Annotated in this window: 52 protein-coding genes and 1 riboswitch (1 of these 53 only partly in view); of the genes, 33 read left to right on the top strand and 19 right to left on the bottom strand. The window is 63.3% G+C overall.

Annotation, left to right across the window (positions count from 1 at the left end; all coding sequences use genetic code 11):
• From V6590_RS18150 to V6590_RS18140, 3 genes are all read left to right on the top strand, one after another.
• Positions 1–575, top strand: partial view of an ACP S-malonyltransferase gene (locus V6590_RS18150; RefSeq protein ID WP_335425105.1) — the 3' portion only. It extends 442 nt beyond the left edge of the window; only the last 575 of its 1,017 coding nucleotides appear in the window; its start codon lies off the left edge, out of view; its stop codon occupies positions 573–575.
• A 1-nt stretch (position 576) separates the two neighbouring features.
• A complete protein-coding gene (gene amaB, locus V6590_RS18145; RefSeq protein ID WP_335425104.1) occupies positions 577–2,070 on the top strand; it encodes an L-piperidine-6-carboxylate dehydrogenase in 1,494 nt (497 codons plus the stop codon).
• A gap of 143 nt (positions 2,071–2,213) precedes the next feature.
• Positions 2,214–3,662, top strand: coding sequence for a TrkH family potassium uptake protein (locus V6590_RS18140; protein ID WP_335425103.1), 1,449 nt, complete (start codon positions 2,214–2,216; stop codon positions 3,660–3,662).
• Between the two features lie 44 nt (positions 3,663–3,706).
• On the opposite strand, the gene V6590_RS18135 is transcribed toward V6590_RS18140, so the two are convergent.
• Complete coding sequence (locus V6590_RS18135) at positions 3,707–5,512, bottom strand: peptidoglycan-binding protein (protein ID WP_335425102.1); 1,806 nt, start codon at positions 5,510–5,512, stop codon at positions 3,707–3,709.
• A 199-nt stretch (positions 5,513–5,711) separates the two neighbouring features.
• Here V6590_RS18135 and V6590_RS18130 point away from each other — a divergent pair, with 199 nt between their 5' ends.
• From V6590_RS18130 to glyS, 4 genes are read left to right on the top strand one after another with little or no spacing between them, the layout of a single operon-like run.
• Complete coding sequence (locus V6590_RS18130) at positions 5,712–6,644, top strand: glycine--tRNA ligase subunit alpha (protein WP_335425101.1); 933 nt, start codon at positions 5,712–5,714, stop codon at positions 6,642–6,644.
• Complete coding sequence (locus V6590_RS18125) at positions 6,641–7,189, top strand: DUF6446 family protein (protein WP_335425100.1); 549 nt, start codon at positions 6,641–6,643, stop codon at positions 7,187–7,189. Before V6590_RS18130 ends, V6590_RS18125 begins: the two co-directional genes overlap by 4 nt.
• A 2-nt stretch (positions 7,190–7,191) precedes the next feature.
• On the top strand, positions 7,192–7,986 hold the full coding sequence (locus V6590_RS18120; RefSeq protein WP_335425099.1) for an FkbM family methyltransferase: 795 nt from the start codon (positions 7,192–7,194) through the stop codon (positions 7,984–7,986).
• Positions 7,987–7,998: 12 nt separating this feature from the next.
• Positions 7,999–10,344 (top strand): glycine--tRNA ligase subunit beta, encoded by a 2,346-nt coding sequence (gene glyS, locus V6590_RS18115; RefSeq protein WP_335425098.1) that lies wholly within the window; start codon positions 7,999–8,001, stop codon positions 10,342–10,344.
• 42 nt (positions 10,345–10,386) lie between these two features.
• Here glyS and V6590_RS18110 read toward each other — a convergent pair whose 3' ends face one another.
• Positions 10,387–11,259 carry a hypothetical protein gene (locus V6590_RS18110; protein WP_335425097.1) on the bottom strand — a complete coding sequence of 291 codons (873 nt, stop codon included), beginning with the start codon at positions 11,257–11,259 and terminating at the stop codon, positions 10,387–10,389.
• 181 nt (positions 11,260–11,440) lie between these two features.
• Here V6590_RS18110 and miaB point away from each other — a divergent pair, with 181 nt between their 5' ends.
• From miaB to metK, 8 genes are all read left to right on the top strand, one after another.
• Positions 11,441–12,757, top strand: coding sequence for a tRNA (N6-isopentenyl adenosine(37)-C2)-methylthiotransferase MiaB (gene miaB / locus V6590_RS18105; RefSeq protein WP_335425123.1), 1,317 nt, complete (start codon positions 11,441–11,443; stop codon positions 12,755–12,757).
• 177 nt (positions 12,758–12,934) lie between these two features.
• A complete protein-coding gene (locus V6590_RS18100; protein WP_335425096.1) occupies positions 12,935–13,501 on the top strand; it encodes an OmpA family protein in 567 nt (188 codons plus the stop codon).
• A gap of 5 nt (positions 13,502–13,506) precedes the next feature.
• Complete coding sequence (locus V6590_RS18095; protein WP_335425095.1) at positions 13,507–13,869, top strand: hypothetical protein; 363 nt, start codon at positions 13,507–13,509, stop codon at positions 13,867–13,869.
• 245 nt (positions 13,870–14,114) lie between these two features.
• On the top strand, positions 14,115–15,122 hold the full coding sequence (locus tag V6590_RS18090; protein ID WP_335425094.1) for a PhoH family protein: 1,008 nt from the start codon (positions 14,115–14,117) through the stop codon (positions 15,120–15,122).
• 101 nt (positions 15,123–15,223) lie between these two features.
• Positions 15,224–15,751, top strand: a complete 528-nt coding sequence (gene ybeY, locus V6590_RS18085) for an rRNA maturation RNase YbeY (protein ID WP_335425122.1) — start codon at positions 15,224–15,226, stop codon at positions 15,749–15,751.
• Positions 15,752–15,759: 8 nt separating this feature from the next.
• Positions 15,760–16,680, top strand: coding sequence for a transporter associated domain-containing protein (locus V6590_RS18080; protein ID WP_335425093.1), 921 nt, complete (start codon positions 15,760–15,762; stop codon positions 16,678–16,680).
• Positions 16,681–16,683: 3 nt separating this feature from the next.
• The gene (lnt, locus tag V6590_RS18075) at positions 16,684–18,168 is read left to right on the top strand and encodes an apolipoprotein N-acyltransferase (protein ID WP_335425092.1); all 1,485 of its coding nucleotides are present in this window, start codon (positions 16,684–16,686) and stop codon (positions 18,166–18,168) included.
• An 11-nt stretch (positions 18,169–18,179) separates the two neighbouring features.
• A riboswitch (SAM-SAH riboswitch) is annotated at positions 18,180–18,227 on the top strand.
• Between the two features lie 7 nt (positions 18,228–18,234).
• Positions 18,235–19,401, top strand: a complete 1,167-nt coding sequence (gene metK, locus V6590_RS18070) for a methionine adenosyltransferase (RefSeq protein WP_335425091.1) — start codon at positions 18,235–18,237, stop codon at positions 19,399–19,401.
• A gap of 146 nt (positions 19,402–19,547) precedes the next feature.
• On the opposite strand, the gene betC is transcribed toward metK, so the two are convergent.
• On the bottom strand, positions 19,548–21,056 hold the full coding sequence (betC, locus tag V6590_RS18065) for a choline-sulfatase (RefSeq protein WP_335425090.1): 1,509 nt from the start codon (positions 21,054–21,056) through the stop codon (positions 19,548–19,550).
• A gap of 92 nt (positions 21,057–21,148) precedes the next feature.
• On the opposite strand from betC, the gene V6590_RS18060 reads away from it, so the two are divergent.
• From V6590_RS18060 to V6590_RS18030, 7 genes are all read left to right on the top strand, one after another.
• A complete protein-coding gene (locus V6590_RS18060; RefSeq protein ID WP_335425089.1) occupies positions 21,149–22,018 on the top strand; it encodes a LysR substrate-binding domain-containing protein in 870 nt (289 codons plus the stop codon).
• A gap of 78 nt (positions 22,019–22,096) precedes the next feature.
• Entirely contained in the window at positions 22,097–24,073 is a 1,977-nt protein-coding gene (locus V6590_RS18055; RefSeq protein ID WP_335425088.1) for a CocE/NonD family hydrolase, read from the top strand.
• A 100-nt stretch (positions 24,074–24,173) separates the two neighbouring features.
• Positions 24,174–25,760, top strand: a complete 1,587-nt coding sequence (locus V6590_RS18050) for an ABC transporter substrate-binding protein (protein WP_335425087.1) — start codon at positions 24,174–24,176, stop codon at positions 25,758–25,760.
• A 3-nt stretch (positions 25,761–25,763) separates the two neighbouring features.
• Positions 25,764–26,726, top strand: coding sequence for an ABC transporter permease (locus V6590_RS18045; protein ID WP_335425086.1), 963 nt, complete (start codon positions 25,764–25,766; stop codon positions 26,724–26,726).
• Positions 26,723–27,541, top strand: a complete 819-nt coding sequence (locus V6590_RS18040; RefSeq protein WP_335425084.1) for an ABC transporter permease — start codon at positions 26,723–26,725, stop codon at positions 27,539–27,541. Before V6590_RS18045 ends, V6590_RS18040 begins: the two co-directional genes overlap by 4 nt.
• Before the next feature lie 4 nt (positions 27,542–27,545).
• Complete coding sequence (locus V6590_RS18035) at positions 27,546–29,180, top strand: ABC transporter ATP-binding protein (protein ID WP_335425083.1); 1,635 nt, start codon at positions 27,546–27,548, stop codon at positions 29,178–29,180.
• Positions 29,181–29,285: 105 nt separating this feature from the next.
• Positions 29,286–30,119, top strand: a complete 834-nt coding sequence (locus tag V6590_RS18030; protein ID WP_335425082.1) for an alkaline phosphatase family protein — start codon at positions 29,286–29,288, stop codon at positions 30,117–30,119.
• A gap of 3 nt (positions 30,120–30,122) precedes the next feature.
• Here the strand turns inward: V6590_RS18030 and V6590_RS18025 are convergent, their stop codons facing one another.
• Together V6590_RS18025 and V6590_RS18020 are read right to left on the bottom strand one after the other, a co-directional pair.
• Positions 30,123–30,863: a class II aldolase and adducin N-terminal domain-containing protein gene (locus V6590_RS18025; protein WP_335425081.1), complete on the bottom strand. Its 741-nt coding sequence runs from the start codon at positions 30,861–30,863 to the stop codon at positions 30,123–30,125.
• A complete protein-coding gene (locus V6590_RS18020; RefSeq protein WP_335425080.1) occupies positions 30,860–31,843 on the bottom strand; it encodes an alpha/beta hydrolase in 984 nt (327 codons plus the stop codon). Before V6590_RS18020 ends, V6590_RS18025 begins: the two co-directional genes overlap by 4 nt.
• A 128-nt stretch (positions 31,844–31,971) precedes the next feature.
• Between V6590_RS18020 and V6590_RS18015 the strand changes: the two genes are divergently transcribed.
• Complete coding sequence (locus V6590_RS18015) at positions 31,972–32,409, top strand: hypothetical protein (protein WP_335425079.1); 438 nt, start codon at positions 31,972–31,974, stop codon at positions 32,407–32,409.
• Positions 32,410–32,474: 65 nt separating this feature from the next.
• Here the strand turns inward: V6590_RS18015 and V6590_RS18010 are convergent, their stop codons facing one another.
• On the bottom strand, positions 32,475–32,681 hold the full coding sequence (locus V6590_RS18010; RefSeq protein ID WP_146286306.1) for a cold-shock protein: 207 nt from the start codon (positions 32,679–32,681) through the stop codon (positions 32,475–32,477).
• Positions 32,682–33,004: 323 nt separating this feature from the next.
• Here V6590_RS18010 and ccrA point away from each other — a divergent pair, with 323 nt between their 5' ends.
• From ccrA to V6590_RS17990, 4 genes are all read left to right on the top strand, one after another.
• The gene (gene ccrA, locus V6590_RS18005) at positions 33,005–34,297 is read left to right on the top strand and encodes a crotonyl-CoA carboxylase/reductase (RefSeq protein WP_335425074.1); all 1,293 of its coding nucleotides are present in this window, start codon (positions 33,005–33,007) and stop codon (positions 34,295–34,297) included.
• A gap of 80 nt (positions 34,298–34,377) precedes the next feature.
• Entirely contained in the window at positions 34,378–34,653 is a 276-nt protein-coding gene (locus V6590_RS18000; RefSeq protein WP_335425072.1) for a hypothetical protein, read from the top strand.
• A gap of 42 nt (positions 34,654–34,695) precedes the next feature.
• On the top strand, positions 34,696–36,237 hold the full coding sequence (locus V6590_RS17995; RefSeq protein WP_335425071.1) for an ATP-dependent DNA helicase: 1,542 nt from the start codon (positions 34,696–34,698) through the stop codon (positions 36,235–36,237).
• 52 nt (positions 36,238–36,289) lie between these two features.
• Positions 36,290–36,526 (top strand): Lrp/AsnC family transcriptional regulator, encoded by a 237-nt coding sequence (locus V6590_RS17990; protein WP_335425070.1) that lies wholly within the window; start codon positions 36,290–36,292, stop codon positions 36,524–36,526.
• 44 nt (positions 36,527–36,570) lie between these two features.
• Here the strand turns inward: V6590_RS17990 and V6590_RS17985 are convergent, their stop codons facing one another.
• The 8 genes from V6590_RS17985 to V6590_RS17950 form a co-directional block, all read right to left on the bottom strand.
• On the bottom strand, positions 36,571–36,969 hold the full coding sequence (locus tag V6590_RS17985; protein WP_335425069.1) for a Na+/H+ antiporter subunit G: 399 nt from the start codon (positions 36,967–36,969) through the stop codon (positions 36,571–36,573).
• A gap of 7 nt (positions 36,970–36,976) precedes the next feature.
• A complete protein-coding gene (locus V6590_RS17980; protein ID WP_335425068.1) occupies positions 36,977–37,246 on the bottom strand; it encodes a K+/H+ antiporter subunit F in 270 nt (89 codons plus the stop codon).
• A complete protein-coding gene (locus V6590_RS17975; RefSeq protein ID WP_335425067.1) occupies positions 37,243–37,734 on the bottom strand; it encodes a Na+/H+ antiporter subunit E in 492 nt (163 codons plus the stop codon). The genes V6590_RS17980 and V6590_RS17975 overlap by 4 nt, the downstream gene beginning before the upstream one ends.
• A 3-nt stretch (positions 37,735–37,737) precedes the next feature.
• Complete coding sequence (locus V6590_RS17970; protein WP_335425121.1) at positions 37,738–39,240, bottom strand: monovalent cation/H+ antiporter subunit D; 1,503 nt, start codon at positions 39,238–39,240, stop codon at positions 37,738–37,740.
• A gap of 2 nt (positions 39,241–39,242) precedes the next feature.
• Positions 39,243–39,575, bottom strand: a complete 333-nt coding sequence (locus V6590_RS17965) for a Na+/H+ antiporter subunit C (RefSeq protein WP_335425066.1) — start codon at positions 39,573–39,575, stop codon at positions 39,243–39,245.
• A 1-nt stretch (position 39,576) separates the two neighbouring features.
• Positions 39,577–42,414 (bottom strand): monovalent cation/H+ antiporter subunit A, encoded by a 2,838-nt coding sequence (locus tag V6590_RS17960; RefSeq protein WP_335425065.1) that lies wholly within the window; start codon positions 42,412–42,414, stop codon positions 39,577–39,579.
• A 161-nt stretch (positions 42,415–42,575) separates the two neighbouring features.
• Complete coding sequence (locus tag V6590_RS17955) at positions 42,576–43,811, bottom strand: ROK family transcriptional regulator (RefSeq protein WP_434063283.1); 1,236 nt, start codon at positions 43,809–43,811, stop codon at positions 42,576–42,578.
• 56 nt (positions 43,812–43,867) lie between these two features.
• The gene (locus tag V6590_RS17950) at positions 43,868–44,302 is read right to left on the bottom strand and encodes an RbsD/FucU family protein (protein ID WP_335425064.1); all 435 of its coding nucleotides are present in this window, start codon (positions 44,300–44,302) and stop codon (positions 43,868–43,870) included.
• Positions 44,303–44,529: 227 nt separating this feature from the next.
• Between V6590_RS17950 and V6590_RS17945 the strand changes: the two genes are divergently transcribed.
• The 4 genes from V6590_RS17945 (at position 44,530) to V6590_RS17930 (ending at position 48,147) form a co-directional block, all read left to right on the top strand.
• Complete coding sequence (locus V6590_RS17945) at positions 44,530–45,552, top strand: sugar ABC transporter substrate-binding protein (RefSeq protein WP_434063282.1); 1,023 nt, start codon at positions 44,530–44,532, stop codon at positions 45,550–45,552.
• A gap of 134 nt (positions 45,553–45,686) precedes the next feature.
• Positions 45,687–46,760: an ABC transporter permease gene (locus V6590_RS17940; protein WP_335425063.1), complete on the top strand. Its 1,074-nt coding sequence runs from the start codon at positions 45,687–45,689 to the stop codon at positions 46,758–46,760.
• Positions 46,757–47,539: an ATP-binding cassette domain-containing protein gene (locus V6590_RS17935; RefSeq protein WP_335425062.1), complete on the top strand. Its 783-nt coding sequence runs from the start codon at positions 46,757–46,759 to the stop codon at positions 47,537–47,539. Before V6590_RS17940 ends, V6590_RS17935 begins: the two co-directional genes overlap by 4 nt.
• Entirely contained in the window at positions 47,536–48,147 is a 612-nt protein-coding gene (locus V6590_RS17930) for a nucleoside/nucleotide kinase family protein (protein WP_335425061.1), read from the top strand. The genes V6590_RS17935 and V6590_RS17930 overlap by 4 nt, the downstream gene beginning before the upstream one ends.
• 24 nt (positions 48,148–48,171) lie before the next feature.
• Here the strand turns inward: V6590_RS17930 and V6590_RS17925 are convergent, their stop codons facing one another.
• The 5 genes from V6590_RS17925 to V6590_RS17905 form a co-directional block, all read right to left on the bottom strand.
• Positions 48,172–48,738: a sarcosine oxidase subunit gamma gene (locus V6590_RS17925; protein WP_335425060.1), complete on the bottom strand. Its 567-nt coding sequence runs from the start codon at positions 48,736–48,738 to the stop codon at positions 48,172–48,174.
• Positions 48,731–51,637 (bottom strand): sarcosine oxidase subunit alpha family protein, encoded by a 2,907-nt coding sequence (locus V6590_RS17920; RefSeq protein WP_335425059.1) that lies wholly within the window; start codon positions 51,635–51,637, stop codon positions 48,731–48,733. The genes V6590_RS17925 and V6590_RS17920 overlap by 8 nt, the downstream gene beginning before the upstream one ends.
• Positions 51,634–51,921, bottom strand: a complete 288-nt coding sequence (locus V6590_RS17915; RefSeq protein ID WP_335425058.1) for a sarcosine oxidase subunit delta — start codon at positions 51,919–51,921, stop codon at positions 51,634–51,636. Before V6590_RS17915 ends, V6590_RS17920 begins: the two co-directional genes overlap by 4 nt.
• A gap of 10 nt (positions 51,922–51,931) precedes the next feature.
• Complete coding sequence (locus V6590_RS17910) at positions 51,932–53,194, bottom strand: sarcosine oxidase subunit beta family protein (RefSeq protein WP_335425057.1); 1,263 nt, start codon at positions 53,192–53,194, stop codon at positions 51,932–51,934.
• Positions 53,195–53,305: 111 nt separating this feature from the next.
• Positions 53,306–54,157, bottom strand: coding sequence for an EamA family transporter (locus V6590_RS17905; protein WP_335425056.1), 852 nt, complete (start codon positions 54,155–54,157; stop codon positions 53,306–53,308).
• Between the two features lie 121 nt (positions 54,158–54,278).
• Between V6590_RS17905 and V6590_RS17900 the strand changes: the two genes are divergently transcribed.
• Both V6590_RS17900 and V6590_RS17895 read left to right on the top strand, forming a co-directional pair.
• Positions 54,279–56,645, top strand: a complete 2,367-nt coding sequence (locus V6590_RS17900) for a trimethylamine N-oxide demethylase (protein WP_335425055.1) — start codon at positions 54,279–54,281, stop codon at positions 56,643–56,645.
• On the top strand, positions 56,642–57,040 hold the full coding sequence (locus V6590_RS17895) for a group II truncated hemoglobin (protein ID WP_335425054.1): 399 nt from the start codon (positions 56,642–56,644) through the stop codon (positions 57,038–57,040). The genes V6590_RS17900 and V6590_RS17895 overlap by 4 nt, the downstream gene beginning before the upstream one ends.
• Positions 57,041–57,120: the final 80 nt, after the last annotated feature.

Raw genomic sequence — 57,120 nt, 5'->3', positions numbered from 1 at the left:
AGGCCGATCTGTTGGCGCTTGTCGCCGGTATTCCGGGCCTCGCCCTGTCCATTGATCTGGGCGGCATGCTGGTATTGGCGGGCGAAGAACCGGCGCTGAAGGCGTTCGAGGCCGCCGTGCCGGTGGTGCAGGGCCGCTTTCCGATGCGGCTGGCCAATCATGCGGCGTTCCACACCGCGCTGCAGGCCCCGGTGGCCGAAGCCGGCCGGGCGCGGCTGCAACCCGGCCTGTTCGGCCAACCCGAACTGCCGATGATCGACGGGCGCGGCCATGTCTGGTGGCCGGGCGCCTGCGATCTTGCTGCGCTTTGGGATTACACTCTGGGGCATCAGGTGGTGGAAGCCTATGATTTCACCAAGGCCATCGCCCATGCGGCGCGCGAATTCGCGCCCGATCTGTTCATCATCACCGGCCCCGGCACCACTTTGGGCGGGGCGGTGGCGCAAAGCCTGATCCTGGCCAATTGGCACGGGATGGGGTCCAAGACCGATTTCCAATCATTGCAGAATGCGGCGCCTTTCCTTGTCTCGATGGGCATGGAAGATCAGCGCCGCCTTGTCACCAAGGGAGACTGACATGACCCATGCCGACATCATGAAAGCCGCAGGGCTGACCGAGGCCGATATCACCGGCGGCACGCTGGCGGTGCGTTCGCCGATTGACGGCGCGGTCGTCGCCCATGTGAAGGAAACCGATCCGGCCGAGATGCCTGCGATCATCGCCCGCGCCAATGCCGCCTTCAAGGCATGGCGCACCGTGCCCGCACCGCGCCGGGGTGAACTGGTCCGTCTGCTGGGCGAGGAATTGCGCGCGGCCAAGGCCGAACTGGGCGCGCTTGTCACGCTGGAAGCGGGCAAGATCACCTCGGAAGGTCTGGGCGAAGTGCAGGAGATGATCGACATCTGCGATTTCGCCGTGGGTCTGTCGCGCCAGATCTATGGCCTGACCATCGCCTCGGAACGCCCGGGCCATCGCATGATGGAAACCTGGCATCCGATGGGCACCTGCGGCATCATTTCGGCCTTCAACTTCCCCGTGGCGGTCTGGTCGTGGAACGCGGCGCTGGCGCTGGTGGCCGGTGATCCGGTGATCTGGAAACCCTCGGAAAAGACCCCGCTGACCGCGATTGCGACCCATCGCATCATGGAACGCGCGCTGGCGCGGTTCGGCGATGCGCCGGAAGGTCTCAGCCAGCTGGTCATCGGTGGTCCGGCGATCGGCGAGGCGCTGGTGAATTCGAAGGATGTGCCGATCATTTCCGCCACCGGCTCCACCCGGATGGGCGGGATCGTCGGCCCGAAGGTCGCCGCCCGCTGGGGGCGGCCGATCCTTGAACTCGGTGGCAACAATGCGATGATCGTGGCTCCTTCGGCTGATCTCGACATGGCGGTGCGGGCCATCGTGTTTTCCGCCGTGGGCACGGCAGGCCAGCGCTGCACGACGCTGCGCCGCCTGATTGCGCATCATTCGATCAAGGATGATCTGGTGGCAAAACTGGCCAAGGCCTATGCCAGCCTGCCCATCGGTGACCCCCGCAAGGAGGGCACGCTGATCGGCCCGCTGGTCGATCACGCCAGCCGCGACCGGATGATGGCACAGATCGCCAAGGCCCGGGCCGAAGGCGGCAAGGTGCATGGCGGCGAAGTGGCCGCCGGGGTGGAAGGCGGCGCTTATGTCAGCCCGGCGCTGATCGAGATGCCGGCCCAGACCGATACCGTGCGGGAAGAAACCTTTGCGCCGATCCTGTATGTTCTGGGCTACGAGACGCTGGACGAGGCGATCCATCTGCAGAATGACGTGCCGCAGGGCCTGTCATCCTGCATCTTCACGCTGAACATGCGCGAAGCGGAAACCTTCCTGTCGGCTGCCGGGTCGGATTGCGGCATCGCCAATGTGAACATCGGGCCTTCCGGGGCTGAAATCGGCGGTGCCTTTGGCGGCGAAAAGGAAACCGGGGGCGGGCGCGAAAGCGGGTCGGATGCCTGGAAGGGCTATATGCGCCGTCAGACCAATACGGTGAACTATTCAGCCCAACTGCCGCTGGCACAGGGTGTGAAGTTCGATTTCTGATCTGTCCCCGAGTTGGGAGAGTGCAGGGGCCGGTGCAGACCGGCCCCTGTGTCATTCGGGGCTGTGGCTGTGCTGCCGGGGCGGGGCGGCATTGATCGCGGCGCGCTTGACAGGCGGTGCCGGGGCCGCCAAGGCTCTGCCCCATGATCGACCTAACCCCTGTTGCCAATATCCTCGGCCGTCTGCTGGTCGTATTGGGCCTGCTGATGCTGCTGCCCGCAATGCTGGATTGGGCGCTGGCCACCGGCAATGCCGGGGCCTTTGTGCAATCGTCGCTGATCACGGCGGGGCTTGGGGTTCTGGTCGCCCTGTCCACCGGGGCGAGGGGAACACGCGGCCTGGATGCGCGCACGGCCTTTCTGCTGACCCTGGCCATCTGGATCGTGCTGCCGGGTTTTGGCGCGCTGCCCTTCATGCTGGGGGCCCCCGGATTATCGGTGACCGATGCCTATTTCGAAGCGGTGTCCGGTCTGACCACCACCGGGGCGACGGTGGTCACCGAATTGGTGGAACGCCCCGCTGGAATGCATCTGTGGCGCGGCATGCTGAACTGGCTGGGTGGGTTGGGGATTGCCTTTGTCGCCATGATCTTCCTGCCGGTCATGCGGGTGGGGGGGATGCAGTTCTTCCGCACCGAAGGGTTCGACACGCTGGGTAAGGTGCTGCCCCGCGCACAGGACATCGCGCTGTCGCTGCTGGGGGTCTATGCGGGGCTGACCGTGGCTTGCCTGACCACCTATCTGCTGATCGGGATGCAGCCGCTGGATGCGGTGGTACATGCGCTGGCGTCAATCGCGACGGGCGGGTTTTCGCCGCAGGATGCCAGTTTTGGAGCCTATCGCGGGGCGGGCGAATATGCCGGGGCGCTGTTCATGCTGTTGGCCGCGACCCCCTATATTCTTTACGTCCAGATGGTGAATGGCCAGCGTCGCGCGCTGTGGGGCGATCCGCAGGTCCGGTCTTTCGTGATCTGGGTGATGGGTGCGGTGCTGGTGGTGACCCTTTGGCGGCTGCAAACCGCAGGGGATCCGCTGGAGGCATCGTTCCGGGAAACCCTGTTCAACATGGTGTCGGTGATGACCGGCACGGGTTTCGGGTCGGGCAGTTTTTCCGGCTGGGGCGGCTTTGCCCTGCTGGTGACCTTTGTCATGGGGGTGATCGGCGGCTGTTCGGGATCGTCCAGCGCAGGGCTCAGCGTGTTTCGGGTGCAGGTATCGCTGGCTGCGCTGCGCAGCCAGATCGGCAAGATTGCCAGCCCCAGCCGGGTTGCCCCGGTGCGCTATGCCGGGCGAGCCGTCGATAGCGAGACGCTGAACAGCGTCGCGATGTTTGTGACCTTCTATGTCCTGCTGTTGGGTATCTTCAGCGTTGCGCTGACGCTGACCGGTGTGGATCAGACCTCGGCCCTGTTCGGGGCCTGGGCGACACTGGGCAATATCGGCTATTCCATCGGGCCAATGGTCGCGCGTACCGGCACTTTTGTCGATTTTCCCGATACAGCAAAATGGCTGATGACCCTTGCCATGCTGATGGGGCGGCTGTCGCTTCTGGCGTTTTTCGTGATCTTTCTGCCCCGGTTCTGGCGTAACTGACCCGGTTCTGCCCCCCGCGCATCTGCGCGAAGGGCAGGTTGGGTTTACCAGCAGGAGACCAGAACCGTCATGCCTTCGGCCAGACGGTTCAGGTCTTCGGGGGCAAGCGCGCCGCTGCGGGCCGAAGCGCGCGGGGTGATCCCGGCCTCGGCCAGCCGTGGCGCGATGGCGGCGGCCTGTGCGGCATAGGTTACCTCGGCCGGCAATTGGCGGGCGGCACCCGGGTCGCGCGGCATGACCATGCCGATCACCGTGCCCGCGGCATCCAGCACCGGCCCGCCCGCATCGCCCGGCAAGACCGTCATGGCCAGCCGTGCAATGCCGGCCTCGCCATCAAGGCCTTTCGTTTCTTCGAGTGTGCCGAAAGTCAGGGTAGGGGCGGGCAGACGGTCTTCATAGCTGTAGCCCGACGCCGCGATTTCGGCTCCCGCCCGCCCAGGGCCCGACAGGAATTCCGCCACTGCGGGCGGGGCCAGCGTGACCTTGGGTTTCAGCAAAGCCAGCCCACTGGCCGCATCGGCAAAGACCACGCCAGCCTCGGTCTGCAGGTCCAGCGTGATGCGATTGCAGCCTTCGACCGCCTCGACCGTCGTCAGCACTGCGCCCCCTGCATCGACATAGAAGCCGCTGCGCGACAATTCCGGCCGCCGCACCTCCAGCCCCGACATCAGGCCACGCCGGGTATCGTCATCCAGCGGCACCAGTCCCGGGTCCAGCGCCTTGTCGCCAACCGACCGGAAGCTGGACCGCATTGCAGCCAGAACCGGGGCCAGCAAGGCGTCATCGGCCGGGTTCCAGACCAGCATGTAGCCCTTCACCAGACCCTTGGATAATTCGGCATAGGTATGGCTGGCCACAGTGCCGTTGCGCCCGTCGATGGTGAAGCTGCGCTCCGACCGCTGGCGCTCCCCCGACAGGGGCACGACTTCCAGTGTCTGCAGGACGTCGTAAAGCCCGTACAAGGTGGATTGGTCACCGGGCTGGGAAATCAGGATGACCCGCACCCCCGAATTGCCCTTGGCGCGGTAATGCACGAAGGGCGGCTCGTAATGGTCGAACTCCACCAACGCGGTGGGCAGGGTGATCTCGATCCCGGCTTCGGGTTCGGTCACGGTTTGCAGGCCAAGGGCCGCCTGCGCCTGATCATAGGCGGCCATCAGGGTTTCGCGCTGCATCGTGGTCAGGATGCCTGTCGGTTCCAGCCCGTTGACCTCTTGCCAGGCGGCCATGCTTTTGCGCGTGCCGGGGCCGATGGCCCCGTCGATCTTGGCGGCATAAAACCCGAACCATTGCAGCGCGGTTTGCAGCCGCTGGCGGTCTTCGCGCGAGAGGGCGGCTTCGGCGGCGCGGGCCTCGGCGGGTGTCTCCTCCACGATGGGGGGGGGCGCTGCGGGTTCGGCAATCGGTGTGGCTATGTCGGGGGCATGGATCGGTTCGGGCGAGGGCTCCGGTTCGGCTGTCGCCACTGCCACAGGCGCGGCGGCCAGACCTGCAGGCCAGAAGGGCGTGCCAAGCGACCGGCTTTCGGCCACATAGGCATCGCGCGGGATCATGCCTTCGGATTTCAACTGCCGCAGCCGTGCCTGCGCCGCTTCACGGTCCAGATGCGGGCCAAGCACGATGGCATGCCAGCCATTACCCAGTTCGAACCCGGCCACATCGGGAAACAGCGCGCCATAGGCGCGGGCGCGCTCTTCGGCCTCGGCCAGATCGGGAACGGCTTCGATCTGCAGCCAAAGCTCTGCTTGATCCTGCGCCAGGGCTGGACGGGGGGCAAAGGGGGAAACCGGGGAAAGTGCGGTGCTGCCCAGCAGGGCCAGCAGGCAAATGGCGTGTCTTCTCAAGGTCACGATCCTGTCACAAGGCATTGCCTTTGCGTTACACGCTTGGCCTGCGCGATGCAAACATCGTGAACGCCTGCGACATTGACAGTTGCGCGAGCAGGCGTGCCAGCCCCACTTGCCGCCACGCGTGCATTGACGGACCCTTGAGGGGCGGCTAGGGAAGCGGTGCCCCCGCAAGACGGGCTTCGACCCAGAGGTTTGCCCCATGACCGCCATCACCGCCCCCCGCAGCTTTCAGGAAATCATCCTGCGCCTGATGACCTATTGGGGATCGCGGGGCTGCGCCGTGCTGCAGCCCTATGACATGGAAGTGGGCGCAGGCACCTTTCACCCTGCCACCACGCTGCGCAGCCTTGGCAACAAGCCCTGGGCGGCCGCCTATGTGCAGCCCTCGCGCCGCCCGACCGACGGGCGCTATGGCGAGAACCCGAACCGGCTGCAGCACTACTATCAGTATCAGGTCATCATCAAACCCTCGCCCCCCGATCTGCAGGATCTGTATCTGGGGTCGCTGGCCGCCATCGGGCTTGACCCCGCGCTGCATGACATCCGCTTTGTCGAGGATGACTGGGAAAGCCCGACCCTGGGCGCCTGGGGCCTGGGCTGGGAGGTCTGGTGCGACGGGATGGAAGTCAGCCAGTTCACCTATTTCCAGCAAGTCGGCGGCCATGATTGCAAGCCGGTCTCGGGCGAGCTGACCTATGGGCTGGAGCGTCTGGCGATGTATGTCCTGGGCGTGGATCATGTGATGGACATGCCCTTCAACGATCCGCGATCGCCGATCCCGCTGACCTATGGCGATATCTTCCGCCAGACCGAGGAAGAATACAGCCGCCACAACTTTGATGGTGCCATGACCGAGATGCTGTTCCAGCATTTCAAGGATGCCGAGGCCGAATGCCAGCGCCTGCTGGATTTCCCTGCCGATGATCCGAAAACCGGCAAGCGCATCATCATGGCGCACCCCGCCTATGACCAGACGATCAAGGCCAGCCATCTGTTCAACCTGCTGGATGCGCGCGGGGTGATTTCGGTCACCGAACGGCAGGCCTATATCGGCCGGGTGCGGGCGCTGGCGAAGAAATGCGCCGATGCCTTTGTGCAGACAGAGGCCGGCGCTTCGGTGGATGTGGCATGAACAATGGCAAGATCGTGGGCGGGGGCATCGTGCTGATTTCGGCCATTGCAGGTGCGGCGATCTACTGGCTGCAGGTTCATGCCTTTTATGAACCCGCCCGGTTCGAACCGGGGGGCGAAATCCGCCTGACCCCGATCATCGGTGATACGCCCGAGGTCATCCTGGCCGAAAATGTGCAGGGGATTGATGCGCAATCTTCGCCCCTGCGGTTCCGCGCCTGTTTTCAGACGCCGCTGAGCCAGGCCATGCTGACCGAAACCTACCGCGTCTATGAAGATGCGGTGCCGTTGGTCGCGCCGGGCTGGTTTGACTGTTTCGATGCAGAAAAGATCGGTCTTGCCCTGGAACGGGGCGAGGCGATTGCCTTCCTTTCCGTGGCCGATATCACGCGCGGGGTGGATCGTGTGGTGGCGGTGTTCCCCGATGGGCGCGCCTATGCGTGGCACCAGTTGAATGACACACTGAAGGTGGACCCGAATGCGAGCCTTGAAGGCCCGGCTTCGTCTTCGCCTGAACAAGCGCCCGCTGCGGCGCCGGAGAATTGATCGTGCTCAATCTGTCCCCGAAACAACAGCTGCATCTGGCCGCGCATAACCTTGTGGCACGGTTGGGCTTGGATGGTCTGCGCCCCTTGCGCATCACGCCCGAGGGCGAGGGCTATCGCCTCGATCTGGAAGGGGACACGGTTCTGGTGCCTTCAGCGCTTTTGTGGCGGTCTTATCGCCGGGGATGGGTGGCGCGGCTGGATCGGCTGGCGCGGGAATTTGGTCTGGATCAGGCCGCGCCCTTCGCCCCTGATGAGGCGGTGATCGACATGGGCGCCAATGTGGGCGATTTCACCGCTGCCGCGCTGCGGGCGGGCGCGCCGCGCGTGCTGGCGTTGGACGGTGACCCCAAGGTGGCCGCCTGCCTGCGCGCCAATCGCGGCGCAGATCCGCGCGTGGCGGTGGATTGCGCGATCTTGTGGAAGGCGGAGGAAATCGTGACCTTCTACAGCGCGCCGGGCAAGGCCGACAGCTCGATCTTCCTGCCGCCCGGCACGGGATCGGTGGCCTTTGAAGCGCAGGCCACCACGCTGGACGTCATGGCCGCGCGCCATGGCATTGGCCGCGTGGGCCTGTTCAAGATGGATGCCGAGGGCGCCGAACCGGAGGTGCTGCAAGGCGCTAGCGCCCTGTTGGCCCGCACCCGGATGGTGGCCATCGACACTGGCCCCGAACGCAATGGCGCACGCACGGATGCCGCCTGCATTGAGATTCTGACTGCCGCGGGGTTCCGGATTACCAACCCCGGTGACGGCAAACGCAAGATTACCATGGCGATCAACGCCTCTTGCGCCTGACGGAGAAACCCAATGCCCGAACTCTTGATTGAACTCTTCTCTGAAGAAATCCCGGCGCGGATGCAGGCATCTGCGCGCGAGGCGCTGAAGAAGCTGGTCACCGACGGGCTGGTGGAGGCCGGGCTGACCTATGAAAGCGCCGGGGCCTTTTCGACGCCACGGCGGCTGACATTGGTGGTGCAGGGGCTGACGGCGGAAAGCCGCCCCGTGCGCGAGGAACGCAAGGGCCCGCGCAGCGATGCCCCGGCTGCGGCGCTGGAAGGGTTTCTGCGCTCCACCGGCCTGACGTTGGATCAGTTGGAAAAGCGGGCCGACAAGAAGGCCGAAGTCTATTTCGCGGTGATCGAAAAGCCCGGTCGCAAAGCTGCCGAGATCGTGGCCGAGGTGCTGGAACGGGTGATCCGCAATTTCCCCTGGCCCAAATCCATGCGCTGGGGTGCTGGGTCGCTGCGCTGGGTGCGGCCGCTGCATTCCATCTTGTGCCTGCTGTCGGATGAAGGCGGGGCCGAGGTTGTGCCGCTGGTGGTCGATGGCATCGCGGCGGGCAATACCACGGGCGGGCATCGCTTCATGGCGCCGGCCCGCTTTGCGGTCTCCAGCTTTGACGATTACGCTGTGAAACTGCGCCGCGCCCATGTGGTGCTGGACAGTGCCGAACGCGAGGCCGCGATCTGGAATGACGCGCAGCAGATGGCCTTTGCGCGCGGGCTGGAACTGGTGCCGGATGCCGGTCTGCTGACCGAAGTGGCCGGGCTGGTGGAATGGCCGGTGGTGCTGATGGGCGCGATTGGCGCGGATTTCCTGCATCTGCCGCCAGAGGTGCTGCAAACTTCGATGCGCGAACATCAGAAGTTCTTTTCGGTCAAGAACCCGCGGACGGGCCGGATCGAAGGGTTCGTGACCGTCGCCAACCGCGAGACGGCGGATAACGGTGCCACGATCCTGAAGGGGAACCTGAAGGTGCTGTCGGCGCGGCTGTCGGATGCGCGCTTCTTCTGGGAGAATGACCTGCGCGTGGCCAAGGCGGGCATGGGCGAGTGGGAAGAGGGCCTGAAGGCCGTGACCTTCCACAACAAGCTCGGAAGCCAGGCCGACCGGATCGCCCGCATTGCCGCGCTGGCGCGGGAGATCGCGCCGTTGGTGGGCGCGGATGCGGATCAGGCCGAACGCGCGGCGAAGCTCGCGAAGCTCGACCTGCGCTCTGCCATGGTGGGCGAGTTCCCCGAGCTGCAAGGCACCATGGGCCGTTACTATGCGCTGGAGGCGGGCGAGCCAGATGCCATCGCCAATGCCGCGCGCGACCATTACTCGCCCCTTGGCCCCTCGGACGCCGTGCCGAGCGAGCCGGTGAGCGTTGCCGTGGCGCTGGCCGACAAGATCGACACGCTGACCGGCTTCTGGGCGATTGACGAGAAACCCACCGGCAGCAAAGACCCCTTCGCCCTGCGCCGCGCGGCTTTGGGCGTGATCCGGCTGGTGCTGGGGAATGGGGTGCGTTTCCATGTGCGCGACTTGAGTGCGTTTAAGGCTTTGACTGAATTCAAACACAATTATGTGCTTGGCACGCGGTCCATATGCGCTGCAGTTTCAGGCGTTTATGAGCGTAATGGGCAAGAGTATGTCAATGTTGAGCATGCATTGAGGTCGGACTTCAAATACGCAAATGATCTACTGAGCTTGGAGAGCTTTTCTGCAATTAAAGCTGCCACTGGAGACTTTCGACTGGTTGAGGGGCTGAGCGAAGCGTTTGGTGGTTACCTAGAACTGAAGGATGCTGTGCCGTTTAGTGAATATGATAGTGCGCAACGAGTTGAAACGCACAATCCTAAAGGTGCCGACCTCCTCTCCTTCTTCCACGACCGCCTCAAGGTCTTCCTGAAAGACCAGGGCATCCGCCATGACGTGATTGACGCCTGCCTCGCCATGCCGGGCAATGACGATCTCACCTTGCTGGTGAAACGCGCCGAGGCGCTGCAAGCCTTCCTCGGCTCCGAGGATGGCACCAACCTGCTGCAAGGCTTCAAACGCGCCAACAACATCCTGAGCCAGGCCGAGGCCAAGGATGGTGTGGAGTATTCCTTCGGGGCGGATGTGAAATTCGCAGAAACCGAGGAAGAACGCGCGCTGTTTGCCGCGTTGGATGCGGGCGAGGCGGCGATCAAACCGGCGATGGCGCAGGAAGATTTCGCCGCCGCCATGGCCGCCATGGCGCAACTGCGCGCGCCGATTGATGCCTTCTTCACCGCCGTGCAGATCAACACCGACAATCAGATTGTCCGCCGCAACCGCCTGAACCTTTTGCACCGTATCCGCGCGCTGGTGGCGCAGGTGGCCGATCTGACCAAGGTGGAAGGCTGATCCCGCGGGGCAGGGGGCAGCCCCCGCCCTGTAACGGCCCGGTCAGAACCACTGACCGGGTTCCATCAGCCCCAGATCCAGCAATTGCTGGCTGTGCCAATCGAAGGGCACCGAATTGCGCCAGTGGAAATTCTGGATGTCATAGCGTGACCCGGGATTGGTTTTCAGCGCCTTGGCGGTGCGGAACGAACAGATGGCCGCCGTCAGGTTGTGGTGCCACGGGCAGGCATAGGTATTGTATTCCTCGTCATTGAAGGTGAAATCGGGCCGCAATTTCAGCCCCGGCTTCGCCTTGAATATCGCGATACGGTCGATCTTGCGCTTGGACCATGTCACATGCTCCTCGAACCGCCAGCGCAGCCCGCCGAAGAAATCGAGTTGCCGGTCCTTGACCTCCCAGTTCCGATTCGGGTCTTTGCGGCCAAGGGCGTAATAGCCGGTGCGATCCAGATGCGCGTTTTCCAGGCTGACGGCATTGGGATGGGCGTTCAGATCGGCGGCGTAAAGGTCGATCACATAGGTCAGCATCGCATCGCGCCGCTCTTCGGTGTGGAAGGTCAGCAGGTCGATCACGCTGCGGGTTTCGCAGAAGGGAAAGAACAGATATTCGGCGTTGAAGCAGTAATAAAGCCAGGTTCCCGGTGGCACGGCCGCCGTGATCGCATCGACGGCCATGGGCACGGCATCATCGGCATGCACGTTATAGCGGATGCGATGCAGCTTTTCCTCGATCTCCGGGTTCAGCGCGATTTCGTCATCGGCAAACAGGAAGACCGCCTTGAAGCCCATCTTGAAATGGTGGCGGATCGTGGTGTCCAGTTCGATCCCGTCTTCGGCAAAGATCATGGCCAGCGGGCCTTTCGCCAGCACCTTGGCGGCCTTGTCCCGGAAATCGCTGATACTCTGGTAACGCATGTGTCTGCCCTGTGATCCGGCGGCGTGATCCGACTGCTGCTTGCAGCGGCCTTCCGTCCGATGCTGCGCAGATTCGGTTAATCTTCCGCCCATTGCAAGCCATTGGCCGCTTTGTTGCGTGCCGCCGCCAAACCGGCTAGAAGGCGCGCTGATCCTTGCAGCCGTGACCGAAGGGGCCGCCATGACCGACGCGCCGAAAAAGCTGTTCATCAAGACCTATGGGTGCCAGATGAACGTCTATGACAGCGAACGCATGGCCGAGGCCCTGGGTGCCAAGGGCTATGTCACCACCGAACTGGCCGAAGAGGCCGATATGGTGCTGCTGAACACCTGCCATATCCGCGAAAAGGCTGCCGAGAAGGTCTATTCCGATCTGGGCCGCTTGCGCCCGCTGAAGGTCGCGAAGCCCGATCTGAAGATCGGGGTTGCGGGCTGCGTGGCACAGGCCGAAGGGGCCGAGATCTTGCGGCGCATGCCGATGGTCGATCTGGTGGTGGGGCCGCAAAGCTATCACCGCCTGCCCGAGATGGTGGAGGCCAAGGGCAAGGTGATCGACACCGATTTCCCTGAGGAAGACAAGTTCGACCATCTGCCGGAGCGCAAGGCCCTGCGCGGGCCGACGGCCTTTCTGACCGTGCAGGAAGGCTGCGACAAGTTCTGCGCCTTTTGCGTCGTGCCCTATACCCGGGGCGCCGAAGTCAGCCGCCCCGCCGAGCGGCTTATGGCCGAGGCGCGCGATCTGGTCAGCCGGGGCGTGCGCGAGATCACGCTGCTGGGACAGAATGTGAATGGTTACCACGGCGCGGGCGCGGGGGGCACATGGGGGCTTGGCCGGTTGCTGCGTGAAATGGCGCAGATCGACGGGCTGGACCGGCTGCGCTATACCACCAGCCATCCCAATGACATGGATGACGACCTGATCGCCGCCCATGCCGAAGTGCCGCAGCTGATGCCCTATCTGCATCTGCCGGTGCAATCGGGCAGCGACCGCATCCTGAAGGCGATGAACCGCAAACACACCGCCGAGCAATATCTGCGCCTGATCGAGCGCATCCGTGCGGCCCGGCCCGACATTCTACTGAGCAGCGATTTCATCGTGGCCTTCCCGGGCGAGACCGACCGGGATTTCGAAGACACGATGGACCTGATCCGCGCCGTGGGCTTTGGTGCGGCCTTCAGTTTCAAATACTCGGCCCGGCCCGGAACGCCCGCCGCCGAAAAGCCCGAACTGCCTGCCGAACTGGCCGATGCGCGTCTGCAGGCGCTGCAGGCGCTGATCACCGAACAGCAGCGTGCGGCACAGGTGGCGATGGTCGGGCGCGAGGTCGGGGTTTTGTATGAAAAGCCGGGGCGGCAGCCCGGGCAGATGGTCGGAAAATCCGATCACCTTCATGCGGTGCATGTGGCCGATCCGTCCGGCAGGGTTGGGGAACTGGTCCGGGTGCGGGTGACGGCAAGCTCGGCCAACTCGTTGGCGGCGGAAAGAATCGACGCCTGAGAGGTTGTTTCCTGCCCGGGGTCAATATCCCGATTCGTTCCCATTTTAGGGGTCTGACGCAACAATTGGTGTGCGCATGCCCCGGCAGGGCATAGATTTTGCTTTACATCGCAATTGAGTAACGTCAATTCTCGATCCAATAATATCTAGTCACTTGGGGATGAAGGGAGCTGCGACGTGGAGCGTTTTTCCAAAGCAGTGCGGATGATGATGGGGGGGCTGGCCATTGCCGCAGCCGGTTTTGCGGGCGCTGCCACCGCCCAGCAAGCCCCCGAGATTGCCGGCAAGATTGATTGGGGTCTGTGGGTGGATGATGACGGCTGCATGCATTGGTGGGCCGACGGCGGTATCGAAGGCTATATGCTGGATCGCGTGAACCCCAAGACCGGCAAGCCGGTCTGCCTGAAGCGCAATACCTGCCTTGTGGAAAACACCGATACGCTGTTTGCCACTGACAGCCATCAGCTGACCGCACATGGCCGGTCCTATCTGACCCAGTTCTTCCAGCAGGCCGGTGCCTTTGGCTATGCGGTCTATGGCCATACCGACAGCCGCGCCTCGGATGAATACAATATGCGCCTGTCGCAGCGTCGGGCCAAATCGGTTGCCGATGTCGCCCGTTCGGTAGGTGCAATGGTGGAACGTGAAATCGGCTATGGTGAACGCCAGCCGATCGCGTCGAACAGCACGGCGGCGGGGATGCAGAAGAACCGTCGCGTCGAAGTCGTCTGCTACCGGTGGTGATCAACATGATGAAACTCGTTCCGGGCCTTGCCCTTCTGTCTGTCACCGTTCTGGCCGGTTGTGTCGAAGGGGTTACCCCCTATGTGCAAAGCCCGGATACCGTGATTGCTGCGGCCACTGACCGTGGTCGCGATAACGTGGCCCTTGCCCCGGGTGGCGGCGGGATCGCCTATGATCCTGATGGCTGCCAGGGTTGGATCATTGATGATGGCGTCGAAGGCTATTCGGGCCGCCGCTATGATCCGGTTTCCGGTCTGCCGGTGTGCAACAACCACTATCCGCCGGGCACCGTGATTCGGAACTACCAGACCCAGCAGGCTGGCATCAAGGATCACGTTCCCTATGCCGGGCGTCGGGTCCGTCAATAACCGGCAGCGATGAAGCCGCATGAAACAGGGCCGCAGCGAAAGCTGCGGCTCTTTGCATTTACTGAGGCGACTCAGCACAGCCTTTTTCAGGTGCCACAAAACCTAGCGGGCCTGTGGCGCAAATGCGCAATAGATGCGATTTTTCTGCGCATCCGCGGCCTATCGCACAGCTTTGTCTTGTTTCCTTAACCTTGCAGGCGCACAGTCAAGGGACGGATAGCCTTTCAAACGCAAAGGAAAAGCCCTTGGGCATCAGCGCGCTGACCCCCCCGACCCGCCCGGAAGATGTTGTCGAAACGCTTCTGGAATTTCCCGACAATCGCCTGCTGATCGATCTGTGCGGCGAATATGATCGGAACCTGGCGCAGATCGAACACCAGATGGGGGTTCACATCCTGCGCCGCGGCAACCGCCTTGCGGTGGTCGGGGACAGGGGGGCGCGGGAACAGGCAGCGGCTGTGCTGCGCGCGCTTTACGCCCGGCTCGAAGCGGGACGCGGCATCGCTGCCGGTGATATTCAGGGCGCCATCCGCATGGGGGTGCCGATGCCGGACCTGCCGCGTGATGGTGAACAGATCGAGATGTTCAGCGCAGGGCAGGTGGAACTGCGCACCCGCAAGAAACCGATCGAGCCGCGGACCGAGGCGCAAAAGGCCTATGTCGCCAATCTGTTCGCCAATGAACTTGGCTTTGGCATTGGCCCCGCCGGCACCGGCAAGACTTATCTGGCGGTTGCGGTGGGGGTCACCATGTTCATTTCGGGCATGGTGGAAAAGATCATCCTGAGCCGTCCGGCGGTGGAGGCAGGCGAACGCCTTGGCTTCCTGCCGGGCGACATGAAGGAAAAGGTCGATCCCTATATGCAGCCGCTCTATGACGCGCTGAACGATTTCCTGCCGGCCAAGCAGGTGCAGAAGCTGCTGGAAGAAAAGCGGATCGAGATCGCGCCGCTGGCCTTCATGCGCGGGCGCACGCTCTCCAACGCCTTTGTGGTGCTGGACGAGGCGCAGAATGCGACGACCATGCAGATGAAGATGTTCCTGACCCGTTTGGGCGAAGGGTCGCGCATGGTGATCACCGGCGACCGGACCCAGATCGACCTGCCGCGCGGTGTGGCGTCTGGCTTGCAGGATGCCGAGCGTATCCTGAAAGGAGTGAAGGGGGTCAGCTTCAACTACTTTACCGCCAAGGATGTGGTGCGTCACCCCTTGGTTGCCCGCATCATCGAAGCTTATGAGCGCGACGAGGCGTGATTGCGCGCAGCGGGGGCCTGCCCCCGCTGCACACGCAGGAAATTTGCGCGACCATGAAGGTGATATTTGCGCCGGATCAAATCTGGCGCTATGAGGCGCGCATGGAAGATCTGGTCGATATCGTCATCGAGGATGACCGATGGGACGGCTTTGGCCTGTCCGCTGCCGTAAACCGCGCGGCGCGTGCTGTTCTGGCGCAGTTGCAGCTTGACCCGGCGCTGTTCCAGATCGTGGTCATGGGCTGTGACGACGCCCGTATTGCTGGGCTGAACGGCGATTTTCGCGACAAACCGCAACCCACCAATGTTCTGAGCTGGCCATCGGAGGAGCGCGGAGCCGAATATGTCGGCGAAGCCCCCGCATTGCCCGAACCGGGCCTGCCGGACGATCCGGCACCGCTGGGCGATATTGCCATCGCCTATGAAACCTGTGTGCGGGAAGCCGCCGAACAGGACAAAAGCCTTGATGATCATGTCACACATCTTCTGATACACGGAATTCTGCATCTTTTCGGCTATGACCACATCGAGGATGAAGACGCCGAACTGATGGAGAACACCGAGCGGCAGATCCTTGCCGGCCTCGGAATTGCCGACCCTTACGCGGGCGGCTACGGGCAACACGGATAGAAGGACCGATGGGCAGTAGTTTCGACGGATCGACGATCGCGACGCCGCAGGCGTCAAATGAAGGTGCAACGGAAGAGGGGGCCTCTTCCGAGGGGGAGCAGAAAGGGTTCTTTGGCCGGTTGTTCTCGGCCTTTGCCCCCTCTGCGGACGCCCCCCCCGAAACCCGGGCCGAAATCCAGACCTCCGTTCCACCCCAGCAGCTTCCGGGCCTTGCAAATCTGCGCAAGCTGCGGGTCGATGATGTGGCCATCCCCAAGGTCGAAATAGCCGCCGTGCCGCTGGATATCGGCAAGGAAGATCTGGTCGAGGTGTTCCGCCAGCAAGGGTTTTCGCGTCTGCCGGTTTACAAAGGCACGCTGGACCATCCGCAGGGGCTCGTCTTGCTGAAGGATCTGGCGTTGCAGCACGGATTTGGGGCGGGTGGCCGGTTCAGCCTGAAGAAACTGCTCCGTCCTATCCTGTATGTGCCGCCGTCGATGCCGCTGCATGTGCTTCTGCAGAAGATGCAGAAAGAGCGCGTCCATATGGCGCTGGTCATTGATGAATATGGCGGCGTGGATGGTCTGGTGACGATCGAGGATCTGATCGAAACCGTCATCGGTGAAATCGAGGACGAGCATGACGAGGCTGAAGGCGCGCTCTGGTCTGCCGAAAAGCCCGGGGTCTGGATCATGCAATCCACCGCACCTCTGGATGAGGTGGAGGCGGAAATCGGCCTGCGCCTGCGCACCGATTCGGATGATGAGGAAATCGACACGCTGGGCGGTCTGGTCTTCCTGCGCACCGGGCGGGTGCCCGCGCGGGGCGAGATCGTCCCGCATGAAAGCGGGGTCGAGTTCGAGATCATCGATGCCGATCCCCGCCGGATCAAGCGGCTGCGGCTGCGGCTGCCCGAAGCGGTGACCCGCGCCGATACGGCAGAGGCCTGATCCGTGAAACGGTCGCTGGGATTGGCCTTCGGGGCCGGGCTGGCGGCCGCTGCCGGGCAGGCACCCCTCGGGCTGTGGTGGCTGGCGGTGCCTGCCTATGCCCTAGTCACTTATCTGGTGATCCGGGCGCCGAATGCGCGTGCGGGGTTTCTTTGGGCATGGGCGGCGGGTGTCGGGCACTTCGGTGCAGCGCTGAGCTGGATCGTGCAGCCATTTTTCGTGGATCCTGTCCGTCATGGCTGGATGGCACCCTTCGCCCTGGTGCTGATGGCGGGCGGTCTTGCACTGTTCTGGGGCCTTGCGGGCTGGGCTGCAGTGCGGCGGGGCGGGCGCATCTGCCGCGCCTTGCTGTTCGGTCTGTGCCTGACACTGGCCGAAGCGCTGCGCGGTATGGTTCTGACGGGTTTCCCTTGGGCGCTGCCGGGTCATATCTGGATTGACACGCCCGTCATGCAGGCGGCGGCCTGGATCGGGCCGAACGGCTTGACGCTGCTGACGCTGGTTCTGGCACTGCTGCCCGTTGCCTTTGCCCGCCGTGGTGTGGCAACGGCTATCCTGATGCTGGCGGTCGTCTGGTCTGCCGGGCTGTTGCGTCTGGCCGGCCCCGAGCCGGAACCCCGGGGCGTGACCCTGCGCCTTGTGCAGCCCAATGCCGAACAAAGCCTGAAATGGGACCCGGACGAGGCCGAAAGGCTGTTCCGCCTGCAACTGGATTTCACCGCCGCGCAGCCCGCGCCTGATCTGGTGATCTGGCCGGAAACCGCGCTGCCCTATCTGCTGGACCCCGGTCGCGATGCCGCTGCGGCAGTTGCGCGCGCGGCGCAGGGCGTGCCGGTTGCCTTGGGCGCGCAGCGGGTTGAAGGGGGCGCGGCCTATAACAGCCTTGCCGTGATTGGCGCAGGTGGTGCGTTGACGGGGCTTTATGACAAGGCGCATCTGGTGCCCTTTGGCGAATACATGCCCATGGGGGATGTGCTGCATGCCTGGTTTGGCCTGAGTGCCTTTGCAGCCCGTCAAGGCCATGGCTATGCCGCCGGCCCCGGCCCGCGCCTGTTGGATCTGGGCGATTTGGGGAAGGTGCTGCCGCTGATCTGCTATGAGGCCGTATTCCCCAATGATCTTCGCGCAGCGCCGGGGCGGGCTGACTGGATCCTGCAGATCACGAATGATGCGTGGTTTGGCACCCTGACCGGCCCGTTCCAGCATGCGGCGCAGGCACGTCTGCGCGCAGTGGAGCAGGGGCTGCCCTTGGTGCGTGTGGCCAATACCGGCGTGACCCAGGTTGTCGATGCCCGCGGCAGGGTGATCGCGGGGCTCGCCTTCGGGACGGCTGGCTGGCTGGATGCGGCCCTGCCGGGTGCCTTGCCGCCCACATTCTTCGCCCGCCATGGCGATACTGCACTGCTGCTGTTGCTCATGATCCTCGCCCTTGCGTTGTTGACAATTTCGAAACATCGACCGCTTGACGCTTACGGGGGAAGGGCGTAACGCGGGAAGATCAACCGTCACAACGGCTTCCTGGCGTGGCGGATTTTAACAACGGAGCACTTCCCCATGAGCAGACAGAATTACATTTTTACCTCGGAATCCGTGTCCGAAGGCCATCCTGACAAGGTATGTGACCGGATTTCCGACGCGGTGCTTGATGCGTTCCTGCGGGAAGAGCCGAATGCCCGTGTTGCCTGTGAAACCTTTGCAACCACAAATCGGGTTGTGGTGGGCGGTGAGGTCGGGCTCAGCGAAAAGAAGAAGCTGCGCGAGATGCTGGACGGCGTCGAACAGATCGTGCGCGGTTGTGTGAAGGATATCGGTTATGAACAGGATGAGTTCCACTGGGCCACGCTGAAGGTGAAAAACCACCTGCACAAGCAATCGGCTCATATCGCGCAGGGCGTGGACCGCGACGGCGCGGGTGATCAGGGGATCATGTTCGGCTATGCCTGCCGCGAAACGCCGGAACTGATGCCGGCACCCATCCAGTATAGCCATGCAATCTTGCGCCGTCTGGCCGAAGTGCGCAAATCCGGTCAGGAACCGACTCTGCGCCCGGATGCCAAATCGCAGTTGTCGCTGCGCTATGAAGATGGCAAGCCGGTCGAAGTGACCTCGATCGTGCTGTCCACCCAGCATGAAAGCGAAAGCCAGACCTCGGCCGATATTCGCGCCATTGTCGAACCCTATATCCGTGAAGTGCTGCCCTCGGGCTGGATCACCGAGAAGACCGAATGGTGGGTGAACCCGACCGGGACTTTCGTGATCGGTGGACCCGATGGCGATGCGGGCCTGACGGGCCGCAAGATCATTGTCGATACCTATGGCGGCGCGGCCCCCCATGGCGGCGGTGCTTTCTCGGGCAAGGACCCGACCAAGGTGGACCGGTCGGCGGCCTATGCTGCGCGCTATCTGGCGAAGAACGTTGTTGCCGCAGGGCTTGCGGACCGCTGTACGCTGCAGGTCAGCTATGCGATCGGTGTGGCGAAACCGCTGTCGATCTATGTCGATACGCATGGCACGGGGCAGTTGGACGAAGCTCTGATCGAACGCGCCGTGGCCGAGGTGATGGACCTGACGCCGCGTGGCATCCGCGAACATCTGCAGTTGAACCGCCCGATCTATGCCCGCACGGCTGCCTATGGCCATTTCGGTCGTGCCCCGGAAGAAGATGGTGGCTTCAGCTGGGAAAAGACCGATCTGATCGATGCGCTGAAAAAGGCGGTTTAATCAGAAACGGGGGGCCTTTGCCGGGGGCATCGAACCCCCGTCAAAGGCGTTGCCACGGAATGCGGGCCCGGTGCGCAAGTGCCGGGCCTTTCTCATGGGGCGATGTGAGGGGGCCGAGAGATCCGCGTTGCAGCCGCCGACCGCATCTATTCCCCGCGCGGGAAGCGTTTGCTTTCTTCCAGCACGTTCAGGTCCATGTGGTTGCGCATATAGCGTTCGGAGGCGGCGCGCAGCGGCTGGTAATCCCAAGGGAAATAGCTGCCATTGCGCAGCGCCTCATAGACCACCCAGCGGCGGGCCTGACTTTCGCGTACTTCTGAATCGTAGCGCGCCAGATCCCAACGTGCATCCGCCATGGCCCGGAAATGGGCCAAAGTCTCGGCATGGGCGGGATCGGTGGCGAGGTTCACCCGTTCCTCGGGGTCCATCTCCAGATCGAAAAGCTGCTCGGGGTCGGCCATGCAGCGGGTGTATTTCCACCGACCCTGCCGCAAGGCGACCAAGGGGGTTATGCTACCCTCTGCCGCATATTCCATCGCGACGGGGCTTGTGCGGTCAAACCCCTTGGCCAGCGGCACAAGGCTTTCGCCATCGGTCCATGGCATCACCTCATCCATCGAAATGCCTGCAAGGTCACACAGCGTCGGTGTCACGTCGATGGTGCAAACCGGGGTTTCGATCCGGCCGGGTTCAAGGCCGGGCGCCGCCACCATCAGCGGCACGCGGGCCGAGCCTTCAAAGAAGTTCATCTTGAACCACAGCCCGCGCCGCCCCAGCATTTCGCCATGGTCGGAGACGAAGAAGATGATCGCCTCTTGGCGGCTGGCCTCCAGCGCGGCCAGAATTTCGCCGATCTTGTTATCGACGTAAGAGATATTTGCGAAATAGCCCTGACGCGCGCGGCGGATGTGTTCAGCGGTGACCTCAAGGCTGCGCCAGTCGCAGGCATCCATCAGGCGCTGCGAATGGGGGTCCATTTCCTCATAAGGGATGGCCTCGGGCGCATCGAGATGGGCACAATCGTTGTACAGATCCCAGTATTTGCGCCGCGCGACGAAGGGATCATGCGGATGGGTGAAGCTGGCACACAGTGCCCATGGCCGGGCATCCAGCCCGCGCGACAGGTCGTAGATTTTCTGCACCGCCTGAAAGCACACGTCGTCGTCATATTCCAACTGGTTTGTGATCTCGGCCACGCCCGCGCCAGTGACGCTGCCCAGATTGTGATACCACCAGTCGATCCGCTCGCCCGGCTTGCGGTAATCCGGGGTCCAGCCGAAGTCGGCGGGGTAGATGTCGGTGGTCAGGCGCTGTTCGAACCCGTGCAGCTGATCGGGGCCGACGAAATGCATCTTGCCCGACAGCGCGGTCTGATACCCGGCGCGGCGCAGGTGATGGGCGAAGGTTGGAATGTCCGAGGTAAATTCGGCTGCGTTGTCATAAACCCGCGTCCGGCGCGGCAATTGGCCAGACATGAAACTGGCCCGCGCCGGTGCGCAAAGCGGCGAGGCGGTATAGGCATTGGCAAAACGTACCGAACGCGCGGCCAGCTTCTTGAGGTTGGGCGCATGCAGCCAATCGGCAGGGCCATCCGGGAACAGCGTCCCGGTCAATTGGTCCACCATCAGGATCAGGATATTGGGCTTTTGGGTCATCTGGCGCGCCTGTGAAACAATGCGCTATTAGAAACCCATATGCTGTGCTGTGAAAAGGGGCGGAATTTCGATGCTTTGCATAAGGATTTTGGATGCAACTTGATCCATCGGCCCTACGGGTGATCGAAGCCGTCGCCCGGGCGGGCAATCTGACACGCGCGGGGGCGGCCTTGGGCCTGAGCCAGCCTGCGATCAGCTATCAGCTGCGCCGCGCCGAGGATCATCTGGGTGTGGCCCTGTTCATCCGGGGCCGGGGCGGATGCACCCCCACCCCGGCAGGCGAGGTTTTGTTGCGCGGCCTGCTGCCCGCACTGGCGCAGATCGATGCCGCGCTGGCCGAAGTGCGGGCGATGGCGCGGGCGCCAAATCTGCGCATCCTGACCGATTTCGGATTTGCGGGCCTCTGGCTGATGCCCCGGCTGGGCCGGTTTCGCGCGCTTCACCCCGAGATCGAAATCCAGATCACCGCAGCGCAGGATGGCAGACCGCCGCGATCGGGCGAAGTGGCGATCCGCTTCGCCCGGCAGGGCGATGTTGAAGGCTGGCTCTGGATGCCCGAGCGGGTGGTTCCGGTTTGCGCCCCCGATCATCTGGCGGCGCAGGGGCCGTTTGACAGCCCGGCCCGGTTGGCCGATGCGGCGCTGCTGCATGTCGAGGCGCCGACGGATCGGCGCTGGCTGACCTGGGCCGGCTGGTTTGCCGGGCAGGGGCTGAACCGTCCGGCGCGGGCGGGGGAACTGGCGCTGAACACCTATGAATTCGTGGTTCAGGCTGCGCTGGCCGGGCAGGGCGTGGCCTTGGGTTGGCGTCCGCTGATCGACGCGCATCTGGCTTCGGGGGCCTTGGTCGCGCTTGGCGCAGAGGTGCTGCGCCCCGACAGCGGCTATTGGGTGGTGGCACCGGGGCCGGAAACCACGGCGCATCGGATCCTGTTCGACTGGCTGCGCAGCGAGTTGGCCTGATCGCGCCATCCGCCGTCGCGCCCGTGTGATCCCGTTCGGGGCATGGGGTCTAGGCTTGGCCAAAAGATGGAGGCCCAGATGACCGAGACCCGACCCAATACCCTGCCCGAATTGATCGAGATCGAGGATCTGCGCATCCCGATGCCTGATGGTGTCAGCCTGTCGGCCCGGGTCTGGATGCCTGCCGATGCAGCGCTGCGGCCGGTTCCGGCGGTGCTGGAATACATCCCCTACCGCAAACGGGATGGAACCTTGCCGCGCGACGAGTTGATGCATCCCTATGTGGCGCGGGCGGGTTATGCCTGTGTGCGGGTGGATATTCGCGGCAATGGCGACAGCGAAGGGCTGATGTTGGACGAATACAGCCAGGCCGAGATGGATGACGCGCTGTCGGTGATCGGATTTCTGGCCGCGCAGCCCTGGTGTTCCGGCGCTGTCGGGATGATGGGCAAAAGCTGGGGCGGCTTCAATTGCCTGCAGGCCGCCTTCAATGGCCACCCTGCGCTGAAGGCGGTGATTTCGGTCTGTTCGACGGCTGATCGGTTTGCCGATGACATCCACTTCAAGGGGGGATGCCTGCTGGGCGAAAATCTGGGTTGGGGGGCGGTGATGCTGTCCTTCAGTTCGCGCCCTGCCGATCCGGTGCTGCGGCCCGACTGGCGCGAAGACTGGCTGAAGCGGCTGGAGGCGCAGCCGTTTCTGGCCCCGATCTGGGCCGCGCACCAGTCCCGCGATGGCTATTGGCGGCACGGGTCGATCTGCGAAGACTGGTCGCGGATGACCATTCCGGTGCTGAATCTGGGCGGCTGGGCCGACAATTACCTGAACACGCTGGGCCATGTGATGGCCAATCATCCGGGCGTGGGGCAGGGGCTGATGGGGCCTTGGGTCCACCAATACCCGCATACCGCAGTGCCCGGTCCGCAGATCGGTTTTCTGCAAGAGGCAATCCGCTGGTGGGATTGCTGGTTGAAAGGCATCGACAACGGCGTGGCGCAGGGGCCGCGCTACCGGGCCTACATGCTGCATTCGCAGCCGGTCTCCGCCGCACCCGCCCATCGCAAGGGGCATTGGGTGGTGGAACCCGATTGGCCGCGCAGCGATCGGGTTGCGCCCGAAACGCATGATCTGGCTCCGTTGGCAGGGCGCAAGATCTGCACGCCGCAGCATCTGGGGCTGCATGCGGGCGAGTTTTTCCCGATGGGGCTGAATGCCGAATTGCCGGGTGATCAGCAGGGCGAAGATGCGATGTCGGTGTGCCTAGACATCGACCTGCCCGAAGGGATGGACCTGCTGGGTCGCCCCCGGCTGACCCTTGTGCTGGACTGCGATCAACCCTTTGCCCATCTGATTGCCCGGCTGTGCGATGTGGCCCCCGATGGCAGTTCCACCCGGATCACCCATGGCATGCTGAACCTGCGTCATCGCGACAGCATGGCCGAACCCAGCCCGGTGCCTGTGGGCCAGCCGTTCGAGGTGGTTCTGGATCTGGATGAAACCGGCTATCGGCTGGCGCCGGGCCACAGGTTGCGGTTGGCGCTGTCCACGACCTACTGGCCCTTTGTCTGGCCTGCCCCGGTGGCGGCGACGCTGACGGTGCGGTCGGGTCAGATCACGCTGCCGCGCCATCGTGGCAGCCTTGGCGATGAATGGGCGCCACCCCCGCCCGAAACCGCCGCCCCCTGGGCGCATCGGGTGATCCGGCCCAGCCATGCAACCCGACGCATCGCGCAGGACCTGCTGACCGGTGATTGGGAACTGATCGTGGAAGATGATGGCGGCGATGTCGAAAACCTGACCCATGGCCTGATAACGGGCGAAACGATGCGCGAGGTGTGGCGCATCAACCCGGCCGATCCGCTGAGCGCGCGGGTGGAGGTCACCTACGAACAGCGCCTGTCGCGCGGCGATTGGTCGGTGCGGACACGGGCGGTATCAAGGCTCGAATCATCCCCCGACGCCCTGGTGCATTCCGCCAGGCTGGAGGCATGGGAAGGGGAGACTCGGGTCCTTACGCGCGAGTTTTTTGACAATACCCCTCGCGACCATGTGTGACACAAGAACGACATCCGCATCGGAAAATAATCGTTTACGCATGGGGCCTCTTGGTCCCATGCTTGCGCTAACCAGAACAAAGCCGTCAGGGAGCTGAAATATGAAGGACGATCTTGCCAAACTCGTGGACTGGATTGACGCGAGCCGGATGAACCGCCGGGCATTTCTGGGCCGGGCCTCTGCGCTTGGTCTGGCGGCGGCGCTTGGCACCTCGCTGATGCCGGGCCAGGCCCGCGCCGAAGAGCCCAAGAAGGGCGGCGTGCTGAAGCTGGGCCTGGGCGGCGGTGAAAGCACCGATGCTTTGGACCCGGGTCTGGCTGATGGTCCAGTGGCCTTCAACGTGAACCGTCAATGGGGGGATACGCTGGTCGTCGTCGGACCTGACAAGGCCATCGTGCCGCGTCTGGCCGAAGCGGTGGAAAGCAGCGCCGATTCCGTGACCTGGACCTTCAAGATCCGCAAGGGCGTGAAGTTCCATGACGGCACCGAAATGACCGCCGAAGACGCCGCCGCAAGCCTGCGCCGTCAGTCGGATGAAAATGCGAAATCCGGTGCCTTCGGCATCATGCAGGGCATCAAGGACATCGCGGTGGACGGCGACAATGTCGTGCTGACCCTGCATACCGGCAATGCCGACCTGCCCTATCTGCTGGCCGATTATCACCTTGTGGTGCAGCCCAAGGGCGGCGTCGATAACCCCAATGCCGGGATCGGCACCGGCCCCTACAAGGTGGTTTCGGCGGAACCCGGCGTTCGCTATGTCTTTGAAAAGTTTGCTGATCACTGGGATCCGGCCGTCGGTCACTATGACGGGGTCGAATTCCTTGTCATCAACGACAACACCGCCCGCACCGCCGCGCTGCAATCGGGTCAGGTCCATGCGATCAACCGCGTCGATCCCAAGGTGGCCAAGCTGCTGTCCCGCGCGCCCGGTGTCGTGGTCAAGAACGTGTCGGGCCCGGGCCATTACGTCTTCATCATGCATGTGGACAAGGCCCCGTTCGACAACAAGGACCTGCGTCTGGCGCTGAAATACGCGATCAACCGTCAGGAAATGGTGGACAAGATCCTTGATGGCTTCGGGTCGGTCGGAAATGATATTCCGATCAACAAATCCTACCCGCTGTTCGATGAAAGCCTGCCGCAGCGCGAATTCTCGATCGAAAAGGCCGCCGAGCATTACAAGGCCTCTGGCCATGATGGCAGCCCGATTGAACTGATCGTGGCCGATGGGGCGTTCCCCGGTGCGGTGGATGCAGCGGCGCTGTTCCAGGCCACGGCCAAGCAGGCGGGCATTCCGCTGGAAATCAAGCGCGTGCCGGATGACGGCTATTGGTCGGATGTGTGGAACGTGATGCCCTTCTGCGCCAGCTATTGGGGCGGGCGTCCGGTGCAGGACCAGATGTACTCGACGGCCTATCTGTCAACGGCAGACTGGAACGACACCAAGTTCAAGAATGCCGATTTCGATGCGCTGATCATGCAGGCCCGGTCGGAAACCGATACGGCCAAGCGCAAGGAAATCTACAGCAAGGTCGCAAACATCCTGTGGGAAGAGGGCGGGGTAATCTGCCCGATGTTCAACGATTTCATCGACGCCATCAGCGACAAGGTGGCGGGCTGGATCGACGACCCGCAGCTGGAGCAGATGAACGGCTACCTGACCCACAAGACCTGGTTCGCCTGATCAATGGCGCTACATCCGGTCGTGAAACTGGTCGCCCAGCGGATTTCGCTGGGCCTCCTTCTCTTGCTGGCGGCGTCTGTGCTGATCTTTCTGGGCACTCAGATCCTGCCGGGTGATGTGGCCCAGGCCATTCTGGGGCAGGCGGCAACGCCTGAAACGCTGGCCAATCTGCGTGAGGAGCTGGGTCTGAACGAGCCCGCCGTCACGCGGTATTTCAACTGGCTTTTCGGGGTGTTGCAGGGCGATCTTGGCACGGCGTTGTCCAATAGCCAACCGATTGCCCCCGCTTTGGGCGGGCGTCTGGCGAATACGCTGTTCCTTGCGGCAACCGCCGCGGTGATCGCCGTGCCGCTGGCCATACTTCTGGGTCTGATTTCGGTGCGCTACCGCAACCGCTGGCCCGACAAGGCGATTTCTGCGGTGACGCTGGCCACCATTTCGGTGCCGGAATTCCTGCTGGGCTACATCGCCATCTTCTTTCTGGCCGTGCAATACCGGGTGCTGCCTTCGCTCTCGACGGTCTATGACGGCATGACCTTTGGTGAACGCCTGACGGCCATCGGGCTGCCGGTCATCGTGCTGGTGCTGGCGGTTCTGGGCCACATGATGCGGATGACGCGGGCGGCCATCCTGAACGTGATGCAATCGGCCTATGTCGAAACGGCGGAGCTGAAGGGGCTGTCACCCTTTGCCGTTATCGCCCGCCATGCCTTTCCCAATGCCATCGCCCCAGTGGTGAATGTCGTGATGATCAACCTCGCCTATCTTGTAGTGGGTGTGGTCGTGGTCGAGGTGGTCTTTGTCTATCCCGGCATGGGGCAATATCTGGTGGACCATGTGTCGAAACGTGATGTGCCGGTGGTGCAGGCCTGCGGGCTTGTGTTTGCCGCCGTCTATATCGGACTCAATCTCGTGGCCGATATTGTCTCGATCCTGGCCAACCCGCGGCTGAGGCATCCGAAATGACCCGTATTCCGCTTGCAGCCCTGATCGGGCTGATCTTCACCGGCGCCTATTTTGCGGCTGCCTTGTTTGCCCCCTGGATCGCGCCCTATGGCATGGCTGAAATTGTCGGCGACAGCTGGGAACCGGCCTCAAGCCAGTTCTGGCTCGGCACCGACAGTATTGGCCGCGATCTGCTCAGCCGGATGATCTGGGGCGGCCAGACCACCATCTTCGTGGCGACGGCGGCCACCTTGCTCAGCTTCGGGCTTGGGTCGATCCTGGGATTTCTGGCGGCGGTGCGCGGCGGCTGGATAGACCAGCTGCTGTCGCGCGGGGTCGATCTGATGATGTCGATCCCCTCGCTGATTTCTGCGCTGGTGGTTCTGTCTGTGGTCCCGGTCACGCTGCCGGTCTTGATCCTTGTGATGGGCCTGCTGGATGCCACCCGGGTCTTTCGACTGGCGCGCGCCGTTGCGGTCGATATCACCGTGATGGACTATGTGGAGGCTGCCCGGCTCCGGGGGGAAAAGCAGGGCTGGATCATCTTCCGCGAAATCCTGCCCAACGCCTTGTCGCCGCTGGTGGCCGAAATGGGCCTGCGTTTCATCTTTGCCGTCCTGTTCATCTCGACCCTGTCCTTCCTCGGGCTTGGGGTGCAACCGCCGATGGCCGATTGGGGCGGGATTGTGAAGGAGAACAAGGAGGGCATCGTCTATGGTATCCCTGCCGCGCTGATCCCGGCCTTTGCCATCGCCACGCTTGCCATTTCGGTCAACCTTGTGGCCGACTGGGTGCTGAACCGCACCTCCAGCCTGAAAGGAGGCCGCGGTGCGTGATGACATGACCCCGCTTCTTGACATCCGCGATCTGGTGATCGAGGCCACGTCCTATCCGCCGGGTGAACCACCCAAGACCGTCACACTGGTGCATGGTGTCTCGCTCAGCTTGCAGAAGGGCAAGGTTCTGGGCCTGATCGGCGAAAGTGGCGCCGGCAAATCCACCATCGGCCTGTCGTCCATGGCCTATGGCCGGGGGGGCGTGCGCATCACCGGCGGGCAGGTCATCCTGAACGGGCGCGACATCCTGAAGGGCGGCGCACGCGGCCTGCGCGCGCTGCGCGGCAAGGAAGTGACCTATGTGGCGCAATCTGCCGCCGCCAGCTTCAACCCGGCCAAGCCGTTGATGGATCAGGTGATCGAAACCACCCTGTCGCGCGGGATGATGGGGCGGGCCGATGCCGAAAAACGCGCGGTCGATCTGTTTCGGCAATTGGGTCTGCCCAATCCCGAAACCATCGGCAAACGCTTTCCGCATCAGGTCTCTGGCGGGCAGTTGCAGCGGGTGATGACGGCGATGGCGCTGTGCCCCAAACCCGATCTGGTGATCTTTGACGAACCGACCACTGCACTGGATGTGACCACGCAGATCGACGTTCTGGCGGCGATCAAGCGGGCAATTCACGAAACCGGGGTGGCCGCGCTCTATATCACCCATGATCTGGCAGTCGTGGCGCAGGTGGCCGATGACATCATGGTGCTGCGCCATGGAAAGACGGTCGAATATGGCAGCTGCCAACAGATCATCGAAGCCCCGCGCGAAGCCTATACACAGGCGCTGGTCGCGATCCGCTCGATCGAGCATGTCGAGAAATCAGCCGATGTCGCGCCTGTTCTCAGCGTGCAGAACATCACCGCGCGTTACCGAGGCACCCAGTTCGACGTGCTGCAGAATGTGACGGTCGATCTGCCGCCGGGGCAGACGCTTGCGGTGGTGGGCGAAAGCGGATCGGGCAAATCGACCCTGGCGCGGGTGATCACCGGGCTATTGCCCGCATCGCAAGGCCGCATCACCTTTGCCGGACGCACGCTCAGCCCCGATCTGGCCGGGCGCACGCGGGAAGACCTGCGCGAATTGCAGATGATCTACCAGATGGCCGATGTGGCAATGAACCCGCGCCAGACGGTTGAAACCATCATCGGCCGCCCGCTTGAATTCTATTTCGGCCTGAAAGGCGACGCGAAACGCAAACGGGTGCAGGAATTGCTCGACCAGATCGAAATGGGCAAGGGCTATGCCGACCGCTACCCGGCAGAACTGTCGGGCGGGCAGAAGCAACGCGTCTGCATCGCCCGGTCGCTGGCGGCCAAGCCGAAGCTCATCATCTGCGACGAGGTGACCTCGGCGCTGGATCCGTTGGTGGCCGACGGCATCCTGAAACTGCTCCTGAACCTGCAGGCGCAGGAAGGCGTGTCCTATCTCTTCATCACCCATGATCTGGCGACGGTGCGTGCCATCGCCGACCGGATCGCGGTGATGTACAAGGGCAAGCTGCAGCGCTACGGCAGCAAGACCGAAGTGCTCAGCCCACCTTTCGATGACTATACCGATCTGCTGCTGTCATCGGTGCCAGACATGAAACTGGGTTGGCTGGAGCAGGTTCTGGCGCATCGCCGCATGGAAAGTGCGGGCAACTGAACGGTCGGGGGCAGGGCGCGGCCTTGCCCCTCTAATATGGCAAAATATCCCCGCCGGAGGCAGCCGACCTGACCATGTTTGCTGTCGGCGGGGCAGGAGAGGGCCATGGCCAAGCTGCTGCTGATCCTTATCGACGGGGTGCCCTATGGCAATTGGCGGCGGCTTTTCGGCAATCTGGAGGGCTGGGTGGCGCAGGGCGCCGCCCGGATCTGGCGGATGCGCTCGGTGCTGCCGTCAACTTCGGCCAGTTGTTACGCCTCGATCCATACTGGCCTGCCGCCACAGGTGACCGGGGTCTGGGGCAATGAGGCGGTGCGGCGGCTCGATCATCCCGATATCTTTTCCGAAGCCAGCCGGGCCGGGCTGCGTACCGGGGCGGTGGCCCACAGTTTCTGGTCGGAATTCTTCAATCGTGCGCCCTTCGATGTGGTGCGCGACATCGAATATGATGAACCGGGCGGGCCGATCACCCATGGCCGGTTTCATACCATGTATGGCTACAACTTGATCAATCAGGCGACGCCGGCCGATCATGATCTGTTTGGCACCCTGACCCGGCTTTGCGAAGGCCATGGCATTGATTACGGGATGCTGCATACCTGCACATTGGACAGCATGGGCCACCGCTTCGGGCATGCCTGCGCCGAGATGGACCATGCCTGCTATGCGCTGGATGCCCAGCTTGCGCCCTTTGTTCAGCGGTGGCGCAATGCCGGCTATGAGGTGATCGTGACCGCAGATCACGGGCAGGATGCGCGGGGCCATCACGGTGGCACGTCTGATGACCAGCGCGATTTTGCCCTGTATTACTTTGGGGCGGCCGAAGGGCCTGCGCCTGATACGCTGCTCGATCAGTTGTCTCTGGCACCGGGCATCCTGAACCGGCTTGGTGTGCCGGTTCCTGCCAGCATGGCAGCCCTGCCGCTGTTTGAACGTTAGCGTTCAGCTGCGCCAGTCGCTGCCCTCGATATCCAGCAGGGCCTTGATTTCGCGCAGATGGGCCTCGGCATAGCCGGGATAATCTTCCCATTCCCGCGCGGTCTTTTCGGCAATGGCATCGGGCAGCACCCGCAACGGACGGCCGGTCTGCAAGGCGCGGATATAGGTTTCTGCCGCCCGTTCGAAGAATACCAGCCGGTTGAAGGTTTCCGCCACGCTTTGGTCCACCACCAGCACGCCGTGATTGCCCAGGATCAGCGTGGTGAGTCTGGGATCAGCCAGCAATGCGGCGCAGCGACGGCCTTCTTCCTCAAACGCCATGCCACCATAGGCGTCATCCACCACATGACGGCCATGGAACATCGCGCTGTTCTGGTCGATCGCGGGCAGGCGGCTGTCGGCAAGGCTGGCCAGCACCGTGGCGTGGATGGAATGCACATGCATCAGGCAGCGCGCATGGGGCAGGGCGCGGTGAATTGATCCGTGCAGTCCCCAGGCCGTCGGGTCCGGGGCATCGGGGCGTTGCAGGGTCGTGGGGTCTTCGGCATCAATCTCGATCAGGCTTGAGGCCGTAATCCGCGCAAAATGCCGCGCATTGGGATTGATGAGAAAGCGGCTGCCAGACGGGTTCACCGCGAGCGAGAAGTGGTTCGACACTGCCTCATGCAGGTTCAGCTTCACCGCCCAGCGAAAGCTGGCGGCCAGATCGACACGGTCATCCCAATGGGCAGGGGTGTTGGTCATGCGCGGTCTCCGAAGGGCCAGACGCCGGTGGACAGGGCCCGCAAGGTGGCGGCGATCCGGGCAAAGCTTTCAGCGGCACGCGGCACCGAATGGCGCGCGCGCAGCCAGCCATGCACCAGCCCCGTATCGACGATCGAGGCCGCGCGTCCGCCTGCCGCAAGCACCCTGTCGCGATACTCACGCCCGTCATCGGCCAGCGGATCACATTCGGCGGCGAAAATCACGCTGGGCGGCAGGCCGGTGAAATCGTTGTCCTGCAAGGCGGCGGCTGTCGGGTCATGTTCTGGCGGTGGCCCGGGGTGCCGGATGGTCAGGTAAAACTCCACATCCGCAAGGGTCAGCATGGGTGCATGGGCATGGGTCAGATAGCTGCCCGTGCTCCGGTCGCCCCCAAGCGACGGGTAGATCAGCACCTGACCGTTGATCCGCCCTGTGCCCCGCAAGGCGTGGGTGACCGAGGCCGCGAGCGATCCACCGGCGGAATCCCCCGCCATGATCAGAGGGCCGGGCCAGCGATCCAGCACGGCGCGGCTGGCCGACAGGCAATCCTCATATGCGGCGGGATGGCGGTGTTCCGGTGCCAGCCGGTAATCGGCGCTGACGATGCGCAGCCCGGTTGCCGCGCATAACTCGGCGCAGACGTCGTCATGGCTGTCCAGACCGCCGACGACAAAACCGCCGCCATGGAAATACATCGCAGTCTGCGCGGCCTGCGTGGGTTCATATATGCGGCACATCACGCCACCCAGGCTTTCGTCACGCACGGTTATGCCTGCCGGGTGGGGCTTGCGGAAGGCGGCGCACATCCTGTTATAGACATCGCGCTGTTCGGCAATCGTCAGACCCACGGCCTCCGGGGGATACCAACGATCCGTTTCGCGGATAAAGGCCCAGGTCGGGCCGTCGATAAGGTTCTGGTAATCTGCTTCGGGCATGCTGGAATGATCCGTGGTCACGCTGCGACGAGAATACGAGATCATGGATTGGCGCAAAAGGCGCCACAATTCACGACAGTGACGGGGCGATATTGCCCCATTTTCCCCCTAATCTCGTCGCGTTCGGTAGGTAAATGTCAGGTTAACAGGTTCTCTTCGTCCGTGAGGGTAAGATGCAGTTGTTCCGTCCCGAAGATCACGACGCTGCCCTGGTGGGCTGGGGTGTTCGCGTGTTGTTGCTGGCTGAAACCGGATCCCGGGCTGCCGAGGCGGTTTCGATGCGCATTGCCGGGTTCGGCGGCTTGCCCGAGGCGCAAGGCGAGATGTTCGCCGCGTTGGAAACCCTGATTGACGATCCTGCTGGGTATGGTCTGTTCGTGATGGATTGCGAAACCTTCGGCGGGCTTGATGCCGGGCGCCGGGCCTTTGCCATCCTGCGCGCCGCTGGCTGTCAGGTGCCGGTGATCCTGGTATCGACCGAATGCAGCACACAGAGCTTTCCGGATGACCGCAGCGCCCCCATCCTGCTGCGTTCGCCGCTGTCGGCGGTCTCTATGCGCGTCGGCTTCGAACATGCGCTGCGCGAACGGATGATGTGGCAGGCGGCTTGATTAAAGCGTTGAAATGATGAAGGGCGGGCCAATGGCCCGCCCTTCGGTATTCCGGTGACCCGAAATCAGGCCAGCGACAGGTTGGTCGCCGACTCGCGGCCGTCACGGCCTGCTTCGATGTCGAAGGTCACAGCCTGACCGTCAGCCAGCGAACGGATGCCGGCGCGCTCCAGCGCGGTGATGTGGACGAACACGTCCTTCTTGCCGCCTTCCGGGGCGATAAAGCCGAAGCCTTTGGTGGCGTTGAACCATTTCACGGTGCCCTTGGCCATCGTGATGTCTCCTCTAAAGTGCCGCCCACGGAACTGTGGCGGCTCGGCTCGTCAGCGCATGTCGATAGCTGTGGCCGGTAAGGGAGACAGTGGTCGATAGAGATAACGTCGCCCATCACATATGGGGCCCGCGGCCTTGAAATACAAGCTTTTTGTCCGAAACCGCCCGTTTCGCCCCATTTGGGGTTTTGCTGCGACGCGGCGGACATAAAATTTCAAAATGTGCAATATCAGCATTGCATTGTTGCGCGGTCGCTGTATTTCTTTGCTGCATAGGCGCGCCGATTCTGCGGCGCGGCATCACCAACAGGCAGGAGGCCCCCATGGCTCTGGATACGAATCAGAACATCGTCGCCTATGACGCACCCATCAAGGACCTGTACGAGATCGGCGAGATGCCACCTCTCGGCCATGTGCCCAAGCAGATGTACGCGTGGGCGATCCGCCGGGAACGCCACGGCGAGCCGGACAAGAGCTTCCAGCTTGAAGTGGTGGATACCTGGGAAATCGACAGCCACGAAGTGCTGGTGCTGGTGATGGCCGCAGGTGTGAACTACAACGGTGTGTGGGCCGGTTTGGGCGTGCCGATCAGCCCGTTTGACGGCCACAAGCAGCCCTATCATATCGCCGGTTCGGATGCTGCTGGCATCGTCTGGAAAGTGGGCTCCAAAGTCACCCGCTGGAAGGTGGGCGACGAAGTCGTGGTCCATTGCAACCAGGATGACGGTGACGACGAAGAATGCAACGGCGGCGATCCGATGTTTTCTCCGACGCAGCGCATCTGGGGCTATGAAACGCATGACGGGTCGTTTGCCCAGTTCACCCGGGTGCAGGCCCAGCAGTTGATGCCGAGACCCAAGCACCTGAGCTGGGAAGAAAGCGCCTGCTACACGCTGACGCTGGCCACAGCCTACCGGATGTTGTTCGGCCATGCCCCGCATGACCTGAAGCCGGGCCAGAACGTGCTGGTCTGGGGGGCCTCGGGCGGTCTGGGGTCTTATGCGATCCAGTTGGCCAATACGGCGGGCGCCAATGCGATCGGGGTCATCTCCGACGAATCAAAGCGCGATTTCGTGCTGGGCCTGGGGGCCAAGGGCGTCATCAACCGCAACGAATTCAAATGCTGGGGGCAACTGCCCAAGGTCAACAGCCCCGAATATAATGAATGGCTGAAAGAGGCCCGCAAGTTCGGCAAGGCGATCTGGGATATCACCGGCAAGGGCGTGAATGTGGATATGGTGTTCGAACATCCGGGCGAACAAACCTTCCCGGTATCATCACTGATCTGCAAGAAGGGCGGCATGGTTGTGATCTGTGCGGGAACCAGCGGATTCAATTGCACCTTTGACGTGCGCTACATGTGGATGCACCAAAAACGCTTGCAGGGCAGCCATTTCGCCCATCTCAAGCAAGCCAGCGCCGCCAACAAACTGATGTGCGAACGCCGCCTTGATCCCTGCATGTCCGAGGTTTTCCCCTGGGCCGAGATCCCGCAGGCGCATATGCTGATGCTCAAAAACCAGCACAAACCAGGCAATATGGCGGTGCTTGTGCAGGCCCCGCATACCGGCCTGCGCACCTTTGAAGACACGCTGGAAGCCAGCATCAAGCGGTAATCCGGCATCCCCGATCCGCCGCAAACGCCGCCCGTCATCGGGCGGCGTTTCGCATTTTGTTCTGTTTTGGTGACGGTCTGTTGACCAATTCGCAGCTAGTCTCAGCCGGAGCCAGAGATGATTTTGGTGTGGATGCAGAATGGTTGCAGCAGTCGGGGGCCAATATGCAGGGTGAATGGATATTCGAGGTGTTGGCCGACCTGCGCGCCTTCGCATTGAAGAATGATCTGCCGGCGCTGGCGGCGCAGGTTGAAACCACATTGCGAGTGGCGCAGGTCGAACTCGCCTCACACGAGTCCATGACGCCCCCTGAAAGCAAGGGCGGCCAGGGCAACGGCAACAACCGTCCCAACTGAACGGGCCTCGCACTGGCCATCGGGCTGGGATAAGGTCGCGCCATGCAAAGCCCGGCCCCCACCACCGCCATGTCCTTCTCAGATGATCAGGCCGAAGCCTGGGATCGTGTCGCAGATCAGTTGCGCGGAATGGGCATTGATCTGACCGAAGGCACGACCGAAGCCGCGACCGAAGGCAAATCGACCGTCCTGGCCGTGATGGGCAAGGCCGGATCGGGCAAGACGATGCTTTTGGCCAGCCTCTACAAGGCCCTGCAGGGGGCAGGGGTAGATATCGTTTCAGGCGATTACGAAGGCAAGCGCAAGAAGGATGGGCGCACGCTGGCCATTCTGGCCCCGACGAACAAGGCGGCATCCGTGCTGCGCCTGCGCGGTGTGCCCGCAACAACCATTCATCGCATTCTTTACACCCCGGTCTATGACCCCCAGTTCGAACTGATCGCCGAATGGCTGGCTGGCAACGGCGCGCGCCCCGAAGTTGAAGGGTTGACCGAACAGGCTCTGGATCGGGCCAAGGCCTTTTATGACAGCAATGCCTCGGTGCCCGGGGCGTTGGCGGCAGCGGGTCTGCGCGGCAGTGATTTCATCAAGGGATGGAAACGGCGGGAAGAGCCGCTGGATGTCGGCTTTGTCGATGAAAGCTCCATGCTGGATGACCGGCAGTTCGATGATCTGCGCGAGATTTTCCCGACGCTGGTGCTGTTTGGCGATCCGGCGCAGCTGGCCCCGGTGAATCAGTCCGGCCAGATGGTGTTCGACAAGCTGGGAGAGATGCGGCAACTGCATCTCAGCCGTATTCACCGCCAGGCCGAGGGAAACCCGATCCTTGATCTAGCCCATGCGCTGGCCCAGCCCGATCTGGGCTTTGATGAATTCGAGCGGATGGTCGAACGCGCGGCCCGCAGCGATGATCGGGTGGTGATGGCTGAACGGGTCGATGCGCAGATGATGGCGCGCAGCCCGGTCCTGGTCTGGCGCAATGCCACGCGCATCCGGCTGATCACGGCCTTCCGCACCGCCTTTGGTGCGCCCGAAGATGCGCTGTTACCGGGTGAGCCGCTGATCTGCGATGGGATCGAGCTTCCGCTGAAGCATCGCAAGAAGCGGATCGATCTTGAAGCACGCGGGCTCATCAAGGGGGCGCAGGTGATCTATCTGGGGCCCGGCAACCGGCCCGGATTTGCCCGGCTGCATGTGATCGGCGCCGAAGAACCGCAGCTTTCCGCCGCCTCGATCATCAAGATCGAAAAGCCGGACGAAGAGGAACCCTTTATCCCGCAAGCGGCCACCATGGGCGCGGCCTTTCTGCATGGGGCGGCCGTCACCATCCACAAGGCGCAAGGCAGCCAGTGGGAAAACGTGCAGGTCTTTGCGCCCGATCTTTGGGCTGCAGCCCAGGCGGGCCGCTCCGAAGCGGGGGTGCCCTTGTGGAAGCGACTGGCCTATGTCGCCATCACCCGCGCGGAAAAGCGGCTGTTCTGGGTGGTGCGCAACCGGCTGGCGCGGCCTGCCGATCCGCTGGGGATCGACGATCTGCCGCGCAATGCCGCCCCGCTGGCGCTGCGCGGGCTGGAGGACGGCTGATCTTGGCAAGCCGTGCATCGCCGCCTAATCTCGCCCGTAAAGGAGCCCACCCATGACCTGCGTTTTCGTCCAGTTCCGCTGCACCCCCGGCCAGACCTATGCCGTCGCCACCGCAATCTATGACCGTGAAGTGGTGAGCGAGTTGTATTCGACCAGCGGTGAATATGACCTGATCGCCAAGGTTTACATCCCGGAAGGCGCGGATGTGGGCCATTACCTGTCAGAACGGCTGTTCGACATTCCGGGCATCGTGCGGACGCTGACCACCATGACGTTCAAGGCCTTCTGATCGCGCTGTGCCATCTCGCAAGGTGTTCTGACCGACAGTCCCGCTCACGATGGCCGCCCGGGCTGGCCTGGCTCGGTCAGGCGGGGTTCCATCGGGGCTTCGCTCATGTCCAGCGTGGCCCAATCGCGGGCTGTGCCGGTTGCGGGCAGCACGGTTTCACCGCGATTGCGTGCCAGCCAGGCCTTTGCGATGAAATTGCAGGTGATGGGGGCCGTCAGGAACAGGAACAGCGTGATCAGCAGTTCATGCCAGCTGACCCCGCCCTTCATGATCGCCATGCCCATCGAGGCCAGCAGAACCCCGCCCACGCCCAAGGTGCTGGCCTTGGTCGGCGCATGCAGCCGGGTCATCAGATCCGGCAGTTTCAGCAGGCCATAGCTGCCCACCAGTGCAAAGATGCCCGCAATCACCAGCAGGGCCGAAATGATGAATTCCGCGATCATGTGCCCCTCACTCGATGATGTCGCCGCGCAGGATGAACTTGGCATAGGCGACCGAAGACACGAAGCCGGTCATCGCGAACAGCAGCGCCGCCTCGAAGTAAAGCCCGCTGTCGGTGACCGCGCCATACAGCACGATCAGGGCGATCACATTCACCACCATCGTATCCAGCGCCAGAATGCGATCCGGCACGGATGGCGCAAAGATCGTGCGCCACAGGCACATGGCGAAGCCAAGGCCGAAACAGGCAAAGGCAAAGGTGAGGGCCATATCGATCATGTGAAGATCCTTTTCAGGCGGGCTTCATAGCGGGCCTTGATGTCATCGCGCACCGCATCGGCATCGGTCGCATCAAGGCAATGGATCAGCAATGCCTTGCCATCTGCGGAAATATCGGCGGTCACAGTGCCCGGTGTCATGGTGATGGTGCCCGCCAGCACGGTGATCGCCTCGGGGCTGGTGACATCCAGCGGCACGGTGACCCAGAGCGGCGTAATGTCACGCGCCGGTTTGAACAGCACGATCAGCGCCACCGTGATGTTGGACTTCACGATATCCCAGATCACGATCAGCACATATTCGGCGACGGCGGGCCAGTTGCGGATGATCGGGCGACCGGGCCAATAGGGCGCGGTCAGGATCGGCAGGATAATGGCGAGGATGGCGGCAAAGACCAGACTGCCCCATTTGAACTCGTTCACCAGCATCAGCCAGACGAGGATCAGCAGAAGCGACAGGCCGGGATGGGGCAGGAACTTGCGCAGCATGGCTTACCTCTTACCCAGGGTATTGGCGGCGATATAGGCGGAGGGGTCCAGCAGGGCCGCCGCCGTATCGGCCATCCAGTCGCTGATCGGCCCGGCCAGAACGGTCAGGGCCACCAGGCCTGCCAGCAGCAGCCCGATGGCCGTTATGGCCAGCGGCTCAGACGCCTGCGGGGCCGGGGTGCCACCGGTTTCATGCGACTTCCAGAACAGGGTGGAACCCGCCCGAGCAAATCCAAGGATCACAAGGAACGAACTGCCCAGAACAAAGCTCCATCCCAAGGCAATCTGCGGCCCGCGCGTCGCATCCAGCACCATCAGCTTACCCAGAAAGCCCGACAAAGGCGGCATCCCGGCCATGGCGATTGCTGCAGCCATGAACAGTGTGGCAATCAGCCCCTGCTGCGCGATGGGGCCTTGGGCTGTCAGCAGCACATCGCCACGGCGACGGCCCACCATGTCCGTGATCAGGAACAGTGCGGCAGCGGCCAGCGTGGAATGCAGCGCATAATACAGCGCCGCCGACAGGCCCACCGCGCTGAACTGCGACACGGCCAGAAACAGCGTGCCCATGGAGGTGACCGCGGCCATGGCAGCCAGGCCGCCCAGACTGCGCGCGCCCAGAACGCCAATCCCGCCCAGGGCCAGCGTCATCAGCGCGCCGATCCACAGAAGATCGGCGAACATCTCGCCGGTTGCGGGCAGGGCAGGGGAGAAGAACAGGGTATAGCAGCGGATCACCGCATAGGCACCAACCTTTGTCATGACGGCAAACAGGGCGGAGACCGGCCCCGGCGCCTGCGCATAAGTGGCGGGCAGCCAGAACTGCAGCGGCACCAGCGCGCCCTTGATGGCAAAGACCATCAGCAACATCACCCCTGCCACCCGGATCAGTGCGAAATCACCTTCAGGCAGTTGCGGCAGTTTCGCCGCCAGATCGGCCATGTTCAGCGTGCCAGTCACCGAATAGATCGTGGCCAGCGCAAACAGGAACAGGGTCGAGCCGACAAGGTTATAGGCCACATATTGCACGCCTGCTTTCAGCCGGGCCCGGCCCCCGCCATGGATCATCAGACCATAGCTGGCGATCAGCAGCACTTCGAAGAAGACGAACAGGTTGAAGGCATCGCCGGTCAGAAAGGCCCCGCAGACGCCCATCAATTGAAACTGCCACAGCGCGTGGAAATGCCGCCCTTTGCCATCCCAGCCGGTGCCGATCGCGTAAAGCTGCACCACCAGCGCCAGCAGCGCCGTCAGCGTGACCATAAGGGCCGACAACCGGTCCAGCACCAGCACGATGCCGAAAGGCGCGGGCCAGTTGCCAAGACGGTACACTTCGGGCGGGGCAGAACTGGTGGCGATCAGCAGCGCAGCGGCCACGGCCAGCAGTGCGACGGTGGCCGCCACCGAAAAGATGCGCGCCAGCACAAGGTCATGCCGCAGGGCCAGCAGGGTGAAGGCCCCCATGATCGCCGGCAGCACGACCGGCACGATGATCCAGTGGTTCATCATCATTCGGCATCCTCGCCCATATCGACCTTGTCATGGCCCGATTGCAGGAAAGAGCCGAGCGCCATCATCACGATGACCGCCGTCATCCCGAAAGAAATCACGATGGCCGTCAGCACTAGGGCCTGCGGCATCGGATCAGTATAGTCTGGGGCCCCTTTCGACAGGATGGGGGGCAGCCCGGCCACGACGCGGCCCGAGGCAAAGATGAACACGTTGCAGGCATAGGACAGCATTGACAGGCCCACGATCACCGGAAAGGCGCGGCGGCGCAGGATCAGGTAAATGCCGACAGCCGTCATGGTGCCGACGGCAAGGGCAATCAGAAGTTCCATCTCAATGCTCCTCCCCGCCCATGCGATCCTGCATGTCATAGGCCTCGACATTCACCTTCTGTCCGGCACGGATGGCGATCCGCGTCAAGGACGACAGCGCCAGCATCACGGCCCCCAGCACGGTCAGGAACACGCCAAGATCGAACAGTGCGGCCGTGGCGAGTTCGAACTTTTCCAGCGGCCAGATCTCGAAGTAACCGTAGTTCGAGGTCATGAAGGGGCGCCCTGCGAACCAGGACCCGATGCCCGTGGCGGCGGCGACCAGGATGCCGGCACCAATCAGGCCATGGTAATCGATCCGCTGACGCGCCGCTGTCCAGCCAAAGCCCGAGGCCATGTATTGCATGACCAGCGCGATGGCGACGACCAGACCGGCGATGAACCCGCCACCCGGCACATTATGGCCGCGCAGGAAGATGTAGATGCCCACCATCAACGCGACAGGCAGCATCATGCGTGTGGCCACGACCATCATCATCGGGTGACGGTCGCCCGCATCCTGCGTGTCATTTTCCCAATGGCGCAGCCTGTCGCTGGCCGGACCGGGGCGCAGCAGGCTTTCGGTCAGCGCATAGATCAGCGTTGCGGCAATGCCCAGAACGGTGATTTCGCCGAAGGTATCATAGCCGCGGAAGTCCACCAGGATCACGTTCACCACATTGGTGCCGCCGCCCAGCGTCTTGGAATTCTCAAGGTGGTAATCGGCAATCGACGGGAAGGCGAAATCCCGGGTCAGCAGGGCATAGATCAGCCCGCCCACCAGCAGACCACCCGTCGCGGCCAGACCAAGATCCAGTACCCGGCGCGGCGTTGCCGTATCTACTGGCGTGGTCTTGGGCAGGAAGTTCAACGCCAGCAACAGCAGGATGACCGTTGCCACCTCTACCGAAATCTGGGTCAGCGCCAGATCGGGGGCCGACAGATAGGCGAAGCCGACCGAAACCATCAGCCCCACAATCGAAATCAGGATCAAGACCAGCAGGCGCTGGCGATGCCAGATGGCGACGGCGAGCGATCCGACCATCAGCGCGAACCATCCCACCGCGACCACCGGCGGCACAGGTTGCAGGGCTTGACCCCCGGCAACATGGCTGCCGGTCAGGAAGGCCCAGAGCCCGAGGCCCGCAATGGTCGCACAGGCGATCCACAGGTAATCGGCCAGATTGCCGCCATGCAAGCGCCGGTCAATACCCCGTGCCAGCGCGGCCAGCGTCTCGATCACCGTATCGAACATGCGTTTGGCTTCGGGGCGGGGGGCCGCGTCCCACAGGCGCAGCAGTGCCGGGAACAGGCCAAGCAGGGCCAGACCGCCGCCGACCGCCGCAAGCGACATCCACAGCGCCGGGCTGTGCAGCCCGTGCCAATGGATGATCTTGACCTTCACCGCCTCTCCCGTGACGGCACCTGCCGCAACATCGACCAGACCGCTGGCGAATGTCATCGGCATCAGGCCGATCAGCACCACCAGCACAGCCAGCAGCGCCGGCGCGGCCCAAAGGCCAAAGCCGGGATCATGCGGGTGGTGCGGGTAATCGTGCCGTTCGGCCCCCAGAAAGGTATGGGCGATCAGGCGGAAACTGTAGGCGACCGAAAAGGTGGCGGCGATCAGGGTCAGCACCGGGATGACCCAGGGCGCAGTATGGGCGGCCTCTTCCAGCATCATTTCCTTGGACAGGAACCCGTTGAAAGGGGGCAAGCCCGCCATCGAAAGGCCGGCGATCACCACGATGGCAAAGGTTACCGGCATCAGGTGCCGCAAACCGCCCAGTCGCCGGATGTCGCGGGTGTGGGTTTCGTGATCGACGATGCCTGCGCTCATGAACAATGCCGCCTTGAAAGTGGCGTGGTTCAGGATGTGGAACACTGCGACCGTGGCCGCGGCCTTGGTGCCAAATCCCAGCAACATGGTGATGAGGCCCAGATGGCTGACGGTCGAAAAGGCTAGAAGCGCCTTCAGATCATGCTTGAACAAGGCGATCTTGGCCCCGATCAGCATGGTGACAAGGCCCGCGCCAGTTACCAGCCAGAACCATTCCGGCGTACCCGCCAGTGCAGGCCACAACCGCGCCATCAGGAAGATGCCCGCCTTCACCATGGTGGCGGAATGCAGATAGGCCGAAACCGGGGTTGGCGCCGCCATGGCATGCGGTAGCCAGAAATGGAACGGGAATTGCGCCGATTTGGTAAAGCAGCCCAGCAGGATCAGGATCAGCGCGGGCAAGTACCAGTCGCTGGCGCGGATCGCATCGCCTGCCGCGATGATGCCGGAAATGGTGTTGGTGCCCGCAATCTGGCCAAGGATCAGCATGCCCGCGATCATGGCCAGCCCGCCGCCACCAGTCACGGCCAGCGCCATGCGCGCACCTTGCCGACCTTCGGGCAGGTGTTTCCAGTATCCGATCAGCAGGAAGGATGACAGCGAGGTCAGCTCCCAGAACACCAGCAGCAGCAGGATGTTGTCCGATAGCACGATCCCCACCATCGCGCCCTGAAACAGCATCAGATAGCTGTAGAACTGCCCCATCGGATCGGTCTTTGCGAGGTAGAACCGTGCATAAAGGATGATGAGCAGCCCGATGCCCAGGATCAGCCCGGCGAACAGCAGCCCCAGACCGTCCAGCCGGAAATCGGCAGCCAGCCCCAGGGCCGGTACCCATGTAATGCGGGTTTCCACGACTCCGCCGCCCAGGATCGTGGGGGCGTGCAGCAGGATCCCAAGAAGCGCAAGCGCGGTAACCGATCCGGTCAGCAAGGCGCAGGCATTGCGCCCCGCGCGGATCATCAGACCGGGAAGAAGCGCGCCCAGAAAAGGCAGCGCAGCGATCAAGGCAAGGGACATTCCGGGGCTTTCTTGCAGGGGCCGTCTCGGGCGTCGGGTGTCTGGTCGTGCGAGACCCAGACTTAGGGTCATCCCCCGTCTTTGCCAAGAGCTTGTCCCCTGTCAATCATGTATGCCGTGGCATACCGATTTTCGCGGCCCGTTTGCGCTAACTTGCCCCGTCAACCCTCGGTAAGCATCGGGCCGGTTTCCAGCAGATAGCGCTGCGACAAGGGAATGGCCGCCGCGCCAAGCGCCCGCGCCCCCGCGCCGACCGTGCCTTCGCGGATCACCGGAGGTTCGATTCCTGCCAGATCCAGGCTGTGAAACACCGCGCGGGTGCGTTCAGTCAGGGCCGCGCGGATGGATTGGGGCATCCAGCCATCGATCAACACCGCGCCAGGTTCAACCAGTGCCGAGGCGGACAGGATGGCCGCTGCAAGCCCCTGCGCGGCATCTTCGATCCATGTTTCCAGAATGGCCGGGGGCAGCACCCATTCCTCGGGGTTCTCCCACAGGAAATCCGATGGCTGCCCGGCGCTTTCCAGCGCGCCCGCGAGGGTGGACAGCGATGCCACCGTCAGCAACCGCCGCATCCGCCCGTCCCGCCCCGGCACAGGCATGGGCCCGACGCCCGCCGCATTGCCATTGCGCCCCGTGAACAGTTGTCCGTTGATGACAAGCCCGCCGCCGATGAAAAAGCCGCAATAGAAATACAGGAAATCATTCGGCTTTTCACTGGTGCCGAAGACCAGTTCCGCGCCGCAGGCGGCGGTGGCATCGTTCTGGATGGTGACGGGCAAGCCGACCACTTCGGTCAGCTCGGCGGCAATGTCGCGGCTGCGCCAGGCATCCATGGCGGATTGCGGTGCCCCGATATACTGAACCCAGCTCCACAATTCGAAGGGCATCGCCACCCCCATGCCGCTGATCCGGTCTTGCGTGCCGGAGGGCATGCCCGCGCGGATTTCAGGCAGGGTTTCGGCCAGAAATCCCAGCACGGCATTAGGTGTGGGATAGCGATAGGTGCGCCGCTTCATGGCCCGCAACTGGCCGGTGAAATCCGCCAGGATCAGGTCGGCCGACCGCCGCCCGATTTTCAGGCCCAGGAAAAAGGCACCATCGGGGGCCAGGGACATTGGCACCGATGGCTGACCGATCCGCCCGCGCTGCGGTTCGCCGCGCATCAGCAGCCCGTCCTGTTCCAGCGCCCGCATGATGACCGAAACTGTCTGCGCCGACAGGCCGGTCATTCGCGCGATATCGGATTTCGCCAATGCGCCATATTGGCGCACGAGGCTGAGCACCAATCTTTCATTGTGCGCCCGCATGCCCGATTGGTTCGACCCCCGTGCCACCGGGGCGGCGGCGGTTGGTTCGGTCGGGCTGCGATCCGTCATGTCATCCGTGCTGCGCATGATCCTCCCCGATCGCTGCGTCTGGCAAAACTGGCCGCCTGGGCCGCGAACCCCCCTTAAGCGCTGTCAGCCAGCGCCACCACCCCCTTGCGCAGGATGACATTGGCAAACAGCGCCGTCTCGCCGGTGGCGACCACGGCATGTGCCGCCCGCACGCGCGGATACAGCTCTGCGCCGGGCAGGGCGGCAACGGCAACGCCTGCCTCTGCGCCCAGCCGGTCGATCAGGTGATGTACTGCCCCGCGCTGTGCAGGGTCGTTGTTCAGGCTGGCCCGCAGGATCGGGGCGGGAACATCGCGGTCCAGCGGCATCACCGCCAGAATGGCCCGCAACACCGCCTCGATCCCGTGGCCATCGGCGCGGATCAGCCGCCGCGCATCGGTCTGCGCGGGGTAATTTGCATCGACCAAGGCAATTTCGTCGCCATGGCCCATGGCGCGCAAAGTAAAGAGAAGATCGGGGCCGAGCAGGGGCGGAATGCCGATCAGCATGGGGTTGCCTTCCTTGGGGCGCCCTTGCCCGTAAAACGGGCGATGGCAGGATTCATTCAGGCCAGACTGCTGGGGGAAGGCGCGCCTGTCAATAATAAATCAGAGTGATTTATTTATGTTGACGCAGCCCGCAGAATCAGCTTTCTTCACGTCAATCGCAACGGGAGAGGCGTTGCGGTTGCGAAACATATCAGGGGCCAGAGGCCCGGTTTCCTTGGGAGGAACACATGAACCTGAAAGCGAAAGCCCTTGTGGGTGTGGCTGCTGCTGCGCTGTTCTCGGCGGCTCCGGCCATGGCCGACGGCGTTTCGGCCTGCCTGATCACCAAGACCGATACCAACCCCTTCTTCGTGAAGATGAAGGAAGGTGCCGAAGCCAAGGCCGCCGAACTGGGCGTGACCCTGAAATCCTATGCTGGCAAGATCGACGGCGACCATGAAAGCCAGGTCGCGGCCATCGAGGCCTGCATCGCTGACGGTGCCAAGGGGATCCTGATCACCGCGTCTGACACCAAGGCCATCGTGGATTCGGTCAAGGCAGCCCGCGACGCTGGTGTTCTGGTGATCGCGCTCGACACTCCGCTGGACCCGATCGATGCGGCGGATGCAACTTTCGCGACCGACAACTTCCAGGCAGGTCTGCTGATTGGTCAGTGGGCGAAAGCCACGCTGGGTGACGCCGCAGCCAATGCCAAGATCGCCATGCTCGATCTTGCCATCAGCCAGCCGTCGGTGGACGTGCTGCGCGACCAGGGCTTCCTGCAGGGCTTCGGCATTGATCTGGCCGACCCGAACAAATGGGGCGACGAAACCGATCCGCGTATCGTGGGCAACGAAGTTACCGCCGGCAACGAAGAGGGTGGTCTGAAGGCGATGGAAAGCCTGCTGGCCAAAGACCCGGAAATCAACGTGGTCTACACCATCAACGAGCCTTCGGCTGCCGGTGCCTATGAGGCGCTGAAAGCCATCGGTCGCGAAAAGGACGTGCTGATCGTGTCGGTGGACGGCGGCTGCCCTGGCGTTGCCAATGTGAAGGATGGCATCATCGGCGCAACCTCGCAGCAATACCCGCTGCAGATGGCGGCACTCGGCGTGGAAGCGATTGCCAAATTCGCGGCCGATGGCAGCAAGCCTGCCCCGACCGAAGGCAAGGCGTTCTTCGACACCGGCGTGGCGCTGATCACCGACAAGCCTGCCGCAGGCGTTGACTCGATCGACACCGCCAAGGGCACCGATCTGTGCTGGGGCTGATCGCCGCTTGATCGGACCCCGGTCCTGTTGAAAACTCACCCAAGGGCGGCCCGCGCATGCGGCGGGGGCCGCCCTTGTCACAAGCGGCCCAAAGAATACCAGCCGGTGCGGGCCGAAACAGGGGGAATGTGACCATGTCATCCGACACCAAGGCCGCAACCAGTTTCGAGGAAGGTCTGAAGGGCGCCTCTGAAAAGGTGGCGGAATTTCAGGAAGAAAAATCAGCGCTGAAACAGATCCAGCATTGGCTGCACAAGACACCTTCGGCGGTGCCGATGATCGTGCTGGCGGTGGCGCTGGTGATCTTTGGCCTGTTGTCCGACAATTTCTTCAAGGCCACCACGCTCTCCACCATCCTGCAACAGATCGCCATTGTGGGCATCATTGGATGCGCCCAGTCGATCGTGGTGCTGACAGCGGGGATTGACCTGTCTGTCGGTGCGATTGCGGTGTTTTCTTCGGTGCTCATGGGGCAGTTGACCTTCCGTTTCGGGATTCCGGCGCCGGTATCCATTGCGCTTGGGCTGATGCTGGGGACTGCAATGGGCTTTGTGAACGGCTGGCTGGTGGCACGGGTGAAACTGCCGCCCTTCATCGTGACGCTGGGCACCTGGCAGATCCTGCTGGCCTCGAACTTCATCTTTTCGGCCAACGAAACTATCCGGTCATCCGACATCGCCGCACAGGCGCCTGCGCTGCAATTCTGGGGTGGCTCGATCCAGCCGGGCGGGGTGAAAGTGCTGTACGCCGTGTTCCTGATGGTCGCGCTGGTCGCCATCATGTCTTATGTGCTGCGCCAAACTGCCTGGGGCCGCCATGTCTATGCCGTGGGCGATGACCCGGATGCGGCAGAACTGGCCGGGGTGCAGACCAGGAAAGTGCTGATTCAGGTCTATGCGCTGGCCGGTCTGTTCTGCGCCATCGCGGGCTGGGTGATGATTGGCCGCTTTGGCAGCGTGTCGCCCACCGCCTCGACCGGGCAGCTTGGTAATATTCAATCCATCACGGCTGTGGTGATCGGCGGGATCAGCCTGTTCGGCGGGCGCGGCTCCATCGTCGGCATGTTCTTCGGCGCGCTGATCGTGGGCGTGTTCGAGATGGGCTTGAAGATGGTCGGCACCGATCCGCAATGGACCTTCTTCCTGATTGGCATGCTCATCATCCTCGCTGTGGCGGTGGACCAGTGGATCAGAAAGGCTTCGGCATGACGCAAGAACCCATCCTCAAGGCCCGTGGTCTGGTGAAGCGTTACGGCAAGGTGACCGCGCTGAACCATTGCGACTTCGATCTGATGCCGGGCGAGATTCTGGCGGTGATTGGCGACAATGGCGCCGGGAAATCCAGCCTTATCAAGGCTTTGTCGGGCGCTGTTCAGCCTGATGAGGGCGAGATCACGCTGGAAGGCAAGCAAGTGCATTTCGGCAGCCCGCTGGATGCCCGCGCCCATGGTATCGAATGCGTCTATCAGACGCTGGCCATGTCGCCCGCGCTGTCGATTGCCGACAACATGTTCATGGGCCGCGAGCTGCGCAAGCCCGGCCTCATGGGCAGCCTGTTCCGCCAGCTGGATCGCCCGGCGATGGAGAAATTCGCCCGCGCCAAGCTGAATGAGCTGGGGCTGATGACGATCCAGAACATCAACCAGCCGGTGGAGACGCTTTCGGGCGGCCAGCGGCAGGGGGTTGCGGTGGCACGGGCGGCGGCCTTTGGCTCCAAGGTGGTGATCCTGGACGAGCCGACTGCCGCGCTTGGCGTCAAGGAAAGCCGCCGGGTGCTGGATCTGATCCGTGATGTGCGTTCGCGCGGCATTCCGATCATCCTCATCAGCCACAACATGCCGCATGTGTTTGAGGTGGCGGACCGTATCCACATCCACCGTCTGGGGCGCCGCCTGTGCGTCATCAAGCCGGGCGATTATTCGATGTCGGATGCGGTGGCCTTCATGACCGGGGCGAAGCTGCCCGAAGGCGTGAGCGAGCCGGCATGACACCGTATGCGCTGGCCGATCTGATCCGCCAGCGGGCAGCAGGGCAGGGGCGGTTCATCGCCGCCCTTGCAGGCCCGCCGGGGGCGGGCAAATCCACCCTCGCCGCCGAACTGGTCGCGGCCCTGGGGCCAGGTGCGCGGGTTGTGCCGATGGACGGGTTCCATCTGGACAATGCGGTGCTGGGGCCGCGTGGATTGCTGGCGCGCAAGGGCTGCCCGGAAAGCTTCGATGCCGAAGGCTTCGGGCACCTGATGCGCCGATTGCGCACAGGGGGCGCTGCGGCCATCCCTGTCTTTGACCGCCAGCTTGATCTGGCCCGCGCCGGGGGCGATGTGGTGCAGACCGGGGATCGTATCCTGATCGCCGAGGGCAATTACCTGCTGCTGGACGAAGCGCCGTGGTCGGACCTGGCCCCGCTGTTCGATCTGACGATTGCCATCGAGGTGCCAGAACCTGAACTCGAACGTCGGCTGATCCAGCGCTGGATTGACCATGACCATTCGCCCGAGGCGGCACAGGCCCGGGCGCTTGGCAATGATATTCCCAATGCGCGCCGGGTGATCCATGGCAGCAGGGTTGCGGATGTGGTGGTCCGGCAGGGGATGTAGCCCTTGCCCCCATGCCGGACAGGATCAGAATACCGAATGTGCAGCCGTTTCCAGCGCATGAAACAGCACCGCCGCCGATGAGCGCGGGCCGATCACGCTGACCAAGCTTTCATCCCGCAGGATCAGGTAACAGCCCAGATGGTCGATCACCGTGCGGGTTGCCAGGCCGGGCTGGCCCGCCCGCAAATCGACAGCGCACAGCCGTTCGAACAGATCGTGCAGATGGTGGCCCGCCACATCAAACCGCGCCCAGGCATCGGTCTGTTCGGTGATCGAGGCGGCATCGCCAAAGACCTGCAGAAGCAACGCCCGGATATCTTCATGGCTGGCAAAGGGGGCTTCGACCATCCAGCTCTCGGTGGCCAGCCAGAAGGCGCCGTAGGGGGATCCTCCCTGCCAGTGCCCCGGCGCAGGCAGCGGAATGCCTGCCGCTGCTGCTGCGCCCTGAACATCGGGCAGGCGCCCCATACGGGCCGTGACCGAGGCCAGCGCCACATCGGCAACTTCGGTCATCGTGACCGGGCCGATGGTCACCCGCTCCGGGTGGTCATGGCCAAGCGCGGTCAGCGGTTTCAGACGATGTTCAGCCATGCAGGCGCGCTCCTTCCGGATCGAAGAAATGCGGGCTTACGATCTCGACCTCGACTTCGGTGCCCGCCAGAAGATTGGCCGCGCGCAGGCGCTGCCCCTGCCGCGCTTCGCCACCTTTCAGGTAACCAAGCGCGATGGAATGGCCCAGATGCGGCGAATGGACGACCGATGTAAGCCAGCCCAGATCATTGGCCGCGACAGCCGCCGCGCCGGGTTCCAGAAAATGGCTGCCTGCCGTCAGGCCGCGCGCCGGATCGACCGGCCTGACCCCGACCAGACGGTAGCCGCCCGGATCGGTCAGGCCGTCCCGCTGGGCCAGTACCATGCCGATACTGTCCTTCTTCCGCGACACCATCTTGCCGAGCCCCATGTTCAGCGCGGTGGATTGCCCGTTCAACTCGTTCCCCGCGACATGGCCCTTTTCCACGCGCATGACGCCAAGCGCCTCGGTCCCGTAGACCACGGCATCAAATTCGGCCCCCTGCGCCACCAGTTCCCGGATCAGCGCATCGCCATAGCGGGTGGGCACGGCGATTTCATAGGCCAGCTCCCCCGAAAAGCTGATGCGGAAGATCCGTGCCCGCAGGCCGCCGCAGACGGTGACGTCCTTGCAGCCCATATAGGGCAGCGCCGCATCTGAAATGTCCTGATCGACGATCTTTTGCAGCAGATTCCGCGCATTGGGGCCAGCAATCGAGTATTGCGCCCAGGCCTCAGTGGTGGAAATCAGTTGCACATCCATGTCGGGATACAGGCATTGGCGCGCGAATTCCAGATTGCGGAACACCAGAACCGCATTGGCGGTGGTGGTGGTCATCACATATTCGTTCGGTCCCAGACGCGCCGTGGTGCCATCGTCATAGACAATCCCGTCTTCGCGCAGCATCAGCCCATAGCGGCATTTGCCCACCGCCAGCGTGCTGAAGGTATTGGCATAGACCTTGTCCAGAAACGCGCCCGCATCCGTGCCCTGGATGTCGATCTTGCCCAGCGTTGTCACATCGCAGATGCCAACCGACCGGCGCGTGGTCAGCACTTCGCGGTCCACGCTTTCGCGCCAATGGGTTTCGCCGGGTTTGGGCAACCACTGGCTGCGCAGCCAATATCCGACCTCGACAAAGACCGCCCCCTGTTCGCTGGCCCATTTATGGCTGGGGGTCAGACGGCGGGGTTTGAATTCCTGTCCGCGTGCGCGACCGCCTAACGCGCCCATGGCCACCGGCGTATAGGGGGGGCGGTAGATCGTGGTGCCGGTTTCGGGGATCGGCTTGCCAGTCAGTTCGGCCATGATGGCCAGACCCAGCACATTGCCCGTCTTGCCCTGATCGGTGGCCATGCCCAGCGTGGTGTAGCGCTTCAGGTGTTCGACCGAGACATAGTTTTCCTGATGCGCCAGCTTCACATCCTTGACCGTCACGTCATTCTGCGGATCGATCCAGGCCCGACCCGTGCCGCCGTGAACATACCATTTCGGGGTGATCGCGATCGGCGCATCCTCGGCCTCGGGCAGGGATCGTTTCGGGGCGGTAAAGCCCAGATCGACCAGGGCCTCTTCGGCACGGGCCGCGCCGCTTTCCAGCGCACCATGGGTGGACAACCGCCCCGCAGCCGCCCCGGCCGCTGCCAGACCCTGAGGCCCGTCACGCCCCGGCACAAAGGCCGCAATCGCCTCATTCCACACCGGGCGTGACCGGTGGTGCGAGGTGATGTTCACATTCGGGTTCCATCCCCCCGAAACCCCAAGCGCATCGCAACGGATGGTCTGGATGCCCTTCGGGCCGCGAATGGTGATGGATGTCAGGCCAAGCCGGCCTGACGTGTCGATCACCTCTTCGCCCTTGCGGCTGTCGATCACCCGGCAGGGGATGCCGCGCGCTTCCAGATCGGCGGCGGTGCGCAGGCCGTCGTCATTATTGGTGAAAACGGCGGCAGACCGGCCCACCGCCACGCCCCAGCGATTGGCATAGGCGCGCAGGGCACCCGCCAGCATGATGCCGGGGCGATCATTGTTTTCAAAAGCGATGGGCCGTTCGGTCGCGCCGCCCGCAAGGATCGCGCGTCGCGAATAGATGCGCCACAACACCTGGCGCGGTTTGCCGGGCAGGGGTTCGGGCAGGTGGTCGCTGACCCGTTCAACCGCAGCATAAATCCCATGATCCATCGCGCCCAGCACGGTGCAGCGCGGCATCAGCCGGACATTGGGCAGGCTGCGCAATTCGGCCACGGCCTTGTCGGCCCATTCGGCCCCGCTGCGCCCGCCGATGCCGAAGCTTTCGGCATTCAGCCGCCCGCCCATGCGAAAATCTTCATCCGCAAGGATAACCCGTGCCCCACCGCGGCCAGCGGTCAGCGCGGCCATCAATCCGGCAGGGCCCGCCCCGATCACCAGCAGATCGCAATGCACAAAGCCCTTGTCATAGCTGTCTGGGTCATCCTGCCGCGACAGGCTGCCCAGACCGGCGGCGCGGCGGATGATCGGCTCATACAGCTTTTCCCAAAAGGCGGCGGGCCACATGAAGGTCTTGTAATAAAACCCGGCGGCAAAGAAATTCGACAGCCGATCATTCACCGCCAGAGCGTCAAAGCGCAGGCTGGGCCAGCGGTTCTGGCTGTCGGCGGTCAGCCCGTCGAACAGTTCCACCACTGTGGCGCGTGTATTGGGCTCACGCCGCGCACCTGCACGCAGTTCCACCAGTGCATTGGGTTCTTCGGACCCGGCGCTGATCGGGCCGCGCGGGCGGTGATACTTGAAGCTGCGCCCCATCAGCCGCACGCCATTGGCCAGAAGGGCCGAGGCCAGCGTATCGCCCGGATGGCCTTCATACACCGTGCCATCGAACTGGAAACGCAGGCTGCGCGTGCGGTCGATCAGCCCACCCTTGATGCGGTTCGCGGTCATTTGCTGCGCCCCCGTGTCCGGGCGACATCGCGCGCCAGTTCCACCTTGGTGATTTCATGGGTCACGGTGTTGCGGGTCACCACCAGCCAACTGCGGTCGCCCTGTTCGTGATACCACAGTTCCCGGTGTTCGCCGGCCGGGTTGTCGCGCAGATAAAGATAGTCGTGAAAGGCATCCATCGCGCCGGGGGCCAGCCCGTCGGGACGATCAATCAGCGCGGCATCGCCCAGATAGACGAATTCCTGCGCATCGCGCGGGCCAAGGATCGGGTGGGGAATGATCATGGTTCGGCCCTCAATGCAGGTTCGGCTGGGCGCCCTGGCCCTTTTCGTCGATCATCAGCCCCTTGCGGAACCGGTCGAAGCGATAGGCGGCAGCGGTTTCATGGGGGCGGTCAGTGGCCAGAAGATGCGCAAAGCACCAGCCGCTGGCAGGGGTGGCCTTGAAGCCGCCATAACACCAGCCGCCATTGAAATAGAGCCCTTCGACGGCAGTCCGGTCGATGATCGGGCTGCCATCCATCGACATGTCCATGATGCCGCCCCAACTGCGCAGCAGCCGGGCGCGGCCGATCATCGGCATCAGGCTCATGCCGCCTTCAGCCACGTCTTCGACCACCGGCATGTTGCCGCGTTGGGCATAGGAATTGTAGCCGTCGATATCGCCGCCAAAGACCAGCCCGCCCTTGTCGGACTGGCTGACATAGAAATGCCCTGCGCCATAGGTCATGACCCCGTCGATCAGGGGTTTCAGCCCTTCGGAAACGAAGGCCTGCAGCACATGGCTTTCGATGGGCAGACGCAGGCCGACATGCGACATGACACGGGATGAATTGCCTGCCACAGCCACGCCGACCTTGCGTGCCCCGATGAAGCCGCGCGTCGTATCAACGCCCGTTACGCGGCCCTGTTCGGTACGGATGCCGGTCACTTCGCAATTCTGGATCAGATCGACCCCGCGCGCATCGGCGCCCCGCGCATAGCCCCAGGCAACCGCATCGTGACGCACCGTGCCCCCGCGGCGCTGCATCAGCGCGCCCTTGATCGGGAAGCGGGCATTGTCGAAGTTCAGGAAGGGATACATCGCCCGAACCTGATCGCGGTTCAGCAATTCGGCATCGGCGCCGTGCAGGATCATCGCATTGCCGCGCCGTGTATAGGCATCGCGTTGCGCATCGGTGTGATACAGGTTGATGATCCCGCGCTGGCTGACCATGGCGTTGAAGTTGAAGTCCTGCTCCAGCCCCTCCCACAGTTTCAGCGAAAATTCATAGAAGGGTTCGTTGCCCTCCAGCAGATAGTTCGAACGGATGATGGTGGTATTGCGCCCGACATTGCCGCCGCCGAGATAGCCCTTTTCCAGCACGGCAATCCGGCTGCCCTTGAATTCCTTGGCCAGATAATAGGCCGTCGCTAGACCATGGCCACCGCCGCCGATGATGATCGTATCGTAGGCTGCCTGCGGTTCAGGGTCGCGCCAGGCCGGTTTCCAGCCCTTGTGGCCGGTCAACGCCTCCTTGATCACCCGCAGCCCAGAATAGCGGCCCGATCCGAACATCTTTGTCTCCGTCTCCGTTCAGGCCGACTATCGCGCCGGGCGCGGGAAACACGCCTTTCATTCCCGACATCGACCCTTCCGGATCGGACATCGCCCGCACAAGCCCGGGGATCAGGCCCCGGATGCCAGCAAGGCTATGCCTGCAAAGACAATGCCGACGCCAAGTGCCTGTATCCGGCCAAGGGATTCCCCCAGAAAACGCCAGGCCAACAGGATGGTGACAATTCCGAAAATTGACGAGGTAACGGCGGCAAATTCCGGGTTGGGCCAACTGCCCGATGTCAGCACCGCGCCAAGGGCCACCACATCCAGCGCGCCCATCAGCGCCAAGGGCCGCCAATGCGGCAGCGCCGGGCGCAGGCTGGCACGCTGGACAGCCAGCACGGCAAGCACCAGCGTCAGAGCGACCAGCCGGGCAATCAGCGTGGCGGGCAATTCACCCCCGGCATGGGCCGCGATTTGCCCCAGATGAAAGGTCATCGCGAAACCGACAGCCGCCAGCACCGACCACTGGATCGCTGCAGCCTTGCCCTGACCGGTGGCGGAACTGCCGTGGTCCGCCTGCCGGGCCACCAGCGCAATGCCCCCCACCACCATCAGCACCGCCAGCCAGGCCAGCGCGCTGACCGTCTGGCCCGAGGTCAGCGCAAGCGCCATGCTGCCCAGCGGATAGGCCCCGCAGATCGGGGCTACCAGACCGACCGGGCCGATGGCGAAGGCGCGGTAAAGCCCATAGGATGCAAGGACATAGGCCGCCCCTGCACCTGCCGCCTGCGCCAGAACCTCGCCCTGCATGCCCCCCATCCCCTGCATCAGCGCCAAGGGCGCCAGCAGCACCGACCCGAAGGCCAGAACCCCGGCCAGCAGCGGGATCGGCGGGGCCTTTTGGCTGAGGTCGCGCACAAAGAAATCGTGCAGACCCCAGCACAGGGCGGCCAGCAGGCCAAGAAACAGCGAGGTCATGGAAAGCTCCGGGTTTCAGGGATTTGGCGGATTCAGCACTTGCGAGAATTATTCCTGTGGTTAAACATATTTTCCGTAACCGCAAGGGATTCCCGGTCGTTCCGGCTGGCAGGAGGTTTCCATGCTTGACACCTATCCGCAAGTGCGCCCCGGTCCGCCCCGGCCATCGCGCATCCTGACCCCGTCCAGCCTTGGCGCGCAAGCCGGGCTGGAACGGCACGAAGTGCCGGGGGCGGGGGCCTGGCTCATTCCGATTGCGACCGGTGACCGGGTCACGATCCGCAATGCCGAAGGCGGGCAGGTCTGCGAATTGGTGGCCGCCGATGCACGCGGGACGATTGATGCCGCTGTGATCGGGGCCGTGGCCAATGGCGATGCGCGCGGGCTGAAGGCTCTGCTGACGGGCGGCGGTTCGGGAATGGGCGGCTTGCGGCTGGGGCTGGAGCGGCGCGGGATCGATCTGGCAAAGGCCGGAGCCGTCACCCTGTTTGGCAGCGAAACCCCGGCAGGAACCGAGGAAAGCTTTACCGTTCAACGCGACGGGGTTCTGGTTGTGGCCGCCCCCGGTGTTGCGATGGTGCCCGACGCACAGGATACAGCCACCCCCCTGATCGTGACCGTGCAGCGATCCCGGCTGAAACGGGTGGCGGGGTTTGATCTGCCTGATCCCTTGGCCGATCCGGTGCTGGACCTGCGCGTCAGGTCGGCCACGGCCCAGGCCTATTTTGTGAAGGCGGGCGACTATATCCAGATTTTGGATGTCGATGGGCGGCAATGCACCGATTTTCAATGCTTTTCGGCCCGCAAGCTGGATCGTGGCATCGAACATGCGCTGGATGTGACCACGTCGCGCACGCTGATGGGCCATGCCTATTCGATGCCGGGGCTACATTCCAAATATTACGATCAGGATTGGCTGCCGCTGATCGAGGTGGTGCAGGATACCTGCGGCCGCCACGATGCCTTTGCCATGGCCTGCGCCAGCAAATATTACGACGATATCGGCTATCCGGGCCATGTGAATTGTTCCGACAACTTCAATGCGGCTCTGTCGGAGCATGGGGTGACGGCCCGGCCCGGCTGGATGGCGGTGAACCTGTTCTTCAACACGGCCATCGATGCCCATGGCGTGCTGATCAGCGATGAACCCTGGAGCCGCCCGGGCGATTATGTGCTGTTCCGCGCGTTGACCGACCTGATCTGCGTCTCATCCGCCTGCCCGGACGATACCTCGCCCGCAAATGGCTGGTATCTGAGCGATATCCATGTCCGCACCTATAGCGGGCAGGAAAAATTCAGCCGTGCCATCGCCTACCGACCCACCCCCGATGCGGAGCCGCGCATGACCAAGGAAACCGCCTTCCATTCCCGCACCGGGGAAAAGACCCGCAACATGGTGGAATACAAGGGCTATTGGCTCCCGCAGGTCTATAGTGCGAATGGTGCGATCGAGGAATACTGGGCCTGCCGCGAAAAGGCCGTGGTGCTGGACCTGTCACCCTTGCGCAAGTTCGAGGTCACCGGCCCGGATGCCGAGGCGCTGATGCAATGGACGCTGACCCGCGACGTAAAGAAGCTGAGCGTGGGGCAGGTGGTCTATTCGGCCATGTGCTACGACCATGGCGGCATGATCGATGACGGTACGCTGTTCCGGCTGGGGCGCGACCAGTTCCGTTGGATCGGTGGTGATGACTACGGCGGGGTCTGGCTGCGGGATCAGGCCGAAAAGCTGGGGCTGAAGGTCATGGTCCGGTCATCGACCGATCAGTTGCACAATCTGGCTGTGCAGGGGCCAAACAGCCGCGACATTCTGCGCCGCTTCATCTGGACCGCCCCGCATCAACCCGGAATCGATGAACTGGGTTGGTTCCGCTTTACCATCGCCCGGATCGGCGGGCCCGACGGCGCGCCGGTGGTGGTCTCGCGCACCGGATATACCGGCGAGCTGGGCTACGAGATTTTCTGCCACCCCAAGGATGGCGCGGCAGTTTATGATGCCGTCTGGCAGAACGGGGCCGATCTGGGCCTGCGCCCGATGGGCCTTGCCGCGCTGGACATGGTGCGGATCGAGGCCGGGCTGATCTTTGCGGGCTATGATTTCAGCGATCAGACCGACCCGTTCGAGGCCGGGATCGGCTTTACCGTGCCGCTGAAATCCAAGACCGACGATTTCATCGGCCGTGACGCACTGATCCGCCGCAAGGAAAACCCGATGCACAAGTTTGTCGGGCTGGACATCGACGCGGCGGTGGATGTGGGCCATGGCGATTGCCTGCATGTCGGTCGGGCACAGGTGGGCGTGGTCACCTCGTCGATGCGTTCGCCGCTGCTGGGCAAGAACATCGCGCTGGCGCGGGTGGATGTGGCGCATGCGGCCCTTGGCACGGCGCTGGAGGTGGGCAAGCTTGACGGGCAGCAAAAGCGCCTGCCCGCCATCATCGTGGGGTTGAGCCATTACGACCCGAAGAAAACGAGGCCGCAATCGTGACGCAAACCCCGCTGGAGGCCCTGGGCGGCGAGGCGGGGCTGACGCGACTGGTGAACCGCTTCTATGATCTGGTCGAAACCGATCCCAAGGGCGCCCGCATCATGGCGCTGCATTTTCAGGGCCATGGTCTTGCCCATGTGCGCGAGGAACAGGTGAACTTCCTGTCGGGCTTTCTGGGCGGGCGCGGGCATTATGCCGAAAAGCATGGCCATATGGACCTGCGTCTGCTGCACGATCATGTGCCGATCCGGGCCGAGGATGCCGAAGACTGGCTGGCCTTGATGGACCGGGCCTTGCTGGACTGCGGGCATCAGGGCGCCATCGTGGATCGCATCCGCACGGTCCTGCGCCGTGCCGCCATGGCGCTGGTCAATCGTCCGGCCCTGACGGGCTGAGGTGTTAGTGTCCGCGGAGTTGGTGTAAATTCATCGCCGTTGGCGGTGTGATCCTGGGCGGCCATCGAGGTGTAGGATCG

Origin of the sequence: Gemmobacter denitrificans, assembly GCF_036964905.1 — a bacterium.
Taxonomy (GTDB): Bacteria; Pseudomonadota; Alphaproteobacteria; order Rhodobacterales; family Rhodobacteraceae; genus Gemmobacter; species Gemmobacter denitrificans.
This window is presented reverse-complemented; position numbering and strand designations above follow the sequence as displayed.

Bases quoted from the DNA above. Each gene is read 5' to 3' on its own strand.
- amaB (WP_335425104.1), top strand. From the start codon at position 577: ATGACCCATGCCGACATCATGAAAGCCGCAGGGCTGACCGAGGCCGAT.
- V6590_RS18140 (WP_335425103.1), top strand. From the start codon at position 2,214: ATGATCGACCTAACCCCTGTTGCCAATATCCTCGGCCGTCTGCTGGTC.
- V6590_RS18130 (WP_335425101.1), top strand. From the start codon at position 5,712: ATGACCGCCATCACCGCCCCCCGCAGCTTTCAGGAAATCATCCTGCGC.
- V6590_RS18125 (WP_335425100.1), top strand. From the start codon at position 6,641: ATGAACAATGGCAAGATCGTGGGCGGGGGCATCGTGCTGATTTCGGCC.
- glyS (WP_335425098.1), top strand. From the start codon at position 7,999: ATGCCCGAACTCTTGATTGAACTCTTCTCTGAAGAAATCCCGGCGCGG.
- V6590_RS18110 (WP_335425097.1), bottom strand. From the start codon at position 11,259: ATGCGTTACCAGAGTATCAGCGATTTCCGGGACAAGGCCGCCAAGGTG.
- miaB (WP_335425123.1), top strand. From the start codon at position 11,441: ATGACCGACGCGCCGAAAAAGCTGTTCATCAAGACCTATGGGTGCCAG.
- V6590_RS18095 (WP_335425095.1), top strand. From the start codon at position 13,507: ATGATGAAACTCGTTCCGGGCCTTGCCCTTCTGTCTGTCACCGTTCTG.
- ybeY (WP_335425122.1), top strand. From the start codon at position 15,224: ATGGAAGATCTGGTCGATATCGTCATCGAGGATGACCGATGGGACGGC.
- V6590_RS18080 (WP_335425093.1), top strand. From the start codon at position 15,760: ATGGGCAGTAGTTTCGACGGATCGACGATCGCGACGCCGCAGGCGTCA.
- metK (WP_335425091.1), top strand. From the start codon at position 18,235: ATGAGCAGACAGAATTACATTTTTACCTCGGAATCCGTGTCCGAAGGC.
- betC (WP_335425090.1), bottom strand. From the start codon at position 21,056: ATGACCCAAAAGCCCAATATCCTGATCCTGATGGTGGACCAATTGACC.
- V6590_RS18060 (WP_335425089.1), top strand. From the start codon at position 21,149: ATGCAACTTGATCCATCGGCCCTACGGGTGATCGAAGCCGTCGCCCGG.
- V6590_RS18055 (WP_335425088.1), top strand. From the start codon at position 22,097: ATGACCGAGACCCGACCCAATACCCTGCCCGAATTGATCGAGATCGAG.
- V6590_RS18050 (WP_335425087.1), top strand. From the start codon at position 24,174: ATGAAGGACGATCTTGCCAAACTCGTGGACTGGATTGACGCGAGCCGG.
- V6590_RS18045 (WP_335425086.1), top strand. From the start codon at position 25,764: ATGGCGCTACATCCGGTCGTGAAACTGGTCGCCCAGCGGATTTCGCTG.
- V6590_RS18040 (WP_335425084.1), top strand. From the start codon at position 26,723: ATGACCCGTATTCCGCTTGCAGCCCTGATCGGGCTGATCTTCACCGGC.
- V6590_RS18035 (WP_335425083.1), top strand. From the start codon at position 27,546: ATGACCCCGCTTCTTGACATCCGCGATCTGGTGATCGAGGCCACGTCC.
- V6590_RS18030 (WP_335425082.1), top strand. From the start codon at position 29,286: ATGGCCAAGCTGCTGCTGATCCTTATCGACGGGGTGCCCTATGGCAAT.
- V6590_RS18025 (WP_335425081.1), bottom strand. From the start codon at position 30,863: ATGACCAACACCCCTGCCCATTGGGATGACCGTGTCGATCTGGCCGCC.
- V6590_RS18020 (WP_335425080.1), bottom strand. From the start codon at position 31,843: ATGATCTCGTATTCTCGTCGCAGCGTGACCACGGATCATTCCAGCATG.
- V6590_RS18015 (WP_335425079.1), top strand. From the start codon at position 31,972: ATGCAGTTGTTCCGTCCCGAAGATCACGACGCTGCCCTGGTGGGCTGG.
- V6590_RS18010 (WP_146286306.1), bottom strand. From the start codon at position 32,681: ATGGCCAAGGGCACCGTGAAATGGTTCAACGCCACCAAAGGCTTCGGC.
- ccrA (WP_335425074.1), top strand. From the start codon at position 33,005: ATGGCTCTGGATACGAATCAGAACATCGTCGCCTATGACGCACCCATC.
- V6590_RS17995 (WP_335425071.1), top strand. From the start codon at position 34,696: ATGCAAAGCCCGGCCCCCACCACCGCCATGTCCTTCTCAGATGATCAG.
- V6590_RS17990 (WP_335425070.1), top strand. From the start codon at position 36,290: ATGACCTGCGTTTTCGTCCAGTTCCGCTGCACCCCCGGCCAGACCTAT.
- V6590_RS17985 (WP_335425069.1), bottom strand. From the start codon at position 36,969: ATGATCGCGGAATTCATCATTTCGGCCCTGCTGGTGATTGCGGGCATC.
- V6590_RS17980 (WP_335425068.1), bottom strand. From the start codon at position 37,246: ATGATCGATATGGCCCTCACCTTTGCCTTTGCCTGTTTCGGCCTTGGC.
- V6590_RS17975 (WP_335425067.1), bottom strand. From the start codon at position 37,734: ATGCTGCGCAAGTTCCTGCCCCATCCCGGCCTGTCGCTTCTGCTGATC.
- V6590_RS17970 (WP_335425121.1), bottom strand. From the start codon at position 39,240: ATGAACCACTGGATCATCGTGCCGGTCGTGCTGCCGGCGATCATGGGG.
- V6590_RS17965 (WP_335425066.1), bottom strand. From the start codon at position 39,575: ATGGAACTTCTGATTGCCCTTGCCGTCGGCACCATGACGGCTGTCGGC.
- V6590_RS17960 (WP_335425065.1), bottom strand. From the start codon at position 42,414: ATGTCCCTTGCCTTGATCGCTGCGCTGCCTTTTCTGGGCGCGCTTCTT.
- V6590_RS17955 (WP_434063283.1), bottom strand. From the start codon at position 43,811: ATGCGCAGCACGGATGACATGACGGATCGCAGCCCGACCGAACCAACC.
- V6590_RS17950 (WP_335425064.1), bottom strand. From the start codon at position 44,302: ATGCTGATCGGCATTCCGCCCCTGCTCGGCCCCGATCTTCTCTTTACT.
- V6590_RS17945 (WP_434063282.1), top strand. From the start codon at position 44,530: ATGAACCTGAAAGCGAAAGCCCTTGTGGGTGTGGCTGCTGCTGCGCTG.
- V6590_RS17940 (WP_335425063.1), top strand. From the start codon at position 45,687: ATGTCATCCGACACCAAGGCCGCAACCAGTTTCGAGGAAGGTCTGAAG.
- V6590_RS17935 (WP_335425062.1), top strand. From the start codon at position 46,757: ATGACGCAAGAACCCATCCTCAAGGCCCGTGGTCTGGTGAAGCGTTAC.
- V6590_RS17930 (WP_335425061.1), top strand. From the start codon at position 47,536: ATGACACCGTATGCGCTGGCCGATCTGATCCGCCAGCGGGCAGCAGGG.
- V6590_RS17925 (WP_335425060.1), bottom strand. From the start codon at position 48,738: ATGGCTGAACATCGTCTGAAACCGCTGACCGCGCTTGGCCATGACCAC.
- V6590_RS17920 (WP_335425059.1), bottom strand. From the start codon at position 51,637: ATGACCGCGAACCGCATCAAGGGTGGGCTGATCGACCGCACGCGCAGC.
- V6590_RS17915 (WP_335425058.1), bottom strand. From the start codon at position 51,921: ATGATCATTCCCCACCCGATCCTTGGCCCGCGCGATGCGCAGGAATTC.
- V6590_RS17910 (WP_335425057.1), bottom strand. From the start codon at position 53,194: ATGTTCGGATCGGGCCGCTATTCTGGGCTGCGGGTGATCAAGGAGGCG.
- V6590_RS17905 (WP_335425056.1), bottom strand. From the start codon at position 54,157: ATGACCTCGCTGTTTCTTGGCCTGCTGGCCGCCCTGTGCTGGGGTCTG.
- V6590_RS17900 (WP_335425055.1), top strand. From the start codon at position 54,279: ATGCTTGACACCTATCCGCAAGTGCGCCCCGGTCCGCCCCGGCCATCG.